This window comes from Novosphingobium sp. ZW T3_23 (assembly GCF_044987305.1).
Classification (GTDB): Bacteria; Pseudomonadota; Alphaproteobacteria; order Sphingomonadales; family Sphingomonadaceae; genus Novosphingobium.
In genome coordinates this window covers 1-53729 of record NZ_JBJDRF010000029.1, presented here as the reverse complement: position 1 = coordinate 53729, position 53729 = coordinate 1, and the positions used below count along the sequence as shown (strand labels likewise).

Genomic DNA, 53729 nt, shown 5'->3' with positions numbered 1-53729 from the left:
AGGGCGCCCGCTCCAAGATCTCCTGGACCCAGGTGGAAACCGGCTCGGCCATCACCTGGAAGTACCCCAGCTGCGTCCTCAACGGCGAGGATTCGGTCGGCGAGTTCTATTCGGTTGCGGTCACCAACAATTACCAGCAGGCCGATACCGGCACCAAGATGATCCACAACGGCAAGGGTAGCCGTTCGACGATCATCTCCAAGGGCATCTCGGCCGGCAAGAGCAACAACACCTATCGCGGCCTCGTCCGCGTGGCCGCCAATGCCGAAGGCGTGCGCAATTTCACCCAATGCGATTCGCTGCTGCTGGGTAAGGAATGCGGCGCCCACACCGTGCCTTATATCGAAGTGCGCAATCCCAGTGCCCAGATCGAGCACGAGGCGACCACCAGCAAGATCAGCGACGACCAGCTGTTCTACGCCATGCAGCGCGGGCTCGACACCGAGCAGGCGGTGGCGCTGATCGTCAACGGCTTCGCCAAGGAAGTGCTTCAGCAGCTGCCGATGGAGTTCGCCGTCGAAGCGCAGAAGCTGCTGGGCATCTCGCTGGAAGGTTCGGTGGGGTAGTGCCCACGCTAGTCCCCCACCCCCGTCACCCTGAACTTGTTTCACGGTCCATCGGGCAGCTCGGACCGAAGAGGCGCTTCACCAGCCGCCTGATCGGTTTACGCCGGCAAGGCACGGGGCGTGGGGAAAAATGGACCCTGAAACGAGTTCAGGGTGACGCAGAAAAACAAGAGACACGAAGGACCAATCCATGACCGCCGCCCGCAAGACCCTCGGCATCAGCAAGGACGCCGCGCCGAAGGCCGACGCCAAGGCCAGCTTCAACGTGACCGGCGCACGCCTCGACACGCTCAAGGAGCGGGCCAAGGAAATGCGCCGCAATCCCAGCGAGGCGCAGACGGCGCTCTGGGCGGAACTGTCCGGTTCGAAGCTGGGCGGCGTGAAGTTCACCCGCCAAAGCGTGGTGGGTTCGACCATCGTGGACTTCGCCTGCCCTTCGCGCTGGATCGTGGTCCAGCTCAGCGAGGAAGATTCCAACCCGGACGTCAACGAGCTGCAGGACCGCAAGCTCATCGAAGTGGGCATTCGCGTGCTGCGCTTCTCCGAGGATGAAGTGCTGGGCCGCATCGACGGCGTCGTGCGCGAGATCACCACCGAACTCAACGTGCCGTTCGACAAGCGCTCCGCGCGCCGCAAGGCCGGGACCACTGCTGCCCCTCGTTTTGATGAGGGAGCCGAAGGATGACCATGCTCAAGATCGATAACCTCCAGGCCAATGTTGCCGACAAGCCGATTCTCAAGGGTCTCTCGCTGACGATCAATCCCGGCGAGATTCACGCGATCATGGGGCCGAACGGCGCGGGCAAGTCGACGCTGGGCTATACGCTCGGCGGCCGTCCGGGCTATGAGGTGACGGGCGGCTCGGTCGATTTCCTGGGCCAGGACCTGCTTGAACTCGAACCCCACGAGCGCGCCGCCGCCGGGCTGTTCCTGGGCTTCCAGTACCCGGTCGAGATTCCCGGCGTGTCCTTCGTCCAGTTCCTGCGCGAGGCAGCCAATGCCCAGCGTAAGGGCCGGGGCGAGGAAGTGCTGTCGGGCGGCGAATTCCTGAAGTTGGCGCGCGAAAAGGCCGGCCTGCTGCGCATGGACATGGACATGCTGAAGCGCCCGGTGAACGTCGGCTTCTCCGGCGGTGAGAAGAAGCGCGCCGAAATGGTGCAGATGGGCATCCTCGATCCCAAGCTGGCGATCCTCGACGAAACCGACTCCGGCCTCGACATCGATGCGCTGCGCATCTGCGGCGAGGGTATCAATGCGATCATGCGCGCGCCCGACAAGGCAGTGCTGCTGATCACCCATTACCAGCGCCTGCTCGACTACGTGAAGCCGGACTTCGTCCATGTCCTGGCGGGCGGCCGCATCGTCAAGACCGGTGGGCCGGACCTCGCGCTGCGACTTGAGGAAGAAGGCTACGAAGCCGTCGTGCAAGAGACGGCCGCATGAGCGAAGTCGCTGCTCTCCCGACGCGGAAGCACGAAGACTTCCGCTATTCCGATATCGGCGCACTGGCCGGTGTCTGGCCGATCGCGCGCGAAGAGATCGTCGTGGCCGATGGCGGCGACGAATCGCTCCAGATCGTTGAGGACGGTGCGGAAGCCGTAGCGCGCCATCTGGTGATCTCGCTGGGCAAGGGCGCGAAGTTCGATCTTCGCGTGCTTTCGGCGGGGCCGGTCTACGGGCGTATTGCAGTGGATGTGCGGCTGGCCGAAGGCGCGGACTTCACGCTGGGCGCGGCGCAGCTCGCCACCGGCAGCGAGACGCTGGAAGTCGTCACCGAAGTCACCCACGCGGGGCTTAACGCCACGTCCCACCAGATCGTGCGCACCGCGCTGGCGGGCCATTCGGTCGGCACCTATCTTGGCCGCATCGCGGTTGAGCGCGGCGCCGACGGCACCGATGCCGAACAGTCGGTCCGCGCCATGCTGCTGGACCGCACGGCCACCGCCAATGCGCGCCCCGAGCTGGAAATCTACGCCGACGACGTCAAGGCAGCGCACGGCTGCGCGGTCGGTGAACTGGACGCCAACGGCCTGTTCTACCTGATGAGCCGCGGCCTCACGCCGCCCGAGGCGAAGCGGCTGATGCTCCAGGCGTTCATCGCTGAAGCCTTCACCGGCGCCCCCGGCGAAGCGGAGCTGAGCGAGGCCGCCATCGCCCGGCTGGAGCAGATCCTGTGAGCCAGACCCCTGTGAGCGAAATCGGCGAAACCGGTGACGTCCTGGCGGTGAAGGCCCAGTTCCCCGGCCTGTCCGGCAACTGGCACTATCTCGACACCGCCGCCACGGCGCAAAAGCCGCAGGCGGTGATCGACGCTACCGTCGATGCCCTGGGCCGCGACTACGCGACCGTGCATCGCGGCGTCTATGCCCGTTCGGCAGACATGACGCTGGCCTTCGAAGCCGCGCGCCGCAAGGTCGCCGCCTTCCTCGGCGGGCAGGAGGACGAGATCGTCTTCACGCGCGGCGCCACCGAGGCGATCAACCTCGTGGCGCAGACCTGGGGCGTGCAGAACCTCAAGGCCGGCGACCGCATCCTGCTCTCGGTGCTTGAGCACCACTCCAACATCGTGCCGTGGCAGCTCCTGCGCGACCGTACCGGCGTGGAGATCGACGTCTGCCCGCTGACGGCGGACGGCCGGATCGACCTCGAAGCCGCCGAGCGTATCCTGACGCCTGTCCACAAGCTGGTGGCTTTCGCGCATGTCTCCAATGTGCTCGGCTCGGTGCTTCACGTGGAACATGCGGCGCGCCTTGCCCATGCGGTTGGCGCGAAGCTGCTGATTGACGGCTGCCAGGCCGCCCCTCGCATCGCGCTCGACATGAAAACGATGCAGGCCGATTTCTACGTTTTCTCCGCGCACAAGCTTTACGGCCCGACCGGGATCGGAGCGCTCTGGGCGCGCAAGGAACTACTCGATTCCATGCCCCCGTGGCAGGGCGGCGGCGCGATGATCGACCGCGTCACGTTCGAAAAGACCACTTACGCCCCTGCCCCGCAGCGTTTCGAGGCCGGTACGCCGATGATCGTCGAAGCCATTGGCCTCGCCGCCGCAATTGACTGGCTCCAGGCCTACGGACTTGACCGCGCGGAGGCGCACGAACGCCACCTTGCCGGCAAGCTGCGCGAGGAACTGGGCAAGCGCAACGACGTCACCCTGTTCGGCCCGGCCGATTCGGTGGGCATCGTTTCTTTCGCAATGGACGGGGTGCATCCGCACGACCTCGGCACCATATTGGATGAGGAAGGCGTCGCGATCCGCGCTGGTCACCACTGCGCGCAACCGCTGATGGAGCACCTCGGCGTTCCCGCGACGGCCCGCGCCAGCTTCGGCCTCTACAGCGACGACAGCGATATCGAGGCGCTCATGAAGGGTATCGAGCGCACCCGGAGAATTTTTGGATGAGTGAAGAGAAGCCTACATTCACCGTTGAGGAAGTCGATTCGGTAACGCCCGCGCCCCGTGCGCGGGTGGACGACGCCCCTGCCCCGCGCCAGCGCGATTACCTCGACGGATTCCTTGCCGAAAAGCCGCAGGACATCGACCCCGGCCAGCCCGGCGGATCGATCTACGACGGCGTGATCGATGCGCTGAAGGAAATCTTCGACCCGGAAATTCCGGTCAATATCTATGACCTCGGTCTGATCTACGGCGTCGAAGTCTCGCCCGAGGCATCTGTCGCTGTGACGATGACGCTCACCACGCCGCATTGTCCGGTCGCGGAATCGATGCCGGGCGAAGTCGAGATGCGCGTCGCGGCAGTGCCCGGCGTGCGCGATGCCGAGGTCAACCTCGTCTGGGACCCGCCATGGGACATGGCCAAGATGTCCGACGAGGCGAAGCTTGAACTAGGCATGCTCTGATGGCGACGCTTGCTCCTACCGTTATCGTGCGCTTGGCGGACTATGCCGACGCGGCCGATGCCGCGCGGGTGGTCGCGCTGCTCGACAGCTATGCGCGCGATCCGATGGGTGGGGGCAAGCCGCTGTCCGAAGAAGTGCGCGAACGGCTGGTGCCCGGCCTCTCCGCACATCCCGGCGCTTTCTCGCTGCTGGCCTTCGCCGGTGACGAAGCTCTGGGGCTTGCGAACTGCATCACCGGATTCTCCACCTTCGCGGCCCGCCCGCTGGTGAACATCCACGACATGGCCGTGCTGCCCAAGGCGCGCGGACAGGGGGTGGGCCGAGCGCTGATGCTGGCGGTGGAAGCCGAGGCCCGCGCGCGCGGCGCCTGCAAGATCACTCTCGAAGTGCTGAGCGGCAACGCCACTGCCAAGGGCCTCTACGCCTCGCTCGGCTACGGAGACTATGCGCTGGACCCGCAGGCGGGCACCGCGCTGTTCTGGGAAAAGAAGCTATGACCACGGATACCAAGCCCGCACGCCAGCGCCCGGCCGCCGTGCTCCTCACCGCCAACGCGGAAGCGCGGATCGCCAAGCTGATGGGCGAAGCGCCCGAAGGCACGATCGGCGTGCGCCTCTCCACCCCGCGCCGGGGCTGCTCGGGACTGGCCTATTCGGTCGACTACGTAGCCGAGGAAAAGCCCTTCGACGAGAAGATCGCGACTCCCGGCGGCCTGTTCTACATCGACGGTGCCTCGGTGCTCTACCTGATCGGCAGCACGATGGACTGGGTGGAAGACGATTTCACCGCCGGATTCGTCTTCGCCAACCCCAACGCCAAGGGTTCGTGCGGCTGCGGCGAAAGCTTTACGGTCTGAGCGACATTTGAAAATTCGCTGAAGGCGAATTTTGCGGCACCGGCCCACGCCCCCACCCTACCACCCGCAGGATAATACCGTTGGGTGGTAGGGTGGGGGCGTGGGCCGGTGCCGCTCTAAAATGCTCCTGCGGGGCATTTTCCAAACACACTCTAACCTTATTTGCGAAGCGCCGCGATGCAGGCCGCGCGGTCGACATCCTGCCCATCCGACACGCGTCGTGCATCGATGAACGACGCGCGCGGCTCCTTCGAGGAGGCGGACGGGTAGAGATAGATGTCCAGCAGGCAGGCCTTGCCGGTGAACTGCAACTTGCGCGCATCGCCTTCCCAGACGTTGAGACGCGGCTCTCCGAACATCCGCACGAGCTGGCTCTCGTTCGATCCGATCACGCCTTCCGCACCCGGAATCGCCTGAAAACTGGGATCGCGCGCGGTATGCGTGGGCTGGCGGACATTGGGAACCTGCGTGCCGCGCCGGGGCGGAGTGGGCTTGCCGGCCACCCCGCCGCCGGATGTGCTGGCACACCCCGCCAGCAGCAGGGCAAGACCCGCGGCAGCAAAAGCGGCGCGCAAGCGGGAGGGCTGAATCATCGGAATGGCGGCTGCCGCAGGACGGTCGTGAGTCATGATCGCGCCTCGCATCGCCCGGCCTTCGCATCGTGTCAACTCTCGCCGCGCTTGCGAAGCGGCGGCCCGCGCGCTACGCGCGACACAACCTCCAGACAATCCAAGGACTCTCTTTCGCATGGCTGAACCCACCGTGCCGCCCACCTTTGACGTGATTGCCATCGGCAACGCCATCATCGACGTGATCGCCAACTGCAACGACGCGCTGATCGAGGAACTCGGCCTTTCGCGCGGCGGCATGATGCTGATCGACGCGGAACAGGCCGAAAGCCTCTACGCCGCCATGGGCCCGGCCCGCGAAATCTCCGGCGGTTCGGCCGCCAACACGCTGGCCGGCCTCGCCGCGCTGGGCGCGAAGTGCGCCTTCATCGGCCAGGTTGCCGAAGACCAGCTGGGCGAAGTCTTCACCCATGACATCCGCGCTGGCGGCATCGCCTTCGACGTGCCCGCCCGCGCCGGCGTGCCGACCGCGCGCTGCCTGATCTTCGTGACGCCGGACGGCCAGCGCACGATGAACACCTTCCTCGGCGCATCGCAGCACCTGCCGGCCGAAGCACTGGACGAAAGCGCCATCGCCAACGCCGCCGTGCTCTACCTCGAAGGCTACCTCTGGGATCCCGAGGAACCGCGCGCCGCGATGCGCAAGGCCATCGAAGCCGCCCGCGCCGCGGGTCGCAAGATCGCCTTCACCCCTTCGGAATGCTTCGTGATCGACCGTCACCGCGCCGACTTCCTCGACCTGATCGAGACCGGCAAGATCGACGTGCTGTTCTGCAACGAGCATGAAATGGCCGCCCTCGTCGGCCATGACGATTTCGAAAAGGGCGTTGCCCAGCTCGCTCCGCAGATTCCGGTGCTCGTGGTCACGCGCGGCGCCCAGGGCGCGGTCGCGATCTCGGGCGGACAGCGCGCCGAAGTCGGCGCCGAGCCGATCGAGCGCGTCGTCGACACCACCGGCGCAGGCGATCTCTTCGCCGCCGGCTTCCTGTTCGGCCATGTGCGCGGCAAGAGCCTCGAAGAGAGCCTCCAGTACGGCGCGATCTGCGCCTGCGAGATCATCTCGCACTACGGCGCCCGCCCCGAGGCCGACCTCAAGGCGCTGATCTCCGAACGCGTCGGCTGATGACACGAAGGGCTCCGTTCGCAAGGACGGGGCCCTTCTTGCATGCCCGTCGTCCCGGACTTGATCCGGGACCGCTGGCCGAGCCGCGCCTTGCTCGCGGTGAAGCGCCTCAAGGATCGCCAGCGGTCCCGGATCAAGTCCGGGACGACGATGATCTTCTGGTCAGTACGTAGCGATCGACCCATCGCCCAGAGGCGCCTGGCCCGGCGGCTGGCCTCCTGGCTGGGCCGACTGGAAGCGTGCCAGGCACTCCGCCTTGCGCTGCTCGCGCGCGTCGGAATAGCTCCGCGCCGTCCCGCCCGGCAGGGCGCAATCGCGTTCGGGCCTGACCGGCACCTTGGCCCGGCATCCCTCCTCGCTGGCGAAGAGATTGTCCGCGCAGTCAGCCAGCGCCGCCACGTCGGCATCGTGCTGGGCGCGGCAGCTTGCCGTCCAGCGCTGCTTGTAGGACAGCTCCGCGAAGTTCAGGCAGTCCTGGTATTCCTGCTGGGCGGCCTGCTGGCGGCGGGACTGTTCCTCCTGCTCGCGGGCCTGCGCCTTGGCCTGAAAGTCTTCCTGCTTCTGCCGGGCCTCCTGCTCGGCCAGCACCCGCGCTTCCTGCCGGGAGGCTTGGCCCGGCAGGAACACGCCGTAGTAATAGCCGACCCCGGCCCCGGCGAGCAGAGCCGCCGCCGCCAGCGACGCCTTCAGGACGGTGTCGACCTTACTCGCCATGGGCCTTCTCGCGCGCCACTTCGCGCCAGCCGATGTCGCGGCGGCAGAATCCGGTGGGGAAATCGAGCGCGTCCACGGCGGCATAGGCCTTCGCCTGCGCCTCGGTAACCGAAGCGCCGCGCGCCGTCACATTGAGCACGCGGCCGCCGCTGGCGACCAGTTCCCCGTCCTTCATGGCGGTACCCGCGTGGAAGACCTTGGCACCCTCGGCCTCGGCCGCCGCGATTCCGCGAATCGCGCCGCCCTTTTCGGGCGTGCCGGGATAGCCGTTGGCTGCCATCACCACGGTCAGCGCGGTATCGCGGCTGAACTTCGGCGGTTGAATCGCAGCCAGCCGGTCGTCGGCGCAGGCATGGAGCAGTTCGACCAGATCCGATTCGAGCCGCAGCATCATCACCTGGCACTCGGGATCGCCGAAGCGGCAGTTGTATTCGATCAGCTTGGGCCCCTCGCGGGTCAGCATCACGCCCAGGAACAGGACGCCGGAATAAGGCGTGCCCTCGTTTTCCAGCTGGCGCACGGTGGGCGCGATGATGCGTTCCAGCACTTCGGCTTCCAGCGCGGGCGTCAGCACCGGAGCCGGGCTATAGGCCCCCATCCCGCCGGTGTTCGGGCCGGTATCGCCGTCTCCCACCCGCTTGTGGTCCTGCGCAGAGGCGAAGGGGACGATGGTGGAACCGTCGGTCAGCGCGAAGAAGCTGGCTTCCTCACCTTCCATGAACTCCTCGATCACCGCCTCGGCCCCGGCTTCTCCGAAGCGGCCCGAGAAGATCTCGCGCACGGCTTCCTCGGCCTCGGCCATGGTCATGGCCACGGTCACGCCCTTACCCGCAGCAAGCCCGTCCGCCTTGATGACGACCGGCGCGCCGAACTTCGCCAGCGCCGCCATGGCATCGCCTTCGCTGGAGACGCGCTCGTACCCGGCGGTGGGAATGCCCGCGCGTTCGCACAAGTCCTTGGTGAAGCCCTTGGATCCTTCGAGCTGGGCCGCCGCCTGGCTGGGGCCGAACACCGAGAAGCCCTCCGCCCGCAGCGAATCGGAAAGACCGTCCACCAGCGGCGCTTCGGGTCCGACCACCACCAGACCCACCACATTCGCCTCGCAGAAGGCAATGACCGCACCGTGATCGGTGACATCCAGGTCGATGCAGCTTGCCACCTCGGCAATGCCCGGATTACCGGGTGCAGCCCAGAGCGCGTCGCAGAGCGGGGATTGCGCCAGCTTCCAGGCCAGCGCATGTTCGCGGCCGCCCGAGCCCAGAAGAAGGATGTTCATTGCCTGTGCCTTTCGATGACGACGAATTCGATGACGGTCGTTCGGGTGGGCTGGTAGCGAAGCAAGCGGCCGGGGACAACGCTGCGCCGCTTTCGATCAGCGAGATTTCGAACCTCCTGAAACGCACCGTAGAGGATCGCTTCGGCTTCGTTCGCCTGCGGGGAGAGCTTTCCGGCGTGAAGCGGGCGGCATCCGGCCACCTCTATTGCGCGCTCAAGGACGACAAGGCGGTGATCGACGGCGTCATGTGGCGCGGCGGGGCGCAGCGCCTCGCCTTCCGCCCCGAGGACGGCATCGAGGTGATCGCCACCGGCAAGCTCACCACCTATCCCGGTCGCTCGAAGTATCAGGTCGTGATCGAGAGCATGGAGATCGCGGGCGAAGGCGCACTGCTGGCGCTGCTCGAAAAGCTGCGCGCACGGCTGGCGGCGGAAGGCCTCTTCGCCCCCGAGCGCAAGCGCGAACTGCCGTTCCTGCCGCAAGTGATCGGCGTGGTGACATCCCCCACCGGCGCGGTGATCCGCGATATTCTCCATCGGCTGGCCGATCGCTTCCCCAGCCATGTGCTGGTCTGGCCGGTGCTGGTGCAGGGCGAAGGCTCGGCGCAGCAGGTCGCCAATGCCGTGCGCGGTTTCTCCGCGATTCGCCCCGGCGGCCCGGTGCCGCGCCCCGATCTGGTGATCGTGGCACGCGGCGGCGGCTCGATCGAGGACTTGTGGTCGTTCAACGAGGAAGTCGTCGTGCGCGCCGTGGCCGAATCGTCGATCCCCGTGATCTCCGCCGTGGGCCACGAGACCGACACGACGCTCTGCGACTATGCCGCAGACCGCCGCGCCCCCACGCCCACCGCCGCCGCCGAGATGGCCGTGCCGGTGCGCCTGGAACTGGCCGCCACGCTGGACGAACTGGCCTATCGCAAGCGCCGCTGCGCCCTGCGCCCGGTCACCCTGGGCCGCGAGCGGCTGGAAGCCCGCGTCCAGCGGCTGCCCCGACCCGAGGCGATTCTCGCTGCCAAGGCCCAGAAGCTCGACGAACTTTCCGAACGCCTGCGCCGCGGCCTGCGTGACGAGGCCGCCGCCAAGCGCGAACAGCTTGGCCGCACCGCCTCGCGCCTATCGCTGCCGCTGCTGCGCCACCGCATGGAGCGCAGCGAGGAACGGCTCGCGCGCACCGGCCTGATCCCGCGCCTGCTCACTCGCCGCTGGACCATGGCGCGCGACGGGCTTGCCCCGGTATCGCGGGTCTTGCCGCAGCTCGATCCGAAGCGCCCGCTGGAACGCGGCTATGTCCTGGTAAAGGGGCCGGACGGACGCGCGCTCACCAGCCGCGCAGCAGCCTCGCAGGAGACTCTGCTGACGCTGGAGTTCCGCGACGGCGAACTGACCGTTGCCGTGGGGGCCGAAGCCCCCGCTCCGGCCGTGAAAGCCGCCGAAACGGCCGCCGAGGGTGCAGCCCCCAAGCGTCCCGCGCGATCGAAGACGGACCCATCGCGGCAGGGCGATTTGTTTTGACCGCCGCGCTCTGCTAGGATTCCCGCCATGCTTATGTCTTCTGCCGACCGCCCCGCCAAGCTCGCCTACGGACCCAACGGATTCCGGGTTCTGAGCGGCGGACAATTCGTGCTCTGCGCCGTCACCGGCGAGAAGATCCCGCTGGAGGAGCTGCGTTACTGGAGCGCCGAGTTCCAGGAGCCTTACGCCTCGGCCGAAATCGCGACTAAGCGCCTCACCGGAAAGGCATGATCGTCCGCAAGGCTTACGCGGCTTCGCTGATCCTCAGCGGCGCCGTCGCCCTCTCGATTCTGGCGTGGAATGGGCTGGCCGCGCAATCGACGGCCCCCGTCGCGCCTGCGGCAGCCGGAAGCCTTGCCTATAGCGGTGAACTGACCCAGGGCGGCTGGATACGCGGCAAGGTGCCTGCGGGCACCGGCGCGCTGGCGCTGAACGGCCAGCCGGTGCAGATCGCTCCCGACGGTTCGTGGTTCGCCGCGTTCGACCGCGATGCCGGCACGATCGCCACGCTCACGGCCACCTTGAACGGCCGCAGGATCTCGCAGCCGGTCTCAGTTTCTCCCCGCGCCTGGCAGATCGAGCACGTCAACATCGCCCGCAAGCCCGGCGGGCCGAGCGAGGCCTTTATGGCGATCCGCCGCCCCGAGCTTGACCGCATCAATGCCGCCCGTGCCATGAAGACCGACGCGCAGGGCTGGCGCCAGCACTTCATCTGGCCCGCCAAGGGGCGCATTTCCGGTCGCTTCGGCTCCCAACGCGTCTATCGCGGCGAACCGGGCGCCTATCATTCGGGGCTAGATATCGCCACCGGCACCAGCGGCACGCCCTTCGTGGCCCCGGCCGACGGCGTGGTTATCCTCGCTGCTGAAAAGCCCTTCACGCTCGAAGGCAACCTGCTGATGCTGGACCACGGCATGCGGCTGAACAGCGCTTTCCTGCATTGCTCGCAGATTCTGGTGAAACAGGGCGATCACGTCCGGCAGGGTCAGGTGATCGGCAGGATCGGCATGTCTGGCCGCGCCACCGGACCACACCTGCACTGGTCGATCAAATGGAACGAGGCGCGGCTCGATCCGATCCTGTTCACAGGGCCAATGAACACTGGGCCAATGAACTGATTTCGCGCAGTCGAGGCAAAAGCAGGCTTGCGGCCTGCGCCGGAATGCTTATCCCGCCCTTGTGCGCCGCACCATTGCCCTTCTCGTCCTGCTGAGCCTGTTGCCGCTGACCTGGGGCCGCACGCCAGAGCACCCCAAGTTCAAACGGTTCGAGCTATCCTTCAGCCGACTGGCCATGCCCTCTGCGAAGCGCGTGGCGCCCCGCCTTGGCGCTTTCCGGCTGGAGGAAGTCTGGCAGGCGCATAGCCGTACCCACTCCTTCGGAAGCTACTCCGCGCTGCTGCTCCGCGACGGCGGCACGATGCTGGCGATCAGCGATTCCGGTGGTTTCCTGGAATTCAGCGCGCCCGGCCAATCGCAGACGGACAGCCGCATGGGCGACCTGCCGCTGTCCAGGGACGCCGACAAGGCCGCACGCGACGTCGAATCGGCGACGCAGGACGACAAGGGCATGATCTGGCTCGGGCTCGAAGGCCGCAATGCCATCTACCGGATGAACCCGGCCTACGAGATCGAGCGCAAGGTCAGCCCCGTCGTCATGAAGGACTGGGGGGTCAATTCCGGCCCCGAATCACTGACCCGGCTTCGCGACGGGCGCTTCGTGGCCTTACGCGAAGGCTACGTGGGCTGGAGCGATCACCTGCACCAGGCCGCGCTGTTCAGCGCAGATCCTACCGAGCATCCCAATGGACAGGGCTTCACGTTGGATGGGCCGACAGGCTTCAGCCCCACCGACATGGCGCAATTGCCCGACGGGCGCCTGCTGATCCTGATGCGGCGCCTGATCTGGCCGATGCCCCAGCGCTTCGCGGGCCGCATCGCCATCGGAGACCCTGCCGCGATTCGTCCCGGCGGAACCTGGAAAGTCACCGAAGTGGCGCGGCTGTCCTCGGACCTGCCGATCGACAATTTCGAGGGAATCGCCATTGCGCCGCGTCAGGACGGGCGCCTTACGGTGTGGCTGATCTCCGACGACAACTACTCGCCGCTCCAGCGCACGATAGTCTGGAAGATGAGCGTCGATCCGGCTGACCTGCCCTAGAATAATGGCCGGACGTTTCGTCCAGCACGGACGTCATCCTGAACTTGTTTCAGTATGACGATGGTTCTTGCGGGAGGAGGGTGGCCTTTACACCCGTTCGCTCAGAAAGTGCGATCGCTGCATTTTTCTCGCCGAACCCGGGCATGCAAAAAGGCGCGCAAGCCAGCTTGCACGCCCTTCGCAAGACACTGTTTTCACGCTCCGCTCAGGGAGCGCGAAAATCAGGCAGCTACGGCCTGGGTCTTCTTCAGCTCGCGCTTCACCTTGAGGGCGCGCGTCGAGAGCTTCGTGTCCGAAGTCTTCAGCAGCCAGTTGTCGAGACCACCGTTGTGCTCGACCGAGCGCAGGCCGTGGGTCGAGACGCGGAACTTGAAGCTGCGCTCAAGACCGTCCGACAGCAGCGTGACGTTCTGAAGGTTGGGAAGGAAGACGCGCTTGGTCTTGTTGTTGGCGTGGCTGACGTTGCAGCCGACCTGGCGACCCTTGCCGGTCAGTTCGCAGATGCGGGACATGTCTCTAACTCTCGCTCGAAAAAATTCTGTGGCCGTAGAAACGGGAAGGCGCGCCCTTAGCGATTCCCTGGGGGAAGGTCAAGTTGCGCACAGCTTTTTGAGGGTCTAGCGCTTGGTCATGACCCGCTGGCCCTTACCCGAATACATGGAACTCGCCCTGGCGCAAGCCCGCGAAGCCGCCGATTCCGGCGAAGTGCCCATCGGTGCCGTCGTGGTGAAGGATGGAAAGGTCATCGCCGCCGGCCGCAACGGCCCGCGCGAACGCCACGATCCCACCAGCCATGCCGAAATCGAGGCGATTCGCGCCGCCGCGCTGATTCTCGGCAACGAGCGGCTGGAGGGGTGCGAGCTTTGGGTCACGCTGGAGCCTTGCGCCATGTGCGCCGGCGCGATCGCCCACGCCCGCATCGCCCGGCTCTATTATGCCGCCGCCGACCCCAAGGGCGGCGCGGTGGAACACGGCGCACGCGTGTTCGAGCACGACCAGTGCCTGCACAAGCCGGAAGTCTATTCGGGAATGGGCGAATCGGAAGCGGCGGACCTGCTCCGCCGCTTTTTCCGGGAACGCCGTTAAAGCGGCGTGAAATCCAGGCCGATGTCGGCGGCAGGCGCACTCTGGGTGAGGCGGCCCACCGAGACGTAGGTCACGCCCGAGGCGGCGATGGCGCCGATGGTGGAGAGGTTCACACCGCCCGAGGCCTCTGTCGGTACGCGTCCGGCCACAAGCGCCACGGCCTCACGCAGCACGTCAGGCCCCATATTGTCGAGCAGCAAGTGATGCGCGCCGGCAGCGATGGCCGGTTCGATCTGGTCGATGTGGTCCACCTCACAGATGATCTGCGCGACGCCCGCCGCCTTGGCTCGCGCCACCGCCGGGCCGACGCCGCCCGCCACCAGGACATGGTTGTCCTTGATCATGGCCGCGTCCCACAGCCCCATGCGGTGGTTCCGGGCGCCGCCCATGCGGGTCGCGTACTTTTCGAGGTGGCGCAGGCCGGGAATGGTCTTGCGCGTGTCCAGCAGCGTGGCGTGCCCCTTCATGGCATCCACATAGTCACGCGTCATCGTCGCGATGCCGGAGAGGTGCTGGACGGTGTTGAGGGCGCTGCGCTCGCCGGTCAGCATGGCGCGGGCGTTGCCAGTGAGGCGCATGAGCTTGGCGCCGGGATCGACGCGGGCGCCTTCCTCGACGAGAATCTCGATCTCCATCGCCGGGTCGAGCTTGCGGAAGAAGGCTGCGGCGATCGGCAGGCCGGCGACGGTGATCGCATCGCGCGAATCCATGACGCCGGAGAACCGGGCATCCGCTTCGATCACGCTTTCGGAAGTGACGTCGCGGCCGCCGCCGGGAAGGCCCACGCCGAGATCCTCGGCCAGCGTTGCATCGACGAAGGCGGCGAGGTCAAAACCGAGGGGGTCGAAACCGGGGATCGCGAGTGTGCTCATGATCCGCGTCTTTCGCGCGTTCGAATCGGAATGTCGAGGGGCAGCGCGATGCCGACAGCGGTCCCGGATCGAGTCCGGGACGACGGGGCGCGGATATCGGTTCTCCGCGCCCCGTCAGTATCAATGGACGAAGCGGGCGATCACGTCGCGGTAGGAGCGGCTGACCTTCACTTGCGCACCGGAATCGAGCACCAGGAAGCACTCGCCGTTGGTATGCGGCTTGACCTGGCGGACCTGGTTGAGATTGACGATGGTCGAGCGATGCACGCGCTGGAACACGCGCGGATCGAGGCGGCGCTCAAGATCCTTCATCGTTTCGCGCAGGATCAGCGAATTGTCGGCAGTGCGGATGCACATGTAGTCGCCGGCAGCCTCGATATGCTCGATCGAATCGACATCGATGCGGAAGATCTGGCCGCGATCCTTGATGTTGATGAGCTTTTCGTAGCGGTCCGCGTTGGGATCGGATTCTTCCGGGATGTGCTCGATGGCGTCGGGGGCCACTTCGGCCAGCACCGTCTTGAGCTTTTCCGCCTCGTCCGACGAACGCTTCTCGGCCAGACGCTGGCGCACGCGGGCGAGGGTGTCGTCCAGCTTGGTCTCGTCCACAGGCTTCATCAGGTAGTTCACCGCGTTCGCCTCGAAGGCGCGGACGGCGTGTTCCTGGTAGGCGGTGACGAAGACGAACAGCGGCGGCTCGATCTCCATCACGCCCTTGACCACCGAGAAGCCGTCGAAACCGGGCATCTGGATGTCGAGGAAGACGAGATCGGGCTTTTCGGTCTTGATCTTGCGGATGGCCTCGCGGCCGTTCGAGCAGGTATCGATGATCTCGACGTCCGGATACTTCTCCAGGCGAAGCTGAAGGCCCTGGATGGCGAGTTTCTCGTCGTCGACGAGGATGGTGCGAATGGTCATCAGTTACGTTCTCCGGCCCGGCTAACGCTTGTGGGCCAAATATGTTTCATCGCGCGGCGAAAACCGGCTGCCGCGGCTGCTCTGGCATGTCTTCCGGGGTGGGTTGGCGTTCGGCGGGAAGTTCGATGAGCACGGCGAAGCCGCCTTCGATCGGCTCTATCGTTTCAAACCGGTGATGTTCTCCGTAGGCCTGGGAAAGACGGTCGCGGATATTCGCCAGGCCGACGCCAGTGGAGACCGGCTCCCCTCCATCGTAAGTCATGCCCGACAACCTGTTGTCGGTTGTCGGACTTTGCAAGCCCGGCCCGGTATCCGAGACGGTGATGCGAAGCATCGGCCCGACGAGTTGCGTGACGATGGTGATCTCGGCCCCGGATTCCTGCGGCGTCACGGCATATTTGATCGAGTTTTCGACCAGCGGCTGGAGCAACAGGGAGGGCAGAAGGCAGGTCTCGGTTTCCGGATCGATGTTGAACGTGGTGCGCAGCCGTTCCTCGAATCGCATCAGTTCGATGTCGAGGTAGAGTTTGAGCGTCTCCACTTCGAGGGCCACGGTGACCCGCGCCGAGGGTTTGTTGATGAGCGTATAGCGCAGGAACGACGACAGGCGGCTGAGCATGGCATTGGCCGGCTCGGTCTGCTTGAGCAGCACCAGCGTCGAGATCGAGTTCAGCGTGTTGAACAGGAAGTGCGGGTTGAGCTGGTAGCGCAGCATGGCGAGCTGGGCCTGCGTCGCCTGATTCTCCAGCCGGATCATCTGGTCGTTCTGCTCTTCCACCTGGAGGTAGAAATTGATCGCGTAATAGAGCGCCGACCAGGCGCCGAGCAGGGTGGCGTCGAGGTAGAAGACGCCGATGAACAGCTGCGCGAAGCTGGAATCGCTGTCCGTCCGGTAGAGCGAGATCACCCAGGCATCGATGAAGGCGTGCAGCCCCACCGCGAAAGGCAGAATCAGGGCGGTAAGGCCCCAGGTCACCAGCGCCCGCCTGGTGATCAGCGTGCGATAGACCACCGAGAGCACCAGCGAGATCGAGAAGCCGGTGACCGTGGCGATCAGCACCAGCACCAGGTAGGACAAGGGCTGGGCATTGGCGATCGTGGACATGGCGCGAAGCAGCATCGCGCCGCCCCACCCCACGAATTGAAGACGCCAGAAGGCCTTGTCCTTGTTGGCAAAGAACGGAATGGGCTGGATCGGCAGGACGCTCATGCCTGCTTCCTAGCCGAATTATTACCGAAGCGGAAACTGTCGAAAATGGCGCGGAGCCCGTTCCGTCAGCTCTTTTTTCCGTCACCCCTCGCTTCGGCTATCGCCTGCGACAGCTGATCGACGCCGACCGCGCCGGAAATCAGCCGCTCGCCGGCCACCCAGCTCGGCGTGCCGCTGAAACCGAGCCTCTGGGCGATTTCCAGATTGCGCGAAAGCTCCTGCTCCACCGCGGGACCGGCCGCGACCTTGCGCGCGCGCTCCATGTCGAGCCCGGCCTTCTGCGCGGCGGCTTCGATGCTCTGGGCATCGACCTGGCCCATGGCGAACATGGCATCGTGGAACTGCGGAAACTTGCCCTGCTCGGCGGCGGCGAGAGCCATCTTGGCGGCGGCGGGGCTTTCGGGGCCGATGATCGGCAATTCGCGCACGACGATGCGCAGGTCCGGGTTCTTCTTCAGCAGTTCCGCCACGTCGGGCAGGCTGCGGCGGCAATAGCCGCAGGCATAGTCGCTGAACTCGACCATCGTCACCGTGCCGTTGGGATTGCCGAGAACGGCACCGGGGAACGGCGTCTCCACGTTCTGGCGAACTCCGGCAAGCTGCTGGCTGGCCTGCTTGCGCTGGAGGTTTTCCATCGCCTGGGGGAGAATTTCGGGATTTTCGAGGATGTAGTCGTGCACGACCTTCTCCACCGCGACGCGGCCTCCGAACCAGCCGCCCAGGCCGACCAGCGCGACGCAACCGGCGATCACTGCGAACTTCGTGCCATTACCCATCGTCGTCGAAAATCCTGTGAAAGTGAGAACCGCCCTTAGCGGAGCGCGGCAGGGCCTGCCATAGCCCGACCGGTTAATCCCGATTCATCGCTTCTTCTTGCGCTCCAGCTCGGCGCGGGCCTGCATCTCGATATCCTGCGCCCGCAGCCAATCCGGCGAGCCGCTGGGCAAGCCTGCTTCGGCGGCCTGCGCGCTCATCAGCGCGGCGTCCATCTGTCCGGTCAGCGATTGCTGCTCGGCACTGGCGAGCCGGGCGCGAGGCATGTCGCCGTTGGCGGCATAGATCGTGCCCAGCTGGTACCACGCGAAGGGATTCTCGCGATCGCGCGCCACCGCGTTCTTCAGGACCGTCTGCGCCTCCTTGAAATGCGCGGTATCCTCGGTGGCGATCAGCGCGTGGCCGAACAGCGTGGCGATCAGCGGTTGGTAGCCGGTCAGTTCGGTGGCCTTGCGCAAGGGCACCAGCGCTTCGCCCGGCTGCCCCGCTTCCAGCAGGATCTGGCCCTTCAGCTCCAGGAAATAGGGATCGGCGGCATCGACCATGAGCAGGGCGTCGGTCTCTGCTCGCGCCCGATCGAGCTGCGACTGGCGGTGGTAGGCATAGGCGCGGGCATAGTGCGCGGGCACCGAGTTGTCCGTTTCCGGATAGATACGGAACACGTCGCGCGGCTCGGCCAGATAGCCGAAGAGCTTGGCCTTCGTGCGCACGAAGCGTTTCTGGATCGCGGCATCGTCCGGCTTGGTCCAGGCCGGATCCTTTTCGTAGACGTCCTGGAGCGTCTGGATACGGTCTCCGGTGAGCGGGTGGGTGGAGTAGAACTCGTCCCCGCTCTGCGGCCGGTAGCCGTAGCGGAATTCCAGATTCTGGAGCTTCTTGAAGAACTCCACCGAGCCGCGACCGCTGATGCCCGCCGTGGAAAGGTACTGCGCGCCCGCCGCGTCTGCGGAGGCTTCCTGAGAGCGGCTATAGGCCAGGTACTTGCCCATGGCGGCCTGTTGCCCGGCCATGATCACGCCCATGGCGGCCTCCCCCGCACCCGCAGCCGCCGCAGCGGCGCCGAGCAGCAGGGATAGGATCGAGATGTTGGAGGCAGGCTTGGCGCCCTGATTCAGCACGGCGTGGCCGCCGGTGACGTGGCCAAGTTCATGCGCGATCACGCCCTGCACTTCGGCGGCGGTGTCGGCCTGGTTGATCAAGCCGCTGTGGACGTAGACGGCCTGCCCGCCCGCCACGAAGGCGTTCACCGAAGGATCGTTGATCAGGACGATGTCGACATGATTCGGATTCAGCCCCGCCGCCGTGATCAACGGGCGGGCCATGTCCTTGAGCAGGGCTTCGGTTTCGGCGTCTCGCAGGATCGACTGCGCGCTGGCCGGTGCGACAGACCAGCCGAGCAGCGCCAGGAGACTCAGGAAGAGTGCGGCAATTCGCGCGAAGGACATGGGCTCTCTTGGGGCCTTTTCGGCCTGAACGGGCGCTGAAGACGCCCCTCTGCGGGGCAGCCAGTGCGGATTGTAGCCTCAGCCTAGCGGCGGCACGCTCGCTGGCAAGAGCGCTCCGCGCGCCTTATCCCAACAAGTGCCCGGCGGCCCGCGCCAGCAGTGCGGCATCGTCGGCCACTTCGCCCAGCAGGACCAGCCGGCCGGATTGGTCGCGCCGGGCCACCAGCACGGTGAACTCCCCCGAATGCCCCAGATCGTCAAGAGACAGGGAAGGCAGGGCCCGCAAGCCTTGCGCCAGTTCGCCACGGATATCGAGCGACAGGACTGCGTTGGAGGCGGCCGGGCCGTCCGCCCATTCGGTCAAAGGCGCCGACCGGCGTGCCGCGCCAGGGTCGAGGGCACCGGCGTCTAGGGCAGCGTCCAGGGCAGCCTCGACAAAAGCCGGGACAGCCGTTTCGACCTCCTGGGACGGGTCCTGCTGCTTCCAGTTGACCACCCCATAGATGCAGTCGATCGCCACCTGATCCCGCGAGAAAGGCAGCAGAATGCCGCGATAGAGAATCGTTTCGCCCCGGCCGTTCACGAACGCCGCCTCGAAGCCGACCGGCGCCTGGTTGGCCAGGATCTGACGGGTATGGTCGGTGATCTGCGCCAGCAGCGAGCCGCCGGGTACATCGCTCAGCCTGCGAATCGCCACGTCCGCGCCGCACTCCTGCGCCAGCGCCGCGCCTAGCCAGACGATCGCCGGATCCTCCAGCCCTGCCGAGAAATCGAGGAGGACACCGTGGGGTCCGAAGTCCGGGAGACTGGCGGGGTCGAGATCGGCGGAGTCCGGAAAGGCGCGATCGCCCAGCAGGCTTGCCCAGAAGTTGTAGGCGCGCACCTGCATGCGGCGCTCGTCCCGCGCGGCAGGCGGCGCCATGGCGGCTACCTCATCACAATATTCGCCGCGCAACCCGTCCATCGCTACCCCGCTTGCTTGTCCGTCTCCTGTGCGGGAGCAGGGTGAAATAAAGTTTAAGCCTACTACTTTTGGCGCAAAACGCCTTCCCCCAGTCGCGGCAGGGGAGCCAGGAAGCGCAGCACCGCGAAGGACACGATCAGGAACACCGACGCGGCGTGGAGCGCGAATGGCAGATCCCTCCAGTCCGCCAGAGCCCCCCAGGTCCAGGAGCCGAGCGCCATGCCGCCGAACGTCACCGCCTGGTAGATCGACAGGCAGCGTCCCAGGATTTCGTCGGGAGAGCGAAGCTGCACGGCGGTATTGAGCGTGGTCAGGATCAGCACCCAGGCACTCCCAGCCACGAAGGCTGCCGGCAGCGCATGAAGCAGGTCGTGCGCCATGGCGACGACGGAGAAGGCGAAGATGAACATCGCCGCGCCGAGCGCAAGGATGCCTTCCAGGCCCATGGCATGGCGGATGCGGCCGATGAAAGGGGCCGTGGCGATCGAGCCGATCCCGAACAGGCCGAGCATCATGCCGAAGTCGATCTCCGACCCGTGCATGGAATCGTTCACTACGGCGGGAAGCAGTCCCTGGTAGGCGGCCAGGCTGAAGCCGAGCGCGAAGCCGCGGATCAACAGCCGTCGCAAGGGCCCATTGCCGAAGCAGTAGCGGATGCCGACGCCCACGGCGGGCAGGATCGGCCGACGGTCTATCCGGCGCGGTTCCGGCCGCCACCACAGCAGCACGCCGATCAGGCCGATATAGCTGATCGCATTGATCGCAAAGGCGAAGGACACGTTCCACAGGGAAATCAGCAGGCCGCCCACCGCCGGGCCGATCGAGCGCGCGATGTTGAAGGAGATCGAATTGAGCGCGATTGCCTGAGGCAACTGGTCGGGCGAAACCTGCTGGCGAACCGAAGCCTGCCAGGCCGGGGAGTTGAGCGCCGTGCCGGTGCCGACGCTGAGCGTGAAGGCCAGCAGCAGGAAAGGCGTCATCCAGCCGAGCCAGCTCATCACCGCAAGCGCCGCCGAAACGGTGAGCATCCCGCCTTGCGCCGCCAGCATCACCAGCCGCCGGTCGTAGTTGTCGGCAATGGCGCCCGCGAAGACGCCGAACAGCATGATCGGCACCGTTGCGGAGGCCTGGACCAGCGCCACCAGCTGGTGCGAGGGCGTCAGTTCGGTCATCAACCAGGCTGCGCCCACGCCCTGAAGCGTGGAGCCGACATTGGAAAACAGGTTGGCGATCCAGATCGCGCGGAACACCGGGTAGCGGAAAGGCGAGAACGTGCCGTGCACCGGCTGGGGCACCAGTCCCGCCGTAGCCGTGTGGACGGCTCCTTCGACGATGTCCTCTTCCTTGCTCAAGACTTCGCCCCGCTCGTCATTCCGGTCTCTCCGGGTTACGGGTTAGGCCGCAGGTTCGGGCATCGCAAGGGAGGCCCCGGCCTTCACAACAGATAGCGCATCTTGATCGCCATGCGGGTGTTTTCGGACCCGACATCGAAAGCCGCCTTGTCGAAGCGCGGCGGTCCCATCCGCACCGGCGCATCGCGCGAAAAGCCGAAGCCCTCGCGCGGGATCATCAGGGCGGTATCGAGCTTGCCGTTGCCGTTCTCGTCATGGACCAGCGAGATGGCATAGCGCCCTTCCGGCACCGGTCCGAAATCCAGCTTCACCTCTCCGGTGGCCGGTACCGTCAGCTTGCGGGCGGACGGATCCTTGTCGCAATTGGGGAAGACCTGCGGATTGGTGGTGAGGCAGGCCAGCACTTGCCCCTTGTGCGAACGCAGCCCCGTGACCGAGGCGGAAACGTCTGATTGTACGGCCGCCGCGCCCATCGCTCCCGGCGCGCAAAGCGCCAGGATCAGGGCGCCGATATGCCGCGATCGGTGCCGCAGAGATGATCCCAGAACCGGAAATAGAGGCCGTAGTTGCATCGATAAAGCTCATGATGGCGGTGATGGTGGCTGGCGGTGATGAGCCAGTGTCCCAGGCGCGAGTGGACCAGACGGCGGGGAAACATCTCCCAGCCCATGTGATTGGCGATGCCCATCACCGTCATGACGGTAAGCACCAGGCCGAGCACGGCAACGTGGATCGGCACGAAGAATACCAGCGCCGGAACCACGACGGCTCCGGTCAAGGCTTCGAGCGGATGAAAGCTCATCGCCGCCCAGGCGGTCGGCGGGCGACTGGCATGATGGACGGCGTGCATCAGGCGGAACACCCGCGGCCGGTGCATCCAGCGATGGGTCCAGTAGAACCAGGTATCGTGGAGGAAGAGGTAGAGGAACAGCGAGAGCGGCATCCACCACAGCGGCCATTCGAGCGGGTCTTCGTAGATGAGCGTCCAGCCGTGCGCCTGCCAGCCCCAGGCGACGACGCCGGCGGGGATTCCGTAGATGGCCGAGGACGCCAGCGACCAGCCGATCTCGCCCCGAATCTGGCGGTTCATGCCTTGGTAGAGCCCCGGCCTGACCCGTGCGGTGATCCAGGCGAACAGCCCGGAGGTGCCGAGATAGCGCAGGCCGACGATCGCCGTCATCGTGACGGCGGAAACGCAGAGCGCCCACAGGCCGGGACCGGAAATCGCAGACATGCAGGGGCTTATGCTCCGGGGTGGGTTCAGAGGCCAGCCGATTTTCGTGGCGAGGGTAATGTGGATGCAAGTCGCGCATTCCACACGGCATCCTGAACTTGGTTCAGGATGCCGTGTGGATTAAGCCGACGCTGATGGTCAGAAATGGATCCTGAACCAAGTTCAGGATGACGGGATGGACCGTGCGAACGTGCCCAGCCCCTCAATCCAGCGAGACCCGGATTGGCGGCAACACGTCCACCCCGGCCGCGCCGGCTTCGTCCACCAATCCTTCGGGATCGGGATGAATCAGAATCTCCGTATCCGGAAACTCAGCCGCCAGCCGGTGTTCCAACTCGTCCATCACTCGATGGGCCTCGCGCACGGTCATTTCGGGATCGACCCAGACGTGGAACTGCACGAAGTCCCGGTTTCCCGAAGTGCGCGTGCGCATGTCGTGAACGCCGGTGATGTCGGGGTGGCGGGCTAGCACCTGGAGGAAACGGTCCTTTTTCTCCTGCGGCCACTCATGATCCATCAACTGGTCGAACACGTCCTGCGAGGCATTCCAGGCACCCCAGCCCAGCCAGGCCGCGATGCCCAGCCCGAACAGCGGGTCCGCCCCTTTCAGCCCGGCATACTGGTCCAGCACCAGCGCCACGATCACCGCCACGTTGAGCAGGAGGTCGGACTGGTAATGGACGCTGTCGGTCTGGATGGCGATGCTGCCGGTCTTGCGCACCACATGGCGCTGCCAGGCCACCAGCCCCAGGGTCAGAGCGATCGCCACCCCGGAAACGGCGATGCCGCTTGTCGCGCTCTCCACCCGGCTGCCGGCGAGGAACTCCTCGACGGCGCGGCTGGCGATGGCGAGCGCCGAGATCGAGATCAGCACGATCTGGAACATCGCCGCGATCGCCTCGGCCTTGCCGTGGCCGAAGCGATGCTTGTCGTCCGCCGGCTGCGCCGCGATCCACACGCCCAGCAGCGTCGCCACGCTGGCCACCAGGTCCAGCGTCGTATCGGCCAGGCTGCCGAGCATCGCCGTAGAGCCGGTGGACCATGCCGCCCAGCCCTTCAGGCCGAGCAGCACCACGGCCACGCCGATGCTGGCGAAAGCGGCGCTGCGGGTGAGATGGGCGTGTTCGTGCAAGATCGGGCTCAGGGATAGAGCAGCGAGCTGACCCAGCCGCCGGGCGCATCGTTATGACGCACGAAGCGGCGGCGTTCGTGAAGGCGATAAGGCCGGTCCTGCCAGAACTCGATGGCGGCGGGCACCACGCGGTAGCCGGTCCAGTGGGCGGGACGCTCTATCTCGCCCTCGCCGAAGCGGCTGCGGACATCCTCGTAGCGGGCCAGGAAGGTCTCGCGGCTGTCGAGCAGGGCCGACTGGTCGGAAGCGACCGCGCCAAGCTGCGAATCGCGGGCCCGCGAATGGAAATAGGCGTCCGCCTCCTCAGGCGTGACCGGCGTCAGCTCGCCCTCGATCCGGATCTGGCGGCGCAGGCTCTTCCAGTGGAACAGCAGGGCGACGTGCGGGTTGGAGGCGATTTCCTGCCCCTTGCGGCTGTGGCCATTGGTGTAGAACACGAAGCCCTCGGGGCCGTAGCCCTTGAGCAGGACCATGCGGACCGACGGCAGTCCATCCGGCGTGGCGGTGGCCAGCGCCATGGCGTTCGAATCGTTGGGCTCGGCCTCTCGCGCCTCGTCGTACCAGGTCTTGAACAGGGCGAAGGGATCGCCGTGGGGGATGACTTCGCGGGCCTGTTCAGCTTCCATCTTCGCTTCCTGAAATGCCTGCCCTGATGCTCTCCACCGAAAACTGCCGATATCCCGACAATTCCCGATGGCATTCGGGCACATGGCCGGTGCATAGACGCGCCGCCGGGAGGAGGAAAGCACAGCTTGCCGTTCGGCCCGTCCACACCTAGCTAGGATGCCATGGCAGCAGACCCTTATTCCACCCTTGGCGTATCGCGCACGGCCAGCGAGAAGGACATCAAGTCCGCCTATCGCAAGCTGGCGAAGGAACTTCACCCCGATACCAACAAGGACAACCCCAAGGCGGCGGAGCGCTTCTCCGAGGTCGCCGGCGCCTATGACCTGCTTTCCGACAAGGACAAGCGGGCCCGGTTCGATCGCGGAGAGATCGATGCCGAAGGCAATCCGATGGGCTTCGGCGGCGGCAGCGGCGGCTTCGGTGGAGCCGGGTTCGGCTCCGGCCCCGGCGGACAGCGTGGCTTTTCGGGCGGGTTCGGCGGCAACGACGGCATCGACCTGGAAGACCTGTTTGGCGGCATCTTCGGCGGCGGCAACCAGCGCGGCGCCGGAGGATTCGGCGGCATGGGCGGAAGTGCCGGAATGGGCGGGGGAATGGGAGGTGGTCGCGGCCGCGCCGCCCCGCGCGGCGGCAACGTGAACTACCGGCTCTCCGTTCCCCTCACCGATGCGGCCGAACTGAAGCCGCAGCGTATCACCCTGTCGGACGGCAAGACGATCGATCTCAAGCTGCCGAACGGGCTTGAGGACGGCACGCAGATGCGCCTCGCCGGCAAGGGCGAAGTTGGGCCCGGCGGTGCGGGCGATGCCATCGTCACCATCCAGATCCAGCCGCACGCGTTCTTCCGCCAGGATGGCGACGACTTGCGCGTGGACCTGCCGATCACTCTCGACGAGGCGCTGAGCGGCGCCAAGGTCAAGGCACCGACCGCCGCAGGCGCGGTCATGCTCTCGGTTCCGGCCGGCGCCAGTTCGGGCAAAGTGCTTCGCCTCAAGGGGCGCGGCATGGTCCGCAAGGACGGCAGCCGGGGCGATCTGCTGATCACTCTCCAGATCGTGCTCCCCGAGAACGACGCCGATCTCGCCAAGCGGCTGGACGGGTGGAAGGATCCGCGCGACGTTCGGGCAAAACTGGGAATCTGACGGGAGGGGCGACGATGGTCACCCGGTTCGCCCTCTCCCGATTTTCCCCGGATTTGAACATTCTGCCCGCACCGCCTATTTCCCTCCGGTGAAAGCCGAACTCCCTAGCGAAGCGCCTGCCGCGATAACGCCGGAAGACCGGCGCCGGGCGGCGCTGCGCTGGCAGGAGATGAACTGGCAGGAGATGCAGGACCGGCTTCCCCTGCCCGATCCCTCCGGCCGCGCCTATCTCGTGGTCAAGCGCGTGATCGCCGGGACCTGGGAAGACGGCTTCATCCACGCCGGCAACTTCGCCTACATGACGATCGTCGCGCTGTTTCCCTTCTTCATCGCCCTTGCCGCCATCTATTCGGCGCTGGGCGAGCAAGGCCAGCTCGAAAGCGCGATCGACGCGGTGCTCAACTCGCTGCCGCCCCGTGTGGAGGAATCCCTCGCTCCAGTGGCCCGCGATGCCGTGGCCGCGCGGCACGGCTGGCTGCTGTGGGTCGGCGGCGTGCTGGGGCTGTGGACGGCGACCAGCCTGATAGAGACCATCCGAGACATCCTGCACCGCGCCTACGGCACCACCAAGACTCTGAAATTCTGGAGAAACCGGCTGGCATCCACCGGATTGATCTTCGGATCGGTGCTGCTGCTGCTGCTCTCGCTCTCCTCGCAGGTGCTGATCTCGGTGATCGAGGAAGTGCTGCTGACCCTGTTCCCGGCCCTCAAGGCCTTCAACTACCAGATCGGCATTTCGCGCGGCATATCCGCGGCCACCCTGTTCGCCTCGCTCTATGCGCTGTTTTTCCTGCTGACACCCTCGCGCTACCAGGGCCGCCGCTATCCAAAGTGGCCGGGTCCGCTGCTTGTTGCCGGATGGTGGCTGGGAGCTGCATGGGTGCTGCCGAAAGTGTTGCGCAATTTCATCGCTTACGATTTGACGTACGGAAGTCTCGCCGGAGTGATGATCGCGCTTTTCTTTTTCTGGGTAGTCGGACTAGGGATGGTCGCGGGCGCGGAACTCAACGCCGCCCTTACCGTCAGTCCCGAGGAGCAGGAGATGCTTGCCGGGGGCCCGGACGGGAAAAGCAGCACCGCTGCACAGAACAACGAAGTACAGGAAGAACAAGAATGACCGGTCTGATGCAGGGTAAACGCGGCCTGATCATGGGCCTTGCCAACGACAAGTCCCTGGCCTGGGGCATCGCGAAGAAGCTGCACGAACAGGGCGCGGAACTGGCCTTCTCCTATCAGGGCGAAGCACTGGAGAAGCGCGTGAAGCCGCTGGCCGAAAGCCTCGGCAGCGATTTCCTCATCGATTGCGACGTTTCCGACATGGCCGCGCTGGACGGCGCCTTCGAAAAGCTGGCGGACCGCTGGCCGACGATCGACTTCGTCGTCCACGCCATCGGCTTCTCGGACAAGAACGAGCTGCGCGGCAAGTACGTGGACACCAGCCTCGACAATTTCCTGATGACGATGAACATCTCGGCCTACAGCCTCGTCGCCGTCACCAAGCGCGCGGCGGCGATGATGCCGGAAGGCGGATCGATCCTGACGCTGACCTATTATGGCGCGGAAAAGGTCGTCCCCCACTACAACGTCATGGGTGTGGCCAAGGCGGCGCTCGAAGCCTCGGTGATGTATCTCGCCAACGATCTCGGCCCGCAGAACATTCGCGTGAACGCGATCTCGGCCGGTCCGATCAAGACCCTGGCCGCCAGCGGCATCGGCGATTTCCGCTACATCCTGAAGTGGAACGAGCTGAACTCACCGCTGCGCCGCAACGTCACCATCGACGATGTCGGCGGCTCGGGCCTCTACTTCCTCTCGGACCTCTCCTCGGGCGTCACCGGCGAGACCCACCATGTCGACGCGGGCTACCACCTCGTCGGCATGAAGCAGGAAGACGCGCCGGACATTGCGCTGAGCTGATCGACGCAATCTGGATGGAAAAGGGGCCGGGAGGAAACTTCCGGCCCTTTTTTCGTGCTGGTCAAAGACCCACACTCCCCCTTCACCCTGAACTTGTTTCAGGATCCATCGCTGACCATCAACGGCAGTCCGATCGGCAAAATGGATCCTGAGCCGAGGGCCAGCGCAGCTAAACAAGTTCAGGATGACGTTGATTTTCAACGGATGTCCTGGGCCGAAACACGAGCCCTTTCCAGATTTCCGACATACAGGATGAGAGTAACCCACAGCCGAATCCCTGCCTGATCCAGACTCAAATTGCATGGGACAAGAATAGAACATAAAAGGAACATATGTTCGATTCGAGTCGCCTCAAACGTGCAGCGAGTCTCGTCCAGCCCTCTCTGGAAGGCTGGCCGGATGTGCCGTTGCAACAGGACGGTGTCCACGAATTCTACGCCACTCAAAGTGGAGACGGCGCCGCGCTTGCTCTGGCGCTGCTCTGCGCGATCCAGGGGCGCAAGGCCGGAGAGCCGTTGCTCTGGCTGAGGCTGGCCAAAGGAAAACAGGCCCGGCAGCGTCCCTATGCGCCCGGCCTTGCCGAACTGGGCCTGGATCCCGCCACGATGGTGCTGATGCGCCTGCCCGACCTCCAGAGCCTGCTGCGCGCGGGCATCGACTGCGTTCGCCATGGCAGCGCCGGGGCGGTGGTGATGGAGATGGACGGCCGCGCCCCGGCTTTCGACCTTACCGCCTCCCGGCGCCTCGCCCTGGCGGCGGAGCAGAGCGGCACCATGGTCATGATCGTACGCAGCGGCGCAGACCCCGCACCCAGCGCCGCGCACACCCGCTGGCAGGTCGCCAGCGCGCCTTCGGTCCCCCTGCCCGCGAATGCGCCGGGCGGACCGGTCTTCGACGTGACCCTGCTGCGCCGGCGCGGCGGGCGCGATGGACTCAACCTGCAACTGGAATGGGATCGTGAGCGCACCGCCTTCCAAGACCCAACACTTGGGCGTGCGCCGCTACCTGGCGGTAACCCTGCCCTTCCTGCCGTCCGAACGGGCGATGCGGGAAGGCGCAGCGCCGCCTGACGCGGCTTTCGCCCTCATCGCCAAGCAGCGCGGGGCGCAGCGCATCATGGCGCTGTCTCCCGCCGCGCTCTCGCTCGGCCTTTCGGCAGGCATGATGCTGGCGGACGCGCGCGCGCAAGAGCCCGATCTCGCCGCCCTGGAACACTGCCCCGAAGCCGACCACGCCCTGCTCCTGCGCCTGGCCGAAGCCTGCGAACGCTATACCCCGACCGTCGCCCCCCAAGGCGACGACGCCCTGGTGCTGGACCTCACCGGCTGCCTCGACATCCTGGCCATGGACGAAGGCGAGGTCCGGGACGATCTCGTCGCCCGGCTTTCCCGGCTGGGTTTCCGCCCGCTGACGGCCTGCGCCGGCACGCCCGATGCCGCCCTCGCCCTCGCCCGCTTCGGCAAGCGCTCCGTGCGCGAACTGCCGGTGGCCGCGCTGGGGCTCGAAGGCGATGCCCACCTCGCCCTCGGGCGCGCCGGGCTGCGTACCATAGGCCAGCTTGCCGACCGGCCACGCGCGCCCCTCGCGGCGCGGTTCGGCAAGGCCATGTCGATCGCGCTCGCCCATCTGCTGGAAGAGCAGGACCGGCGCATCACCCCGCATCGCGCCCTGCCCCCGATCTGGGTGGAGCAGCGCTTCGCCGAGCCGATGGCCACGGTCAAACCGCTGCTCGGCGTGATCGAATGGCTGGCGGGACAGGCGCGCGACCTGCTCGTGGCGCGCGGACGCGGCGGGCGCCGCTACGAAGTCTCGCTGTTCCGCACCGACGGTCATGTCGCCCGGCTGGCCATCGACAGCGGGTTGCCGCTGCGCGAACCCGCCGATGTCGCGCGGCTGTTTCGCGAGCGCATCGAATCGCTTTCCGACCCGCTCGATCCGGGCTTCGGCTACGATCTCCTGCGCCTGTCCGTTCCCCTGCACGAAGACGTGTTGGAAGGGCAGGATCGGCTGGACGAGAAGGATTCCGGCAGGCCCGACCTCGCCCCTTTGCTAGACCGCCTGCAAGTCCGCTTCGGCGCCGAATGCCTCCACCGCTTCGCCCCGCGCGACGAGCACTTGCCGGAATATGCCGATCGGCTCGTCCCGGCCGCGTCCCGGCCCCAGTCCCGACCTGATTCATGGCCCCAGCCGGAAGCGGGCGAGCCGCCCTTGCGCCCGCTGTTCCTGTTCGAGCCGCCCCAGCCGGTCACCGTGCTGGCCGAAGTGCCCGACGGCCCGCCGCGCCGGTTCGGCTGGCAAGGCAGGCAACACCGGGTGGTGCGCCAGGAAGGCCCCGAACGCCTCGCCTATCCCTGGTGGAAGACTGTCGAGGCCACCGGCCCCACGCGCGACTACTACCGGATCGAGGACGAGGACGGCCGCCGCTTCTGGCTGTTCCGCCATGGCCTCTACGGCAGCGAGAAAGCCGATCCGCGCTGGTATCTCCACGGCGTCTTCGCATGAGCGCGCAGGCGCCTGCTTACGTCGAATTCGCGACGACAACCGCCTATTCGTTCCTGCGCGGCGCCAGTACGCCGGGCGCGATGGCGCTCAGGGCCATGGCTCTCGGCCATCCCGGCATCGGCATCGCCGACCGCAATACCGTGTCCGGCGTAGCCCGCGCCCTCGCCGCGCTGCGCCAGTTCGCGGAAAAGAAAAAAGCGGAAAGACAAGGGCCAGAGCAAGAAGCAGAGGATGACGACGAAGAAGACGAAGAGGGTACCCTCAAATTCCGCCTGATGGTCGGCGCACGACTGGTCTTCGCTGACGATACCCCCGAGATTCTCGCTTACCCCACCACCCGCTACGGCTGGGGGCGACTCACCCGCCTGCTCACCACCGGAAACCTGCGCACCACCAAGGGCAACTGCGTGCTGCATCTCGACGACCTGCTCGAATTTCTGGAGGACATGCAGCTAATCGTTGACCCCAGCAAAACCCGGCCTGCCCCAGACGAGATGTTGCGCCGACTCTCCGATGCCGCCCCCGGCAAAGTCTGGCTGGGCGCGACGATGCTGCGTCAGGGCCGCGATGCCCGCCGCCTCGCGGCCTTGCGCGAGCAGGCAGCCGTGACCGGCGTGCCGCTGATCGCCATCAACGATGCGCAGTACGACAAGCCGGAAGCGCGCCCCCTGCACGACGTCATGACCGCGATCCGGGAAAAGACCACGGTGCAGGCCGCCGGTCGTCGCCTCGCGGCCAATGCCGAACGATACCTGAAACCCGCCGCCGAAATGGCCCGCCTCTTCACCGCCGCCCCCGAAGCCATCGCCGCCACCGAAGACTTCATGAACGGCATCGCCTTCAAGCTGGAAGACCTGAGCTATACCTATCCTCACGAGCCGGTTCCCTATGGCTATACCCCGCAGGGCTGGCTGACCGAACTCGTCTGGAGCCGGGCAAGCGATCTCTATCCTCAAGGCATTCCCGACAAGCTGACCAGGCTGCTCACCGGCGAACTGGAGATCATCGGCCAGCAGGACTACGCCGCCTATTTCCTGACAGTTCATGACATCGTTCATTGGGCGCTATCGAAGGGCATCCTCTGTCAGGGGCGAGGTTCTGCCGCGAACTCCGCAGTCTGCTTCGTGCTCGGCATCACCGCCGTCGATCCCGTGAAGAACACCCTGCTGTTCTCCCGCTTCATCTCTACCGAGCGCAAGGAACCGCCGGATATCGACGTCGATTTCGAGCACGAACGGCGCGAGGAGGTGATGCAGTACATCTACAAGCGCTATGGCCGCGAGCGGGCCGGGATCGCCGCCACGGTCATCCACTACCGCTCGCGCAGCGCCGCCCGCGATACCGGCAAGGCCCTGGGCCTGAGCGAGGACGTGACCGCCCGGCTCGCCAGCACCGTCTGGGGCAGCCATGCCGCGAAATACGACCGCAACCGCTGCCTCGAAGCCGGACTCGATCCCGACAACCCGACGATCGCGCGGGTGAATCGCTTCACCGAGGCGATTCTGGAGTTCCCCCGCCACCTTTCTCAGCATGTCGGCGGCTTCGTGCTGACTCAGGACCGGCTCGACGAAACCGTGCCGATTCATCACGCGGCTATGGAGGACCGCACTTTCATCGAATGGGACAAGGACGACATCGACACGATCGGCCTGATGAAAGTCGATATTCTGGCGCTCGGCATGCTGACCTGCATCGGCAAGGCCTTCAAAATGATCGAGACCCACATCGGCCGCCAGTATCAGCTGAACTCGGTGCCGGGGGACGAGGAAGATCCCGAGGACAATCCTCCGCACGTTCGCGAAGTCTACGAAATGCTCCAGCGCGGCGACAGCATCGGCATCTTTCAGGTCGAAAGCCGCGCCCAGATGAACATGTTGCCGCGTTTGAAGCCAAAGGAATTCTACGACCTTGTGATTCAGGTCGCCATCGTCCGGCCCGGGCCGATTCAGGGCAACATGGTGCATCCCTATCTTCGCCGCAGGCAGGGAATCGAGAGGGTGGAATTTCCTTCTCCCGCCCCGCCCCATGACCCCAAGGAACTCCACGAGGTACTCGGCAAGACAAAGGGCGTTCCCCTGTTCCAGGAGCAGGCGATGAGGCTGGCGATCACCGCCGCGAACTTTTCCGATTCCGAAGCCAACCAGCTCCGCCGCGCCATGGCGACCTTCCGCAATGTCGGCACGATCGGCTCGCTCCATAGCAAGATGGTGGGCGGCATGGTCGCGCGCGGTTACGAAAAGGAATTTGCCGAACGCTGCTTCCAGCAGATCAAGGGCTTCGGCAGCTACGGCTTCCCGGAAAGCCACGCCCTCGCCTTTGCAAGGCTGGTCTGGGTCTCGGCCTATATCAAGCACCATTATCCGGCCGTCTTCGCTGCCGCCCTGCTCAATTCGCAGCCCATGGGCTTCTACGCCCCGGCGCAGATCGTGCGCTGCGCGCAGGAGCACGGCGTGGAGGTTCGCGCCATCGATGTGGGCCATAGCGAATGGGACTGCACTCTGGAACGGAACGAAAAAGGCCTGCTCGCGCTGCGCCTGGGGCTGCGCCAGATCCACGGTTTCCGCGAAGACTGGGCCGAAAAGATCAAGGACCACCGCCCCTACACCAATCTCGAAGACCTCGCCCGCCGCGCCGAACTGCCGCAGCGCGCGCTCAATCTGCTGGCCGATGCCGACGCCTTGCGCTCGCTCGGCCTCGACCGGCGCGAGGGCCTGTGGGAAGCGCGCCGCACGCCCAGCGGCGAACTCCCCCTCTTCGCCGCCGCCCGCGCGCGCGAACTGGGCGAGGAGCCCCCGGCCGCCCTGCCCGCCATGCCGCTGTCGGAACAAGTGGCGGCGGACTACCAGACCACCCGCCTGTCCCTGAAGGCGCATCCGATGGACTTCCTGCGCCCCGTCTTCGCGGCGGAAGGCGTGCTGAGCTGTGCCGAACTCGCGCAGGCCAAGGCAGGCAAACGCGTCAAGGTCGCGGGCGTGGTCTTGGTCCGCCAGCGACCGGGAGAGGGCAAGGCGATCTTCGTCACCCTGGAAGACGAAGGCGGCATCGCCAACGTGGTGATCTGGGAAAGGCTGTTCGAGATCTATCGCCGTCCGGTCATGGCCGCGCGGCTGATGGTGGTGGAAGGCCTCGTCCAGCGCAGCCCCGAAGGCGTCATCCACCTCATGGCCCAGCGCATCCACGACAGGACGCCGGAACTGGGCCGCCTGTCCGAAGACCACGAGACTCATCCGCAGCTCTCCAACGCCGATGAGGTCGTCCGCCACCATCACCCCCGCAATGTGCGGATCCTGCCCCGCTCACGGGATTTCCATTGACTCAATGTGCAAGAAATTCAGTGATTTTTTAAAGACATGGCAATATCGCATCCCCCTTCTCTTACTGACGGGGGTATCGATGTCCGACAACGGTTCACAAAATGCAGCCATGGCCGGCCTGCTCTATCAGGCGAATGCCAAGTCCACCGGCGTAACCTATCTGCTGTGGTTCTTCCTCGGCGCTCTGGGCGCGCACCGTTTCTATGCCGGAAAGACCGGCAGCGGCATCGTTCAACTGGCGATGTTCCTGGTGGGCTGGGCCACGATCTGGCTGCTCGGCCTGGGCCTGCTGCTGCTGGTGCCGCTGGGCATCTGGGTCCTGATCGACGCCTTCCTGATCCCCGGCTGGCTGCGCGCGTTCAACACCAACCTCGTCCACCGCGTACTCGCCTGAAACACACGGGGCCTGAAGCAACACGGGCGGCACGCAAGCGCCGCCCGGCCAGCGGACCGGAGCAATTCGCCTGAAATTTAGGGAAATGGTGCACCCGACAGGATTCGAACCTGTGGCCTCTGCCTTCGGAGGGCAGCGCTCTATCCAGCTGAGCTACGGGTGCAGTGCTGGGGCGACTAGCAGAGCGTGAGCGGCGTTTCCAGCGCCAAATCCATCCACGACAACATAGGCTTGGGAAAACCTTTCCGAAAAAAGCTCTCAGCCGATCGACATCCGCATGCCGACGGCTTGATAGTTCTCTCTATGTTCCTATTATGCCGCGATGGCCGAAGCTGATTCCTTTCTCTCGCCGCCGCCGCTTTCCTTCGTGGCTACCGATGTAGCGCGTGGAATCGGGCGGCTTTTTGCCCGCAACGACATATGGTGCCTGCCGGAAATGCCGCTGCGTTGCGGCCGCAGGGCAGACCTCATGGGCATCGATGCCAAGGGCCATGTCATCATCGTGGAGATCAAGGTTTCGCGCGCCGATCTGCTCGGCGACGGAAAGTGGACCGACTATCTCGACTATTGCGACCGCTTCTACTGGGGCCTGCCGCCTTCGCTGGACCGCGCCCCGCTCGAAACAGAACCGTTCCTGCCGGACAGGTGCGGCGTGATCGTGGCTGACGGTTACGACGCGGAGATCCTGCGCCCTGCCCCGCTCAGCCAGCTCGCGGCCGCACGCCGCAAGGTGGAAACGGAACGCCTGGCGCGCGCCGCCCTTCGGCGGCTTGTCACGCTGGGCGATCCCCAGACTCAGCAGTGGGGTGGGGAAAGCTGACGGACGATCCGGAGACGCCAAAAAGCTTCGGCGTCCCGGATCGTGCCGAAAGTCACGCGATCTCCTTCTCGATCCATTCCGGATAGAACGACGGCTCCCGTTCAGACCAGCCTGCCGCCGTGGCGGCCGCCTCGCTTATCGAGTGGAGCAGTGTCTTGCGACGGTCGGGGCGAATTTGCGGCAAGGCCGCTGCACCGCAGAATGCGCCGGGCAGCCAGGGCCGCACCCAACCACCGAGCAGGCGTTCGTAAAGAAACCGGAAGGCGGAAAACGATTCGATGCGATCCTGCGCCAGGTCGAACGCCGCGATGTGCACCAGCTTGCCCATGAAAGCCGTGATATCGTCGAACCCGAATTCGTCGGGCCGCATATCCCGCAGTTCCGCCAGATCGCCGTAGGCATCGTACTGCTTTCGGATCGAGGTGGCCTCAACGCCGTCACGCGCCCAGAGACCGAGCGCGTCCTGCCGGCCAAGCCCTACGTCAAGGCTGCGGCGGATATAGCGCTGTTCGCAGGGGGTGAAGCTGGCGAACTCCCGCAGTTCGCTGATGGTGATAGTGGCCTTTCCCGTGTGAGTCATGGTCCTGATCCTCGTGACACGGAAGGACTATCCTCCCTGTCACTAAAACCAATTTCTGCCACATCGGTTGCTACAGCCTTAACTGCGCAAAGGTTTGTGTCCGATATTCCCGGTAAGATTCGCGCAGGATTTCAATTCGGGACAGCTTCGATAACGCCCTGGCGGCGCTTTTTCGGCCGGGATCGGCTCTCGCGGGAAGATCGAGAGGCCGACCGCCGGCCATCGTCAGGCAAAAATTTTCAGATGAGACCGGCCAGCGGGCTGGACGGATCGGCGTAGCGGCGCTGGGCCATACGTCCGGCGAGGTAGGCATCGCGCCCCGCCGCCACCGCCAACTTCATCGCGCGGGCCATCCGGATCGGATCGCGTGCCTCGGCTATGGCCGTGTTCATCAGCACCCCATCGCAACCCAATTCCATCGCCACGGCGGCTTCCGAAGCGGTGCCCACGCCTGCATCGACCAGGACCGGCACCTTGGCGCCCTCCACGATCAGCCGCACGGTGACCTTGTTCTGGATGCCCAGTCCCGAACCGATCGGCGCGCCCAGCGGCATCACCGCCACGGCGCCGGCTTCTTCAAGCTGTTTGGCCGCGATCGGATCGTCCACGCAGTAGACCATCGGCAGGAAGCCTTCGTTCGCGAGGATTTCCGTAGCCTTCAGCGTCTCGCGCATGTCGGGATAGAGCGTGCGCGCCTCGCCCAGAACTTCCAGCTTCACCAGATCCCAGCCGCCCGCTTCGCGCGCCAGGCGCAGGGTGCGGATGGCATCGTCCGCGGTGAAGCACCCGGCGGTATTGGGGAGATAGGTGATCTTCTTCGGATCGATGAAATCCGTCAGCATCGGTGCCTTGGGGTCCGAAACGTTGACCCGGCGCACCGCAACGGTAACGATTTCCGCGCCCGAAGCCTCAACCGCAGCCGCGTTCTGCTCGAAATCCTTGTACTTGCCGGTGCCGACGATCAGGCGCGAACGGAAGGTGCGGCCAGCAACAGTCCAGGTATCGGTGGTCGAGGTATCAGCAGCAATATCGGTCAAGGTTCGCGTCCTTTCGGGGAACGGGTAACTCGGAATCTCAGCAGGGCCGGCGATGTCAGCCGCCGCCTACGAAGTGAACGATCTCCAGCACGTCGCCGTCGGACAGCGTAACGTCGGCCAGGGTAGAGCGCGGCGCGATCTCGCCATTATGCTCGACGGCGACCTTCTTGGGGTCGAGCCCGATCCCGGAGACAAGGTCTGCGATCGACGAGCCGAGCGCCACGCGGCGCGGTTCGCCGTTCACGATGAGGGAGAGTTCAGCAGCCATGGGCCGCAGATAGCGCCGGGAATCGATTTGGAAAGTGCCCAATCGGCACTTTCCGGGAAAGTCCCTTCCCCGGAAAGTCCCTTCAATGCGCGCGGTGCAGGTTCCGGATGTGCGCAAGGGCGACCAGCGCGACGCCGACGATCGTCAGGATCGATTCCGCAAGGCCATGGCCTACCGCGATCGCCGCCGCCATGAGCGCCAAGCCGATGCCGCCGACAACCAGCGGTCCGACGCGCCCGTGACGCAGGGCACCGAAGCCCAGCGAAACGATGCCGACCACCAGCGCCAGCGCCAGGCCTATGCGATGAACTTCGGGCGCCAGCAGAACTTCGCCGCCAAGCCCCAGGAATCCCACGAAGAATACGCCGAGCACGCAATGGATCGCGCAAAGACCACTAAGGACGATGCCTGCCCGGTCCAGCCGGTTTCGAATCGCGATGATGGCGGTACGCATGAATGTCCATGTATGTGACGTTGTAACATTCATCAAGCCCCGACCGTGCGAAGAAACATTCGGTCGACGCGCCTCTTGCGCAATTCGTCGCAAGATCGCAGGGATTTGCGCCATGAGAGTTTCAGACGGTCGCCCCATCCTCGGCACAGCCGACGATATCGCCCCCATGGTTCGTTGGCTGCTGATCGTGGCCGCGCTGGTCGTCCTTATCGTCGCGGTCGGGGGAATCACCCGGCTGACCGAGTCCGGGCTGTCGATCACCCAGTGGAAACCGCTGACCGGAGCGATCCCGCCGCTGACCGACGCGCAATGGCAGGCCGAGTTCGCCCGCTACAAGCAGATTCCGCAATATATCGACGTCAACGGACCGGCAGGCATGTCGCTGGCGCAATACAAATTCATCTATTTCTGGGAGTGGGTCCACCGCCTGCTGGCGCGCGTCATCGGCCTGGCCTTCGCGCTGCCGCTCGCGTGGTTCTGGTTCAAGCGCACGATTCCGCTGGGCTACAAGCCGCGCCTGGTCGCACTGCTGGCGCTGGGTGGGCTCCAGGGCGTGGTGGGCTGGTGGATGGTGTCCTCCGGCCTCACCCCGGAGGCGGCAGACCGGGTGAATCACTTCCGCCTCGCCGCGCACCTGCTGGTCGCGCTGACGACGCTGGGCGGCCTCGTCTGGACCGCGCTCGATCTTCGCGAACTGCGCCGCGGGCAGGCTCCGGCGCGGGTGACCCGCTTCAGCGGCGTGGTCCTCGGCATGCTGTTCTTCCAGCTCTTCATGGGCGCAATGGTCGCGGGCCTGCGCTCGGGATACGTCGCGGGCATGGGCTGGTTCAGCATGGACGCCTGGCCGCTCATGCAGGGCACCTTCTTCCCCGAAGGCGTGGAATGGGCGGGCGGCGCGCTTCACGCGCTGGTCAACGATCCCTTCCTCACGCACTTCGTCCATCGCTGGTGGGCCTGGGCGGTCGTCATCGTGCTGGTGGTCATGGGCCGCCGCCTCAAGGCCCGGCATGCCCGCCTGGCATCGATTGCAGTGCATTCCGCCTTCGGCACCCAGGTGCTGCTCGGAATCTTCACCGTGTGGTCTGGCGTGGCGCTGTGGCTGGCCGTGGCGCACCAGCTCTGCGGCGCGCTGCTGGTTGCCGCGACGGTATGGGGCGCCCATTGCCTCGGCCGCCGCGATCAGGTGGGCCTGGGAATGTGAGCGGGGACAGCCAGACCCCTGCCCTCGCCTGGTGTCCCTTCCCGGATGAGCAAAGCGCGCTCTCCGTAGTAGATGCCCTGCTGGATGAGGGCCTTGCCGCCTGCGGTAACCTGCTGCCGGGCATGACCTCCGTCTTCGTCTGGAACGGCGCAAGGGACACCGCCTGCGAATTCGGCCTGCTGGTCAAGACCAATGCCGCGCTGCTGGACCGCGCGGTGGCCCGGTTGGCGGAGCTTCATCCCTATGACGAGCCCGCCGTACTGGGCTGGCGCTGCGATGCCGCGCCGCCGGGCACCGTGTCCTGGCTGGCCGGCATTGCTCCGCTCTAAACTCCTAGCGGTATTATTTTACCTCTCTGGAAAGCCGCAGTCTGCTTGACTTGAAGGCCCAATTCGACGATTTGGCCGCCTTCCCGCGGTGCCGGAGATTCGTGAAAGCGATCGATTCGGCTCCCGCGACCTGAACATTAGGGATAGACCAGCCATGAAGGCGCTTACGAAGGTCACCCGGTCGATCAAGCCGGCCGAGGTGGAAAAGAAGTGGCATCTGATCGATGCCGAGGGTCTGGTGGTTGGCCGTCTCGCGGTCGTCATCGCAGACCTCCTGCGCGGCAAGCACAAGCCGAGCTTCACCCCGCACGTCGATTGCGGCGACCACGTCGTCGTGATCAACGCCGAGAAGGTGAAGTTCACCGGCAAGAAGCTTGGCGACAAGACCTACTACAAGCACACCGGCTACGCCGGCGGCATCAAGGAAGTGACCGCGGACAAGGTTCTCGCCGGTCGTTTCCCCGAGCGCGTGCTTGAAAAGGCTGTAGAGCGCATGATCCCCCGTGGTCCGCTGGGCCGCGACCAGATGCGTGCCCTGCACCTCTACGCCGGCACCGAGCACCCGCACGGTGGCACCCAGCCCGAAGCGCTCGACGTCGCTTCCATGAACCGCAAGAACAAGGTTGGCGCGTAATGTCCGATACTGAAACCGTACAGAGCCTGTCCGACCTCAAGGACCTGGGCGAAGTCGCCGCCGTTGAAACCGCGGAAGAAACCTTCAAGCCCGTCGTGTCGAACGCGCCGCTGCGCGAGCAGCAGCTCGACGCCTACGGCCGCGCCTATGCCACCGGCCGCCGCAAGGACGCCGTGGCCCGCGTGTGGGTGAAGCCCGGCACCGGCAAGGTCATCATCAACGGTCGCGACCAGGAAGTGTACTTTGCACGTCCGACCCTGCGCCTCGTCATCAACCAGACCTTCCAGGTTGCTGGTCGTGACGGCCAGTACGACGTGATCGCCACCGTCAAGGGCGGCGGTCTCTCGGGCCAGGCTGGCGCCGTGAAGCACGGTATCGCCCAGGCTCTCTCGAAGTACGAGCCCGCCCTGCGCGCCGCCGTCAAGGCTGCCGGCTTCCTTACCCGCGACCCGCGCGTCGTCGAGCGTAAGAAGTATGGCCGTGCGAAGGCACGTCGTAGCTTCCAGTTCTCGAAGCGTTAATTCGCTTACCGAGAGCTTCGGCTTTACGAAAAGGGGTCGCGGGAAACCGCGGCCCTTTTTTGTTGTGCGTTTCTCGCCCCTTAACAGAGCGATCACCGCCAGATACCTCTCGTTGCAAGGTATCTGCCAACGCCCTGTATCAATCTTCACAAGGTACCTTGCGTTACACAGTAGCTGTCTATATACACTCCTCATCCGCAGGAGATGACTCGATGTCCGAAATCGAAGTACAGCTGAAGAAGGGAGTGCTCGGTCTTTGCGTGCTCGCTCTGCTGTCGCGGGGGGATAGCTACGCATACGAGATCGCCAGCCGCATGGCCGCCGCGGTCGATATGGGGGAAGGCACGATCTATCCGCTGATGCGCCGCATGCAGTCGGATGGCCTTGTAGCCACCTATCTTGAGGAATCGCCCTCAGGCCCGCCGCGCAAGTATTACCGCATCACCGATACCGGCCGCAGCCGCCTTGCCGAACAGGCAGAGGAATGGCGCGGCTTCACCGCCGCTGTCGACGGATTGCTCGACGGCAGGGTTACCGCACCCGCTGAGAAGCCGACCGAAGAGGAGCCCGGCCATGACGCGTAACGAGTTCATCCGGCGCCTGAAGGCCGGCCTCAAGGGCATGCCGCAGGACGTCGTCGCCGAAATCGTCGCCGACTACGAAGAGCATTTCGAAGCCGGTGCCGCCGAAGGTCGCAACGAACAGGAAGTGGCCGCCGCCCTCGGCGATCCGGGCCGCCTCGCTCGCGAGCTGCGCTTCGAGGCCGGTTTCCGCAACTGGGAAAGCGCGCGTTCGCCCTCGTCGGCCTGGGGCGCGATCCTGGCCTTCATGGGCCTTGCCACGATCGACATTCTGATCCTGATGCCGATCGTGCTGCCGATACTGGGCGTGATGTTCGGCCTCTTCGTCGCCACGCTGGCCGTATTCCTGGCCGGTGGGTTCATCCTGATCGCCGGGCCGTTCAGCGGCTTTCCGGGAGGCGCGCTGGTCGCCATCCTCGGCGGTCTGGGCGCCATGAGCGCCGCCGTGGCGATCGCTGCCCTGCTGACGCTGGTCAGTATCTGGATCATCAACGCCATCATGTGGTTCGGCCGCCTGCACTATCGCGTGCTCGAACCCGCCATCCATCCCGAAGACTGAGAAGCACGAGAGAAAGGAACCAAGTGATGTTCAGGAAACTGCTCATCGTATTCGCCAGCGGCGTGATCCTGACGATCGTCGCCTTCAGCGCAGCCTGGGTCGTGGGCGGGGACAAGTTCCGCCGCGACGTGAACGAAGGCGACTTCAACTGGACCATCGGCGACGACGACGAAGCCGCGAACAGCCCGCAGATCACCCGCAACTTCGCGATCCAGCCCGGCGCCCGCCTGGCCATGGACGTCCCCGTCCAGCTCGTCTTCACCAAGGGCGACAAGGCTGAAATGGTCGTCACCGGCCCGCAGAAGCTGGTTGATCGCCTGACCTGGGAAAACGGCCGCCTCGCCATCAAGGGCGACTGGCATGGCCGCAAGGGCCTGAAGGTGCGGATCACCGCCCCCGAGATCGAGGGCCTGGACTTCGACGCGCCGGGTGACGTCACGCTCACCGGCCTCGATCAGGACAGCCTGAACGTGAACGGCAACGGCGCGCTCAGTCTCGACGCCTCGGGCAAGGTCCGGAAGCTGGCGGTCACGACCGACGGCGCCGGCAGCCTCGATTTCGGCAAGTTGCAGGTGCAGGATGCCACGATCCGGGTGAACGGCGCGGGCAACATGACCATCGGTGCCACCGGCAATGTCGATGTGCAGATCAACGGCATCGGCAACGTGACGCTGGTGCGCAAGCCCGCGAACCTCAAGAGCGAGATCAACGGCATCGGCAACGTCAGCCACGACTACAAGTAAGCCTCGGGAGAGAACGCCGCCGCCGGTTCGCGGCGGCATATTCGTCTCGATGAAAGAAAAGGGCCGCACCGTTTCGACGGTGCGGCCCTTTCGCATTTCCGACTTAATGCACCGGCGGGTCCACTCGCGGCACGGCGCCCACCGGCGCCACCGGTTCGTCCGGCTCGCGCGGGGGCAGGGCGTTCTCGGGAACCTGGTCGATCTGCATGGCCGCTGTCGGCACATGTTCGAGGTTGCGGGCGACCACCACGATCCGGTCGCCGTCGATGGTGATCTCGTTGAAGCTGGGCGGAGTCGAGCGGATTCGCTTCGACAGCGTTCCGGCGCCGATCATCCGCAGCGGTCCGGCGGGCGTCTCGGCGGTGAGATCGAAAGCGTCATGGATGTGCCCGGACAGTACCGCCATGACCTTGCGCCCGGCCAGCACTTCCATGGTCCGCGTGCCATTGATGGTCAGCAGCTTGTTGTCCCTGGCGCGACGCTCGGTCAGCGGATGGTGCGCCGTCACCAGCACCCGCGTCCCAGGGGGGAGGGCATCGATGGCGGCGAGCGTATCGTCGAGCGCCTTTTCGGTAACCCAGCCGTTCGACCACGGAAAGCGCTGCCACTGCGCGCGCGTCGTGGTCTTGAGCGGAACGATGGCGAGGCCCGGTAGATGGAGTTCGGCCTCGACCATGCTCTCGATCGCACGAAACCGTTTGTAGGGCGCGAAAAAGCGCTCGTAGAGATTGAAATAGGGGATGTCGTGATTGCCGACTTCCACGGTTACCGGCACCTCCAGCCCCTTGATCCAGTGCGTTGCGGCATCGAATTCCGGGTGGCGGGCGCGCATCGTCAGGTCGCCGGTGATGGCGACCGCATGCGGCTTTTCGCGCGCGATGCAGGACTTCGCCCAGTCGATCGCGCGCTGGTCTTCCAGTCCGAAATGTATGTCGCTCAGGTGGAACAGGCGGATCGGTTCGCCCGGCGAGAGGGAATTTTCACGAAGCATTGCGCGTCGTTACCAGATCGACTTCGCAAGTCGCGAGGTAAAACTCCTCCTCGGCGGCTCCATCGAAAGGTTCGCCGTCAATCAGCAGGCCCATCGGCTCGCCGTCGGGGCATACCAGCCTGAGCCGGGCATGCTTTCCCAGCGAATCGTGGGGTCCATCGCGAAAATCGCGATTCAGCAGGGCGATCCCCTGCCCGGCATAGTCGGCCAGCGATTCGGCGTAATAGCCGTTCGCCTCCAGCCCATCCGTATCCGGGGTGACGGTGATGGCGGAATAGCCTTCCTCGCGGCCGCAATCGGCCTCTGCGCAGCAAACCTTTGGCCCGTTGGTGGACCAGGCGATGGCCTCGCGCGCGGTGGTGACGAAATCGACGATGCTGGCCGCGCGCATCGCTTCGCGCACCTCGTTCCAGATCGTGCCGGGGCCGGCGAGCACGCCGGTCAGGCCGGTGCCATGGCGGCTTGCGATGACGGTCGGCCGGGTGGTCTGCAACGGGTTGGTGGCGAGACGGGCGACGATCTCGACGGCGGGGAAATCGCCATGAAGGCGCTTGGGCAACATGTTCATCGTGCCGCCCGGCAGCACCAGCACCGCGCCGCTCCAGCCGCTTGCCGCCGAAACCACGGAATGCGTGGTGCCGTCGCCGCCGAAAACCACCAGAAGGTCCACCTGCGCGGCATCCAGAACGGCGGGGGCCGGCGCCTCCTCGTCCGGGAAGCGGATCGTTCGCTCCACCGGGAAGCCGGCCTCGCCCAGCGCCTCCATGACTTGCGCCACGGAAGCATCGTCGTTGCTGCCGCTTGCCGCGTTGCACACGAACCAGACGGTCGGCCCGGCATCGAGGCGAGATCCGGCGTGGGGGCTGTCCTTTTGAGTCATGCCGCCAGAAACCGATCCAACCCGCCCGGGTTCCCGATCGCAGTTCCCGATCACACGCGACCGCTGGAGATCAGCCAGGCCGAAGCCACGTTGAGGGCCGAATAGAGAATATAGATCCAGGACCATACCGCCGATCCCCCGGCAATGGCGATCATGGCGCCCAGCAGCAGCACGAACTCGACGACGAGGCTGAACCTTCCGCCAAGGGGTTGAAAGAACCACGGCGCCTGGGAAAGCAATCGGTGCCCGCTTTCGAGCACTGCCTTGTGCGCGGCGAAGTTAAGAACGCCAAGGAAGAAGATGATCACAAGTCCCATAAGTCCATACAATAGATATCGCGGATCGGGCGAGAGAGCCAGCCCGCGTAACGGATCGGATTCATCCATTACCGATTCGGAACTCTTTCTTCCCGACGACTGCCAACCGGACAAACGTCGTTCGTCGATGTCCTACGTCGTTCGTCCCCCGGCCCCGGCTTTCGTCGAAGCGAAACGGGTGGCGGTCGAGCCTCGCATGAAGTGGGCGCGATTCGGGGGCAAACAGGATTCACCGAGCCGGACGCGATAAACTCTCTGCCCACGGCTCACCCTGAGGAGGAAGAGACGATGTTCAAGACCAACCTGATCGCCGCCGCCGCTGCCGGACTTGCCCTTGGTGCCGCTGCTGCCGCAACTGCCCCCGCACCCGCCTTCGCCAAGGATGTGGAAGTACGCTATTCCGACCTGAACCTCTCGACGCCCGAAGGTCAGAAGAAGCTGGAGCGCCGGATCGATACCGCCGCCCGCGACGTCTGCAACGTCGATGCCGCCACTACCGGATCGCGTATCCGCAGCTCCGAAGCCACCGCCTGCTACAACAAGGCCCGGTCGGACGTGAGCGCCCAAGTGGCCGGCGCGGTCGACAAGGCAAGCGCCCAGCGCCTGGCCGTCGGCAACTGAACCGAGCGCCGAACGCTCCCCCGAAGTCCCTAAAAAATAATAGAGAACGACCTGGCGGGCCTTAATGGCCCGCCATTTTCTTTACCATGGGGCAGGGCCTTAACGGCCCGCCATTTTCTTTACCGTAGGCAGGTAGGTCCGGCCGATGCGCAAGGCATCGCCGCTTGCGGTTTCCACCGACCATACGCCCAGGCCTTCGTGCCGCAGCCCGGTCACATGATCGCGGCGCAGGATGCAGCTGCGATGGATGCGGATGAACCGCTCCGGGTCCAGGCGTTCTTCCAGGCTGGTGATGGTCTGGAGCAACAGATAGCTCTGCCCCCGCACATGGAGCCGCACGTAGTCGCGCTCGGCATCGATCCGTTCGACGTCGGCAGCGGGAACCCGCACCAGTTCGGAGCGATGCGGCACCCAGAACTCCTCCAGCCACTCGCTGGTGGGCGCCGTGCGCTGGTCCCCCCGCCGCGACATGACACGGCCCACCGCCCGCTCCAGCCGATCCGGCGCCACGGGCTTGAGCACGTAGTCGATGGCGTCGAGGTCAAAGGCCTCGACGGCGAATTCGTCATGCGCGGTCACGAAGATCACCGCCGGCGCGTCCGGCTTTCCGGAAAGGCGCCGGGCGACCGTTAGGCCGTCGGTTTCCGGCATGGTCAGGTCCAGCAGTACGAGATCGGGGGTAAGCGCCTCGATCAGGCGCAGCGCGGCCTGCCCGTCGCTGGCCGTGCCGATCACGGATACGCCCTCGATCCGCGAGCAGATCACCTGCATCCGTTCGACGGCCAGCGGCTCGTCGTCCACGATCAGCGCGCGCAGCGGCGCGCCAGAGACAGGGGCCGAGACAGGCGCGTTTTCAGGAATCAATTCAGGCAAAACCGGACTCCAGGGGCATTCTCAAGACCGTGGCGAAGCCGCCTTCCGGACGCTTGCCGAACACGATGCTGGCCGCATCGCCATAGCGCGCCCGCAGCCGGTCCCGCACGTTGCTGAGGCCGATCCCGAAACCGCCGCTGTTTTCCGGGCATCCCGGTCCGTCGTCGGTCACGCTCAATTCCAGCATGTCGCCATCGCGATGCGCACGCACGGCAATCGTCACCGGCTTCTGGGTGGCGGCGACGGCATATTTCACCGAATTCTCTACAAGCGGTTGCAGGATCATGCCCGGCACCATTGCACCAAGAACGGAATCGTCAACATCAATCGTCGTTAACAATCGATTCGGAAACCGCACGGCCTCTATCGCGAAATAGAGTTCCTGCAACTCGATCTCGTCCACCAGTGCAAGATCGTTGGTAGGATCACCGGAAAGTGTTCGCCGGTAGAACGTCGAAAGGTTCTGGATCATCTTCTCGGCATCGTCCTGCTTGCCGATCATCACCAGCGCCGAGAGCGAATTGAGCGTGTTGAACAGGAAGTGCGGATTGACCTGATAGCGCAGCGATCGCAGTTCGGCGGCCTGTGCAGCGCGGCGATACTCACCCTCGCGCCACTCCGCAGCCCGCGCTTCCTCCGCCTTCACCAGCGCGAAGTAGAGCGCGGCCCAGGCCAGCACCAGAAAGTAACGGCCGAACGCGGTGTCGGCCTTGCTCGCCCAGTCCTCGTAATCGTCCCCGAACATCTTTTCGGTATAGACCGTGATTACCGATTCGGGCTTCTGCGCGGATGCCGGAATGCTATCCTCAGCGGCGGCGGCGGAGGATTCGCTGGCGTCGGGCCGGGGCACCATACCCTTGGGCAGGTCGACGAGAATATTGCCCGCATCGTCGCGGCTGATCCGGACGTTGCCAGATTCCTTATCGGACCCCTTGCCCTCCTGCTGCTCGTAGTGATGCTCCTTGGCCGCATTCATGTCGGCGAAGATGGCGTCGTTGATCAGCATCAGCGCGATCGAAAGCGGCAGAGCGCCGACCAGCACCACCACGAAACGCGCGCCCGCAGACCTGCGATCGAGCAGTTGCAGCAAGGGCCAGACCGCCGCCATCAGCAACATCGACAGGATACAGATCGTCAGCCGGCGCGAGACCATGGGCCAGAACATGTCGTAGCCCATCGCAACGCCGCGCAATGAGGCGACGACGAAGTAACAGGCCCAGAGTGCGGCAAGCGACAGCAGGACAAGCCGCGCAGGCACACGCGGCTGGTTGGAAACGGGCGTCTCGGGGGTCGTCATCCTCAGGAGATAGCGCGAAAAAAGTCCTGAGCGCCAGTTCCCTGATCGAGCCGGAATCGACTTTCATCGACTTTCGACGGACCGGCCCGCAGGGGATGACCGATCCGGCGGACGAATCCACCGGATCGGCGCTTGATTTACGCCGGAAGCAGGTGCTCCTTGGCGATTTTCTCCTTCCACACCAGCGGCGCGAGCTGGTGGACGTTCTTGCCTTCGGAATCGACCGCCACGGTCACCGGCATGTCCTTGACGGTGAACTCGTAGATCGCCTCCATGCCCAGGTCCGCGAAGCCGACGACCTTGGCTTCCTTGATCGCGCGGGCGACGAGGTAGGCGGCGCCGCCGACGGCCATCAGGTAGGCCGACTTGTGCTTGGCGATGGACTCGGTGGCGGCGGGGCCGCGTTCCGATTTGCCGATGCTGGCCAGCAGGCCGAGGTCCAGCATGGTGTCCGAGAACTTGTCCATGCGGGTCGCTGTGGTCGGGCCGGCGGGGCCGACGACTTCCTCGCGCACCGGATCGACCGGGCCGACGTAATAGATCACGCGGCCCTTGAAATCGACCGGCAGTTCCTCACCCTTGGCGAGCATGTCGGCAATGCGCTTGTGCGCGGCATCGCGGCCGGTCAGCATCTTGCCGTTCAGCAGCAGGCGATCGCCCTGCTTCCAGCTCTGGACCACTTCCGGGGTGAGGGTGTCGAGGTCGACGCGAATGGCGCCTGCATCGGGAGCCCACTCCACCTGCGGCCACTCGTCGAGGTTCGGGGTTTCGAGGAAGCTCGGGCCCGAGCCGTCAAGCGTGAAGTGCGCGTGACGGGTGGCCGCGCAGTTCGGGATCATGGCGACGGGCTTGCCGGCGGCGTGGCACGGCCAGTCCATGATCTTGACGTCGAGGATGGTGGCCAGACCGCCAAGGCCCTGCGCGCCGATGCCGAGCGCGTTCACCTTGTCGAAGATCTCGATACGCAGTGCCTCGATATCGTTCTGCGGGCCGCGTGCCTTAAGCTGTGCCATGTCGATCGGCTCCATCAGGCTCTGCTTGGCGAGCTTGACGCAGTGCTCGGCAGTGCCGCCGATGCCGATGCCCAGCATGCCCGGCGGGCACCAGCCGGCGCCCATCTGCGGCAGCATCTCGATCACCCAATCGACGATGGAATCGCTGGGATTCATCATCTTGAACTTGGACTTGTTCTCCGAGCCGCCGCCTTTGGCCGCGACGTCCACCGAGACCTTCGAGCCGGGAACCATGCTGACCGAGAGCACCGAAGGCGTGTTGTCCTTGGTGTTGCGGCGGGTGAAGGCGGGGTCTGCCAGCACCGAGGCGCGCAGCTTGTTCTCGGCATTGTTGTAGGCGCGGCGCACGCCTTCATCGACCACTTCCTGCAGCGACTTCTCGGATTCGAGGCGGCAGTTCTGGCCCCATTCGATGAAGACGTTGACGATGCCGGTGTCCTGGCAGATCGGGCGATGCCCTTCCGCACACATGCGGCTGTTGGTCAGAATCTGGGCGATGGCGTCCTTGGCCGCAGGGCCTTGCTCCGCCTCGTAGGCGTCGCCCAGCGCGCGGATATAGTCCATCGGGTGGAAGTAGCTGATATACTGGAGGGCGTCGGCGACACTCTCGATGAGGTCGTCTTCGCGGATCGTCACCATCTGCGTCATGGAATTGTGCTCCCGTTTTTCGGATCGCGTGATTTTGCGGCGTAAACCGTAAAAATGCGCATTCGCGCATTTTTGTTCGGCACCAGCCCACGCCCCCACCCGACCTCCCAACAGGATACACTCGTGGGAGGTCGGGTGGGGGCGTGGGCTGGTGCCGAACCCGAAAATGCATTTTCGGGCACTTTCGCCGCGCTCCTTAGACGCGCTTTGACATTTCCGCAAAAGCGCATTTCGCGCGGCAATTCTTGTGTTCCACGCGCCGCCGGTTGCGCATTCGGGAACGGCATCGTCAAAGCGTCACGATTGATCGACCAAGGACTTTCAAACCACTTGGCCTAAATCGTCGCTTCGCCTAGAAGGCCGGGCATAAAGTCCGTATTTGCGGGGTTCAGGCGTCTGCCGTCCTTTCCCGCTCTAGCATGAGGAATAGGCCGCAATGACCCTGACCGAGGATCGGTCCGCCACCGAAGCACGTCACGCGATGATCGTCAGCCAGCTGCGCACCAGCGACGTCAACGAACCCTGGGTACTGCGCGCCATGGCCGCCATCGCTCGCGAAGACTTCGTGCCCGCCGCGATGCGCGATGCCGCCTATATCGACCGTGCGATTCCGCTCGAAAACGGCCGCTTCCTGGCCGCACCGCTGTTCCATGGCAAGTTGCTGGGCGAAGCCGCGCCCACTGGCGAGGACAAAGTGCTGCTGGTGGGTGAGGAAAACGGCTATCTTGCCGCGCTGCTGCGTCCGCTGGCCGGTTCGCTTGCCGTCGTCGATCCCGCCAAGGCTGCTGATCTGGCAGGTGAGGGCGGCTATTCGCTTCTCGTGATCGACGGCGCCGTCGAACAGCTCCCCGCCGCGCTTGCCGCGCAAGTGGCCGACGGCGGCCGCGTGGTCACCGGCGTGGTAGAGCGCGGCGTGACCCGCCTGGCATCGGGCGTGAAGGCCGCCGGTGCGGTTTCACTGCTGCCGCTGATCGAAATGGGGATTCCGGTTCTGCCTGAATTCGCGGCTCCCAAAAACTGGAGCTTCTGAGCATGGCCCGGTTCGCGTTGCGTGCCGGGCTGCTCGCGGGGGGATGTCTGACACTGGCAACAAGCGCTCCGGCGCTGGCCGATACCCTGCGCGATGCGCTCGTTGCCGCCTACCAGACAAACCCCACGCTCGAATCCGCGCGCTCCCAGCAGCGCGCCACCGACGAAGGCGTGCCGATCGCACGTGCACCGGGCCTGCCAAGCCTCAGCACGACGGAAACCTTCGTCAGGAACGTGAAGCAAAGCGAAAACTCGCTTACCGCACCGTCGAAGATCTTCACCGCTGATGGGCAGCTGGGTGTGCCGATCTATTCGGGCGGTTCGGTGAAGAACGGCGTCAAGGCGGCGAAGATCCGCGTCCTGGCAGGACAGGCCGATCTGCGCGCCACCGAGGCATCGGTGTTCTCACAAGTCGTCGCGGCCTATATGGACGTGATCCGCACCGAGGCGATCGTGGGGCTCAACCGCAAGAACGTCAGCGTGCTGGAAACCAACCTTCAGGCCACCAGCGACCGGTTCCAGATCGGCGACCTCACCCGCACCGACGTGGCCCAGTCGCAATCGCGCCTGGCCGTGGCGCAGGGTGACTTGCGCACGGCCGAGGCGAACCTGGTCAGTGCCCGCGAAACCTATATCCGTTTCGTCGGCCATGCGCCGGAAGTGCTGGAAGCACCGCCGCCGTTGCCTAGCCTGCCGGCCAGCCCGGAGGAAGCCGCCACCATTGCGCTCGATTCCAATCCGGACCTGATCGGTGCCCGCGAGCGCAGCCGCGCGGCGGAAAAGGACATCGACGTGGCCGGTGCGGGGCGCCTGCCCACATTGAGCCTGTTCGGCCAGGGCACCTACAACAACTACTTCAACACGCTGGCGCGCGGTGCCGTGAACGCGAACATTTCGCAGAGCGATTCATCCGCGCAGGCCGGGGCGCGATTGTCGATCCCGCTGTTTCAGGGCGGGCTTCCCGCCGCGCGGAGGCGTCAGGCGCAGGCAACCGCTTCGGCCACGATGGAGCAGGAGATCGCCACCGAGCGCGACGTGATCGCACAAGTCCGCTCGGCCTATACGTCCTATGTCGCCTCCAACGACCTGATCCGCACCTCGCAGGTCGCGGTCGACGCCACCACGCTCAGCCTCGAAGGCGTACGCGCGGAAAACTCGGTGGGCAACCGCACGATCCTGGACATCCTGGACGCCGAGCGGGAACTGCTGAACGCCCAGGTCACGCTGGTGACAGCGCGGCGCAATGCCTATGTCGCCGGCTTCACCCTGCTGGCCGCGATGGGCAAGGCCGAGGCACGCGATCTGAACCTGGACGGCGGGATTCTCTACGATCCCGAGGTTAATTACGACCGGGTGAAGGGCAAGTTCCTCGACTGGGGCAACGATCCCGAGCCGGTCGCGCGATCCACCCGCACCGTTGACACGCCGGTGCAGGACGGGAACATTCCGCAAGAGTGATCAGCTGCTCCGATTCGGAGCGGATATTTCGTCGCGTCCGGGCTTCATCATTCGCCCGGACCGCGAGCAGGGGCAAAACGACATGCGTCAGAGCGGTGAACCTTCGGTCGAGGAGATACTCCAGTCGATCAAGCAGGTGATCGCCCGCGATGCGCGCGTCGATACGCGTGCCGAAAGGGCCGAACGCCAACGTCGGGGCATCGAGGAACTGCGTGCCGTCATGCTGGAGGACGAGGACGACGACGTGCTCGACCTCGCCGAAACCGCGCAGCTGGCCCCGGACGAACCCACCGCCGACGAACCGGCGCTGCTTCAGGACATCACCCGCAACTCGATGCGGGAATCGCTGGCAGCGCTGGCGATGCTCTCGGAGCCCAGCGCTCCGCCGCAGATCGTGCGCTCCGGCGAGACTTCGCTGGAGGCCCTGACCCGCGAATTGCTGCGACCCGCGCTTGCCGAGTGGCTGGACAAGAACCTGCCGCCGATGGTCGAACGCCTGGTCGCTGCCGAAATCGCGCGGATCGTCGGCAAGAAGGGCTGATATCGCGGTTCGGACTGGACCATCGGCACGCGGCTTCCTACCTCCCAGCCATGGCCAGACCCGATCCCGCGCTGCTCGATACCGCGCGCTACCCGTTTTCCTGTCAGATCGAACCGCGCTTCGGTGATCTCGACATGAACATGCACATCAACAACGTCGCCATGGCAGGGATGCTGGAAGATGCCCGCGTGCGCCTGTTTCGCCAGGCCGGCGGACACCGGCACTTGCCCGGCCTCTCGACGATGGTGGCCAGCATCGCGATCGAATACCTGGGAGAGACGCATTACCCCGATACGGTAACCGTCCTCGGCGCGGTCGAGCGGATCGGAAGAACCAGCCAGGAAATCATCCAGGTGGTGACCCAGCAGGGCAAGCCCGTGGTCTTTGCACGCACCGTCGTGGTCATGGTCGGGCCCGAAGGTCCGGCCCCGCTGACTCCCGGCTACCTCGAAGCCGCCGCGCCGTGGATGCTCCGCCCATGACCGCTTTCGCATCGGACATCGCTCGGGCCAGCGAAGCGCTCGCCAAGGCCGGCGGCGATGCGATCGAGCGCCACATCTTCATCTGCGCCGAACCCCAGAAGGGCGAGTGCTGCGCGCCGGCACAGGGCGCGGCCTCGTGGAAATATCTGAAGAAGCGCCTCAAGCAGCTGGGCCTCGATGGTCCCAGGCGCGCGGAAGGCGGCGGCGGGGTGGCGCGTACCAAGGCGGATTGCCTGCGCATCTGCTTCGCCGGTCCCGTTGCGGTCGTCTGGCCGGACGGCGTCTGGTATCACTCCTGCACCGAAGACGTGCTGGAGAAGATCATCCAGCAACATCTCATCGGCGGCCAGCCGGTGGAGGAATTCCGGCTGCGACCCGCCGTTCCCGGTCAGGCCTGATCGTCGTCGAGGGGATCGACGATCGATTCGTCGTGCCCGGTACCGCTGGAAAGGAAGGCCAGCCCCATCAGGGCGGATGCCAGCAGCATCGTGAACCCGATTCCCAGCGCCGCCGCGATATAGAAGTGGACGGAAACCATCCCGTTGGACCGATAGAGCAGGATCACCGAAGCGATCACCAGCGCCACCGTCACCGTCATCATGTAAAGCATGATGCGGCGATAGCGCGCCCAGGCATGAGCGGCTTTCGCGGGATCCTCCAGGGGCGAACGGGGTATCATCCGGCCCATTTGCGCCTTCGCGGGCCTGCTCGCAAGGGACTCGTGGCAGATCGCCAAGGGCTGTGATATCCTTGCCCGGACAAGCCCCGGAAGAGGGCGTGGGAGCAGCGGGTCGAAGACCCGATACGGGAGATTGCGAAGATGACGATCGAGCGGATCATCGCCGGCCGAGAGGCCGTTATCACCTGCCAGGCCGATTGCACCGTCAGCGAGGCCTCCTCGATTCTGGCCGAACGGCGGATCGGGGCATTGCCGATCTTCGATGGAGACAGCCTGGTCGGGATCTTTTCCGAACGTGACCTGATCTACCGCCTGCGCGAATTCGGCCCGAGCGTGCTGGGCATGCAGGTCAGTGAAGTCATGACCACACCGCCGCTCACCGTGGAGCCATCCGCCAGCGCATTGGCTGCCCTGGCGCTGATGACCAGGCGCCGCGTCCGTCACTTGCCGGTGATGGTGGAAGGCCGCATGATCGCCTTCGTGTCCATCGGCGACATCGTGAAGTACCGATTGGAAAAAGTGGAATCGGAAGCGGCGGCGATGCGGGACTATATCCAGACGGCGTGATCGGCCGCGTCGTTCGAAAGCCGATTTGGCGGCGTCTGGCGTCTCCCGCGCCTTGCCGCAGGGGCAGGGGAGGCCTACATCGCTGGCATGGACCAGCAAACCGTCACACTCAGCCCTTCGGCCGCCTCGCGCGTGGCCGCCATTGCCGAAAAGCAGGGAAAGCCGGCGATTCTTCGCCTCTCGGTGGAGGGTGGCGGCTGTTCGGGCTTCCAATACAAGTTCGGTCTGGCCGATGCCCCCGAAGCGGATGATACCGTTGCGGAAACCGATGGCGTGCGGCTGGTGGTCGATTCGGTCAGCCTCGATCTCGTGAGCGGCTGCATGGTGGACTACGTCGAATCGCTCGGCGGCGCGGCCTTCCGCGTCGAGAATCCGCAGGCGGCGGCAGGGTGTGGGTGCGGTTCGAGCTTCTCCGTATGAAGAAGATCGCCACGTTCAACATCAACGGCGTAAAGGCCCGGCTTCCCCGCCTGCTCGAATGGCTGGAAGAAACCCGCCCGGCCGTCGCCTGCCTCCAGGAGATCAAGAGCCAGGACGAAGGCTTCCCGATCACCGAGTTCGAGAAGATCGGCTACAAGGGCATCTGGCACGGCCAGAAGGGCTTCAACGGCGTCGCCATCCTGGCAGACGGCGAAATGCCGGTCGAGGTCCAGCGCGGACTGGACGGAGAGCCCGAGGACGAACACTCGCGCTACCTAGAGGCGAACGTCTTCGGCCTGCGAGTGGTCTGCATCTACCTGCCCAACGGCAATCCGGTGCCCGGGCCCAAGTTCGACTACAAGCTGCGCTGGATGGACCGCCTGCGCCGCCGCATGGATGCGATCAAGGCTGAGGAAGTGCCAGCCATCGTCACCGGCGATTTCAACGTGATTCCCACCGACAACGACGTCTGGTCGCCGCCGGCCATGGCCGCCGATGCACTCATGCAGCCGGAATCGCGCGATGCCTATTTCCGCTTGCTGGGCGACGGCTGGACCGATGCCATTGCCACGCACAATCCGCGCGGCGGCATCTGGACCTTCTGGGA

64 protein-coding genes and 1 tRNA gene (1 of these 65 running past the window's edge) are annotated in these 53729 nt (G+C 65.3%); 38 read left to right on the top strand and 27 right to left on the bottom strand.

Features of this window, described 5'->3' with window-relative positions; all coding sequences use genetic code 11:
• The 8 genes from sufB to ACI3K3_RS15445 all read left to right on the top strand — a co-directional run.
• Positions 1-566: the 3' end of a Fe-S cluster assembly protein SufB gene (sufB, locus tag ACI3K3_RS15480; RefSeq protein ID WP_404915186.1), read on the top strand. The gene continues 988 nt to the left of window position 1, outside the view; only the last 566 of its 1554 coding nucleotides appear in the window; its start codon lies off the left edge, out of view; it ends in the stop codon at positions 564-566.
• A gap of 190 nt (positions 567-756) precedes the next feature.
• Positions 757-1251: an endonuclease domain-containing protein gene (locus ACI3K3_RS15475; protein WP_404915184.1), complete on the top strand. Its 495-nt coding sequence runs from the start codon at positions 757-759 to the stop codon at positions 1249-1251.
• Positions 1252-1253: 2 nt separating this feature from the next.
• A complete protein-coding gene (gene sufC / locus ACI3K3_RS15470) occupies positions 1254-2009 on the top strand; it encodes a Fe-S cluster assembly ATPase SufC (RefSeq protein WP_404915207.1) in 756 nt (251 codons plus the stop codon).
• Positions 2006-2743, top strand: a complete 738-nt coding sequence (locus ACI3K3_RS15465; protein WP_404915182.1) for a SufD family Fe-S cluster assembly protein — start codon at positions 2006-2008, stop codon at positions 2741-2743. The genes sufC and ACI3K3_RS15465 overlap by 4 nt, the downstream gene beginning before the upstream one ends.
• 11 nt (positions 2744-2754) lie before the next feature.
• The gene (locus ACI3K3_RS15460; protein ID WP_404915205.1) at positions 2755-3969 is read left to right on the top strand and encodes an aminotransferase class V-fold PLP-dependent enzyme; all 1215 of its coding nucleotides are present in this window, start codon (positions 2755-2757) and stop codon (positions 3967-3969) included.
• Positions 3966-4427 carry an SUF system Fe-S cluster assembly protein gene (locus tag ACI3K3_RS15455; protein WP_404915180.1) on the top strand — a complete coding sequence of 154 codons (462 nt, stop codon included), beginning with the start codon at positions 3966-3968 and terminating at the stop codon, positions 4425-4427. Before ACI3K3_RS15460 ends, ACI3K3_RS15455 begins: the two co-directional genes overlap by 4 nt.
• Positions 4427-4924 (top strand): GNAT family N-acetyltransferase, encoded by a 498-nt coding sequence (locus ACI3K3_RS15450; protein ID WP_404915178.1) that lies wholly within the window; start codon positions 4427-4429, stop codon positions 4922-4924. Before ACI3K3_RS15455 ends, ACI3K3_RS15450 begins: the two co-directional genes overlap by 1 nt.
• Positions 4921-5283, top strand: a complete 363-nt coding sequence (locus tag ACI3K3_RS15445; RefSeq protein ID WP_404915176.1) for a HesB/IscA family protein — start codon at positions 4921-4923, stop codon at positions 5281-5283. Before ACI3K3_RS15450 ends, ACI3K3_RS15445 begins: the two co-directional genes overlap by 4 nt.
• Positions 5284-5441: 158 nt before the next feature.
• On the opposite strand, the gene ACI3K3_RS15440 is transcribed toward ACI3K3_RS15445, so the two are convergent.
• A complete protein-coding gene (locus ACI3K3_RS15440) occupies positions 5442-5912 on the bottom strand; it encodes a hypothetical protein (RefSeq protein ID WP_404915174.1) in 471 nt (156 codons plus the stop codon).
• Positions 5913-6030: 118 nt separating this feature from the next.
• On the opposite strand from ACI3K3_RS15440, the gene ACI3K3_RS15435 reads away from it, so the two are divergent.
• Positions 6031-7035: an adenosine kinase gene (locus ACI3K3_RS15435; protein WP_404915172.1), complete on the top strand. Its 1005-nt coding sequence runs from the start codon at positions 6031-6033 to the stop codon at positions 7033-7035.
• Positions 7036-7197: 162 nt separating this feature from the next.
• Here ACI3K3_RS15435 and ACI3K3_RS15430 read toward each other — a convergent pair whose 3' ends face one another.
• Both ACI3K3_RS15430 and purD read right to left on the bottom strand, forming a co-directional pair.
• Positions 7198-7749 carry a hypothetical protein gene (locus ACI3K3_RS15430; protein WP_404915170.1) on the bottom strand — a complete coding sequence of 184 codons (552 nt, stop codon included), beginning with the start codon at positions 7747-7749 and terminating at the stop codon, positions 7198-7200.
• Positions 7739-9025: a phosphoribosylamine--glycine ligase gene (purD, locus tag ACI3K3_RS15425; protein WP_404915168.1), complete on the bottom strand. Its 1287-nt coding sequence runs from the start codon at positions 9023-9025 to the stop codon at positions 7739-7741. The genes ACI3K3_RS15430 and purD overlap by 11 nt, the downstream gene beginning before the upstream one ends.
• Before the next feature lie 5 nt (positions 9026-9030).
• Here purD and xseA point away from each other — a divergent pair, with 5 nt between their 5' ends.
• The 4 genes from xseA to ACI3K3_RS15405 all read left to right on the top strand — a co-directional run bounded on the left by xseA (position 9031) and on the right by ACI3K3_RS15405 (position 12696).
• Positions 9031-10536 carry an exodeoxyribonuclease VII large subunit gene (gene xseA / locus ACI3K3_RS15420; RefSeq protein ID WP_404915166.1) on the top strand — a complete coding sequence of 502 codons (1506 nt, stop codon included), beginning with the start codon at positions 9031-9033 and terminating at the stop codon, positions 10534-10536.
• A gap of 27 nt (positions 10537-10563) precedes the next feature.
• Positions 10564-10767, top strand: coding sequence for a DUF2093 domain-containing protein (locus ACI3K3_RS15415; protein WP_086490775.1), 204 nt, complete (start codon positions 10564-10566; stop codon positions 10765-10767).
• Positions 10764-11654 carry a M23 family metallopeptidase gene (locus ACI3K3_RS15410; RefSeq protein WP_404915164.1) on the top strand — a complete coding sequence of 297 codons (891 nt, stop codon included), beginning with the start codon at positions 10764-10766 and terminating at the stop codon, positions 11652-11654. Before ACI3K3_RS15415 ends, ACI3K3_RS15410 begins: the two co-directional genes overlap by 4 nt.
• A 61-nt stretch (positions 11655-11715) precedes the next feature.
• Positions 11716-12696, top strand: a complete 981-nt coding sequence (locus ACI3K3_RS15405) for an esterase-like activity of phytase family protein (protein ID WP_404915162.1) — start codon at positions 11716-11718, stop codon at positions 12694-12696.
• A 221-nt stretch (positions 12697-12917) separates the two neighbouring features.
• Here ACI3K3_RS15405 and rpmB read toward each other — a convergent pair whose 3' ends face one another.
• Complete coding sequence (gene rpmB, locus ACI3K3_RS15400; RefSeq protein ID WP_404915160.1) at positions 12918-13208, bottom strand: 50S ribosomal protein L28; 291 nt, start codon at positions 13206-13208, stop codon at positions 12918-12920.
• Positions 13209-13326: 118 nt separating this feature from the next.
• On the opposite strand from rpmB, the gene ACI3K3_RS15395 reads away from it, so the two are divergent.
• Positions 13327-13782, top strand: coding sequence for a nucleoside deaminase (locus ACI3K3_RS15395; protein WP_404915158.1), 456 nt, complete (start codon positions 13327-13329; stop codon positions 13780-13782).
• Here ACI3K3_RS15395 and nadC read toward each other — a convergent pair.
• The 11 genes from nadC to pdxH form a co-directional block, all read right to left on the bottom strand.
• The gene (nadC, locus tag ACI3K3_RS15390) at positions 13779-14654 is read right to left on the bottom strand and encodes a carboxylating nicotinate-nucleotide diphosphorylase (protein ID WP_404915156.1); all 876 of its coding nucleotides are present in this window, start codon (positions 14652-14654) and stop codon (positions 13779-13781) included. The two genes, ACI3K3_RS15395 and nadC, sit on opposite strands and share 4 nt — an antisense overlap.
• 120 nt (positions 14655-14774) lie before the next feature.
• Complete coding sequence (locus ACI3K3_RS15385; protein ID WP_132269936.1) at positions 14775-15572, bottom strand: LytTR family DNA-binding domain-containing protein; 798 nt, start codon at positions 15570-15572, stop codon at positions 14775-14777.
• A gap of 46 nt (positions 15573-15618) precedes the next feature.
• Positions 15619-16782 (bottom strand): sensor histidine kinase, encoded by a 1164-nt coding sequence (locus ACI3K3_RS15380; RefSeq protein ID WP_404915153.1) that lies wholly within the window; start codon positions 16780-16782, stop codon positions 15619-15621.
• A 65-nt stretch (positions 16783-16847) separates the two neighbouring features.
• Complete coding sequence (locus ACI3K3_RS15375; RefSeq protein ID WP_313434450.1) at positions 16848-17558, bottom strand: DsbA family protein; 711 nt, start codon at positions 17556-17558, stop codon at positions 16848-16850.
• 84 nt (positions 17559-17642) lie between these two features.
• Complete coding sequence (locus ACI3K3_RS15370; protein ID WP_404915151.1) at positions 17643-19001, bottom strand: M48 family metalloprotease; 1359 nt, start codon at positions 18999-19001, stop codon at positions 17643-17645.
• 124 nt (positions 19002-19125) lie between these two features.
• Positions 19126-19923, bottom strand: coding sequence for a hypothetical protein (locus ACI3K3_RS15365; RefSeq protein WP_404915149.1), 798 nt, complete (start codon positions 19921-19923; stop codon positions 19126-19128).
• A gap of 104 nt (positions 19924-20027) precedes the next feature.
• The gene (locus ACI3K3_RS15360; protein ID WP_404915147.1) at positions 20028-21317 is read right to left on the bottom strand and encodes an MFS transporter; all 1290 of its coding nucleotides are present in this window, start codon (positions 21315-21317) and stop codon (positions 20028-20030) included.
• An 83-nt stretch (positions 21318-21400) separates the two neighbouring features.
• Positions 21401-21790, bottom strand: a complete 390-nt coding sequence (locus ACI3K3_RS15355; protein WP_404915145.1) for a DUF2141 domain-containing protein — start codon at positions 21788-21790, stop codon at positions 21401-21403.
• Positions 21791-21816: 26 nt separating this feature from the next.
• Positions 21817-22551, bottom strand: coding sequence for a sterol desaturase family protein (locus ACI3K3_RS15350; RefSeq protein ID WP_404915143.1), 735 nt, complete (start codon positions 22549-22551; stop codon positions 21817-21819).
• A 202-nt stretch (positions 22552-22753) separates the two neighbouring features.
• Entirely contained in the window at positions 22754-23683 is a 930-nt protein-coding gene (locus ACI3K3_RS15345; RefSeq protein WP_404915141.1) for a cation diffusion facilitator family transporter, read from the bottom strand.
• 8 nt (positions 23684-23691) lie between these two features.
• Positions 23692-24309: a pyridoxamine 5'-phosphate oxidase gene (gene pdxH, locus ACI3K3_RS15340; RefSeq protein ID WP_404915139.1), complete on the bottom strand. Its 618-nt coding sequence runs from the start codon at positions 24307-24309 to the stop codon at positions 23692-23694.
• A 162-nt stretch (positions 24310-24471) separates the two neighbouring features.
• Between pdxH and ACI3K3_RS15335 the strand changes: the two genes are divergently transcribed.
• The 7 genes from ACI3K3_RS15335 to ACI3K3_RS15305 all read left to right on the top strand — a co-directional run bounded on the left by ACI3K3_RS15335 (position 24472) and on the right by ACI3K3_RS15305 (position 33579).
• On the top strand, positions 24472-25452 hold the full coding sequence (locus ACI3K3_RS15335) for a DnaJ C-terminal domain-containing protein (RefSeq protein WP_404915137.1): 981 nt from the start codon (positions 24472-24474) through the stop codon (positions 25450-25452).
• Between the two features lie 184 nt (positions 25453-25636).
• Positions 25637-26569, top strand: a complete 933-nt coding sequence (locus ACI3K3_RS15330; protein ID WP_404915203.1) for a YihY/virulence factor BrkB family protein — start codon at positions 25637-25639, stop codon at positions 26567-26569.
• Positions 26566-27369 (top strand): enoyl-ACP reductase FabI, encoded by an 804-nt coding sequence (fabI, locus tag ACI3K3_RS15325; RefSeq protein ID WP_404915135.1) that lies wholly within the window; start codon positions 26566-26568, stop codon positions 27367-27369. The genes ACI3K3_RS15330 and fabI overlap by 4 nt, the downstream gene beginning before the upstream one ends.
• Positions 27370-27701: 332 nt before the next feature.
• Entirely contained in the window at positions 27702-28439 is a 738-nt protein-coding gene (locus ACI3K3_RS15320) for an ImuA family protein (RefSeq protein WP_404915133.1), read from the top strand.
• Positions 28327-29871 carry a Y-family DNA polymerase gene (locus ACI3K3_RS15315; RefSeq protein ID WP_404915131.1) on the top strand — a complete coding sequence of 515 codons (1545 nt, stop codon included), beginning with the start codon at positions 28327-28329 and terminating at the stop codon, positions 29869-29871. Before ACI3K3_RS15320 ends, ACI3K3_RS15315 begins: the two co-directional genes overlap by 113 nt.
• Positions 29868-33185: an error-prone DNA polymerase gene (locus tag ACI3K3_RS15310; protein WP_404915129.1), complete on the top strand. Its 3318-nt coding sequence runs from the start codon at positions 29868-29870 to the stop codon at positions 33183-33185. Before ACI3K3_RS15315 ends, ACI3K3_RS15310 begins: the two co-directional genes overlap by 4 nt.
• 79 nt (positions 33186-33264) lie before the next feature.
• Positions 33265-33579, top strand: a complete 315-nt coding sequence (locus tag ACI3K3_RS15305; RefSeq protein WP_404915127.1) for a TM2 domain-containing protein — start codon at positions 33265-33267, stop codon at positions 33577-33579.
• A gap of 86 nt (positions 33580-33665) precedes the next feature.
• Here ACI3K3_RS15305 and ACI3K3_RS15300 read toward each other — a convergent pair.
• Positions 33666-33742: transfer RNA gene (locus tag ACI3K3_RS15300), tRNA-Arg, on the bottom strand.
• A 159-nt stretch (positions 33743-33901) separates the two neighbouring features.
• Between ACI3K3_RS15300 and ACI3K3_RS15295 the strand changes: the two genes are divergently transcribed.
• A complete protein-coding gene (locus ACI3K3_RS15295) occupies positions 33902-34399 on the top strand; it encodes an MmcB family DNA repair protein (protein ID WP_404915125.1) in 498 nt (165 codons plus the stop codon).
• Between the two features lie 52 nt (positions 34400-34451).
• On the opposite strand, the gene ACI3K3_RS15290 is transcribed toward ACI3K3_RS15295, so the two are convergent.
• The 4 genes from ACI3K3_RS15290 to ACI3K3_RS15275 form a co-directional block, all read right to left on the bottom strand.
• Positions 34452-34979, bottom strand: a complete 528-nt coding sequence (locus tag ACI3K3_RS15290; RefSeq protein WP_404915123.1) for a hypothetical protein — start codon at positions 34977-34979, stop codon at positions 34452-34454.
• Between the two features lie 239 nt (positions 34980-35218).
• On the bottom strand, positions 35219-36016 hold the full coding sequence (locus ACI3K3_RS15285; RefSeq protein WP_404915121.1) for a bifunctional sulfur carrier protein/thiazole synthase protein: 798 nt from the start codon (positions 36014-36016) through the stop codon (positions 35219-35221).
• 55 nt (positions 36017-36071) lie between these two features.
• Positions 36072-36284, bottom strand: a complete 213-nt coding sequence (gene thiS / locus ACI3K3_RS15280) for a sulfur carrier protein ThiS (RefSeq protein WP_404915119.1) — start codon at positions 36282-36284, stop codon at positions 36072-36074.
• Between the two features lie 82 nt (positions 36285-36366).
• Positions 36367-36738, bottom strand: a complete 372-nt coding sequence (locus tag ACI3K3_RS15275; RefSeq protein ID WP_404915117.1) for a MerC domain-containing protein — start codon at positions 36736-36738, stop codon at positions 36367-36369.
• Between the two features lie 112 nt (positions 36739-36850).
• Here ACI3K3_RS15275 and ACI3K3_RS15270 point away from each other — a divergent pair, with 112 nt between their 5' ends.
• The 7 genes from ACI3K3_RS15270 to ACI3K3_RS15240 all read left to right on the top strand — a co-directional run bounded on the left by ACI3K3_RS15270 (position 36851) and on the right by ACI3K3_RS15240 (position 41306).
• Positions 36851-37939 carry a COX15/CtaA family protein gene (locus ACI3K3_RS15270; RefSeq protein ID WP_404915115.1) on the top strand — a complete coding sequence of 363 codons (1089 nt, stop codon included), beginning with the start codon at positions 36851-36853 and terminating at the stop codon, positions 37937-37939.
• A complete protein-coding gene (cutA, locus tag ACI3K3_RS15265) occupies positions 37936-38268 on the top strand; it encodes a divalent-cation tolerance protein CutA (protein WP_404915113.1) in 333 nt (110 codons plus the stop codon). Before ACI3K3_RS15270 ends, cutA begins: the two co-directional genes overlap by 4 nt.
• 154 nt (positions 38269-38422) lie before the next feature.
• Positions 38423-38902: a 50S ribosomal protein L13 gene (gene rplM, locus ACI3K3_RS15260; protein WP_054442085.1), complete on the top strand. Its 480-nt coding sequence runs from the start codon at positions 38423-38425 to the stop codon at positions 38900-38902.
• Positions 38902-39423: a 30S ribosomal protein S9 gene (gene rpsI, locus ACI3K3_RS15255; RefSeq protein ID WP_404915111.1), complete on the top strand. Its 522-nt coding sequence runs from the start codon at positions 38902-38904 to the stop codon at positions 39421-39423. Before rplM ends, rpsI begins: the two co-directional genes overlap by 1 nt.
• 212 nt (positions 39424-39635) lie before the next feature.
• Positions 39636-40007 (top strand): PadR family transcriptional regulator, encoded by a 372-nt coding sequence (locus ACI3K3_RS15250; RefSeq protein WP_404915109.1) that lies wholly within the window; start codon positions 39636-39638, stop codon positions 40005-40007.
• Entirely contained in the window at positions 39997-40563 is a 567-nt protein-coding gene (locus tag ACI3K3_RS15245; protein ID WP_404915107.1) for a DUF1700 domain-containing protein, read from the top strand. The genes ACI3K3_RS15250 and ACI3K3_RS15245 overlap by 11 nt, the downstream gene beginning before the upstream one ends.
• A 26-nt stretch (positions 40564-40589) precedes the next feature.
• Entirely contained in the window at positions 40590-41306 is a 717-nt protein-coding gene (locus ACI3K3_RS15240) for a GIN domain-containing protein (RefSeq protein WP_404915105.1), read from the top strand.
• A 103-nt stretch (positions 41307-41409) separates the two neighbouring features.
• Here ACI3K3_RS15240 and ACI3K3_RS15235 read toward each other — a convergent pair whose 3' ends face one another.
• The 3 genes from ACI3K3_RS15235 to ACI3K3_RS15225 are packed head-to-tail and all read right to left on the bottom strand — an operon-like array spanning position 41410 to position 43494.
• On the bottom strand, positions 41410-42297 hold the full coding sequence (locus tag ACI3K3_RS15235) for a metallophosphoesterase family protein (protein WP_404915103.1): 888 nt from the start codon (positions 42295-42297) through the stop codon (positions 41410-41412).
• Positions 42287-43177: a diacylglycerol/lipid kinase family protein gene (locus ACI3K3_RS15230; protein WP_404915101.1), complete on the bottom strand. Its 891-nt coding sequence runs from the start codon at positions 43175-43177 to the stop codon at positions 42287-42289. The genes ACI3K3_RS15235 and ACI3K3_RS15230 overlap by 11 nt, the downstream gene beginning before the upstream one ends.
• A 50-nt stretch (positions 43178-43227) precedes the next feature.
• Positions 43228-43494 carry a hypothetical protein gene (locus tag ACI3K3_RS15225; protein ID WP_404915099.1) on the bottom strand — a complete coding sequence of 89 codons (267 nt, stop codon included), beginning with the start codon at positions 43492-43494 and terminating at the stop codon, positions 43228-43230.
• A gap of 288 nt (positions 43495-43782) precedes the next feature.
• Here ACI3K3_RS15225 and ACI3K3_RS15220 point away from each other — a divergent pair, with 288 nt between their 5' ends.
• Positions 43783-44115: a UrcA family protein gene (locus ACI3K3_RS15220; protein ID WP_404915097.1), complete on the top strand. Its 333-nt coding sequence runs from the start codon at positions 43783-43785 to the stop codon at positions 44113-44115.
• A gap of 99 nt (positions 44116-44214) precedes the next feature.
• Here ACI3K3_RS15220 and ACI3K3_RS15215 read toward each other — a convergent pair whose 3' ends face one another.
• The 3 genes from ACI3K3_RS15215 to ACI3K3_RS15205 form a co-directional block, all read right to left on the bottom strand.
• Positions 44215-44979: a LytR/AlgR family response regulator transcription factor gene (locus ACI3K3_RS15215; protein ID WP_404915201.1), complete on the bottom strand. Its 765-nt coding sequence runs from the start codon at positions 44977-44979 to the stop codon at positions 44215-44217.
• Between the two features lies 1 nt (position 44980).
• Entirely contained in the window at positions 44981-46285 is a 1305-nt protein-coding gene (locus ACI3K3_RS15210) for a sensor histidine kinase (protein WP_404915095.1), read from the bottom strand.
• A gap of 137 nt (positions 46286-46422) precedes the next feature.
• Positions 46423-47946, bottom strand: a complete 1524-nt coding sequence (locus ACI3K3_RS15205) for a fumarate hydratase (protein ID WP_404915093.1) — start codon at positions 47944-47946, stop codon at positions 46423-46425.
• A gap of 436 nt (positions 47947-48382) precedes the next feature.
• On the opposite strand from ACI3K3_RS15205, the gene ACI3K3_RS15200 reads away from it, so the two are divergent.
• The 5 genes from ACI3K3_RS15200 (at position 48383) to ACI3K3_RS15180 (ending at position 51854) form a co-directional block, all read left to right on the top strand.
• Positions 48383-48976: a protein-L-isoaspartate O-methyltransferase family protein gene (locus ACI3K3_RS15200; RefSeq protein WP_404915091.1), complete on the top strand. Its 594-nt coding sequence runs from the start codon at positions 48383-48385 to the stop codon at positions 48974-48976.
• Between the two features lie 2 nt (positions 48977-48978).
• Positions 48979-50433 carry a TolC family outer membrane protein gene (locus ACI3K3_RS15195; RefSeq protein WP_404915089.1) on the top strand — a complete coding sequence of 485 codons (1455 nt, stop codon included), beginning with the start codon at positions 48979-48981 and terminating at the stop codon, positions 50431-50433.
• Positions 50434-50515: 82 nt separating this feature from the next.
• Entirely contained in the window at positions 50516-50974 is a 459-nt protein-coding gene (locus ACI3K3_RS15190; RefSeq protein WP_404915087.1) for a DUF2497 domain-containing protein, read from the top strand.
• A gap of 50 nt (positions 50975-51024) precedes the next feature.
• A complete protein-coding gene (locus ACI3K3_RS15185) occupies positions 51025-51456 on the top strand; it encodes an acyl-CoA thioesterase (RefSeq protein ID WP_404915085.1) in 432 nt (143 codons plus the stop codon).
• The gene (locus ACI3K3_RS15180) at positions 51453-51854 is read left to right on the top strand and encodes a (2Fe-2S) ferredoxin domain-containing protein (RefSeq protein ID WP_404915083.1); all 402 of its coding nucleotides are present in this window, start codon (positions 51453-51455) and stop codon (positions 51852-51854) included. The genes ACI3K3_RS15185 and ACI3K3_RS15180 overlap by 4 nt, the downstream gene beginning before the upstream one ends.
• Here ACI3K3_RS15180 and ACI3K3_RS15175 read toward each other — a convergent pair.
• Complete coding sequence (locus ACI3K3_RS15175) at positions 51845-52135, bottom strand: hypothetical protein (RefSeq protein ID WP_404915081.1); 291 nt, start codon at positions 52133-52135, stop codon at positions 51845-51847. The two genes, ACI3K3_RS15180 and ACI3K3_RS15175, sit on opposite strands and share 10 nt — an antisense overlap.
• A 141-nt stretch (positions 52136-52276) precedes the next feature.
• Between ACI3K3_RS15175 and ACI3K3_RS15170 the strand changes: the two genes are divergently transcribed.
• The 3 genes from ACI3K3_RS15170 to ACI3K3_RS15160 all read left to right on the top strand — a co-directional run.
• Positions 52277-52702 carry a CBS domain-containing protein gene (locus ACI3K3_RS15170; protein ID WP_404915079.1) on the top strand — a complete coding sequence of 142 codons (426 nt, stop codon included), beginning with the start codon at positions 52277-52279 and terminating at the stop codon, positions 52700-52702.
• 87 nt (positions 52703-52789) lie between these two features.
• Entirely contained in the window at positions 52790-53122 is a 333-nt protein-coding gene (gene erpA / locus ACI3K3_RS15165; protein WP_404915077.1) for an iron-sulfur cluster insertion protein ErpA, read from the top strand.
• Positions 53119-53729: exodeoxyribonuclease III (locus tag ACI3K3_RS15160; protein ID WP_404915075.1), on the top strand; the 611-nt coding region annotated here is incomplete at its 3' end. The genes erpA and ACI3K3_RS15160, both read left to right, overlap by 4 nt.

Coding starts and splice junctions, on each gene's coding strand:
- ACI3K3_RS15475 (WP_404915184.1), top strand. CDS start 757: ATGACCGCCGCCCGCAAGACCCTCGGCATCAGCAAGGACGCCGCGCCG.
- sufC (WP_404915207.1), top strand. CDS start 1,254: ATGCTCAAGATCGATAACCTCCAGGCCAATGTTGCCGACAAGCCGATT.
- ACI3K3_RS15465 (WP_404915182.1), top strand. CDS start 2,006: ATGAGCGAAGTCGCTGCTCTCCCGACGCGGAAGCACGAAGACTTCCGC.
- ACI3K3_RS15455 (WP_404915180.1), top strand. CDS start 3,966: ATGAGTGAAGAGAAGCCTACATTCACCGTTGAGGAAGTCGATTCGGTA.
- ACI3K3_RS15450 (WP_404915178.1), top strand. CDS start 4,427: ATGGCGACGCTTGCTCCTACCGTTATCGTGCGCTTGGCGGACTATGCC.
- ACI3K3_RS15445 (WP_404915176.1), top strand. CDS start 4,921: ATGACCACGGATACCAAGCCCGCACGCCAGCGCCCGGCCGCCGTGCTC.
- ACI3K3_RS15440 (WP_404915174.1), bottom strand. CDS start 5,912: ATGACTCACGACCGTCCTGCGGCAGCCGCCATTCCGATGATTCAGCCC.
- ACI3K3_RS15435 (WP_404915172.1), top strand. CDS start 6,031: ATGGCTGAACCCACCGTGCCGCCCACCTTTGACGTGATTGCCATCGGC.
- ACI3K3_RS15430 (WP_404915170.1), bottom strand. CDS start 7,749: ATGGCGAGTAAGGTCGACACCGTCCTGAAGGCGTCGCTGGCGGCGGCG.
- purD (WP_404915168.1), bottom strand. CDS start 9,025: ATGAACATCCTTCTTCTGGGCTCGGGCGGCCGCGAACATGCGCTGGCC.
- ACI3K3_RS15415 (WP_086490775.1), top strand. CDS start 10,564: ATGCTTATGTCTTCTGCCGACCGCCCCGCCAAGCTCGCCTACGGACCC.
- ACI3K3_RS15410 (WP_404915164.1), top strand. CDS start 10,764: ATGATCGTCCGCAAGGCTTACGCGGCTTCGCTGATCCTCAGCGGCGCC.
- rpmB (WP_404915160.1), bottom strand. CDS start 13,208: ATGTCCCGCATCTGCGAACTGACCGGCAAGGGTCGCCAGGTCGGCTGC.
- ACI3K3_RS15395 (WP_404915158.1), top strand. CDS start 13,327: ATGACCCGCTGGCCCTTACCCGAATACATGGAACTCGCCCTGGCGCAA.
- nadC (WP_404915156.1), bottom strand. CDS start 14,654: ATGAGCACACTCGCGATCCCCGGTTTCGACCCCCTCGGTTTTGACCTC.
- ACI3K3_RS15385 (WP_132269936.1), bottom strand. CDS start 15,572: ATGACCATTCGCACCATCCTCGTCGACGACGAGAAACTCGCCATCCAG.
- ACI3K3_RS15380 (WP_404915153.1), bottom strand. CDS start 16,782: ATGAGCGTCCTGCCGATCCAGCCCATTCCGTTCTTTGCCAACAAGGAC.
- ACI3K3_RS15375 (WP_313434450.1), bottom strand. CDS start 17,558: ATGGGTAATGGCACGAAGTTCGCAGTGATCGCCGGTTGCGTCGCGCTG.
- ACI3K3_RS15370 (WP_404915151.1), bottom strand. CDS start 19,001: ATGTCCTTCGCGCGAATTGCCGCACTCTTCCTGAGTCTCCTGGCGCTG.
- ACI3K3_RS15365 (WP_404915149.1), bottom strand. CDS start 19,923: ATGGCGCCGCCTGCCGCGCGGGACGAGCGCCGCATGCAGGTGCGCGCC.
- ACI3K3_RS15355 (WP_404915145.1), bottom strand. CDS start 21,790: ATGGGCGCGGCGGCCGTACAATCAGACGTTTCCGCCTCGGTCACGGGG.
- ACI3K3_RS15350 (WP_404915143.1), bottom strand. CDS start 22,551: ATGTCTGCGATTTCCGGTCCCGGCCTGTGGGCGCTCTGCGTTTCCGCC.
- pdxH (WP_404915139.1), bottom strand. CDS start 24,309: ATGGAAGCTGAACAGGCCCGCGAAGTCATCCCCCACGGCGATCCCTTC.
- ACI3K3_RS15335 (WP_404915137.1), top strand. CDS start 24,472: ATGGCAGCAGACCCTTATTCCACCCTTGGCGTATCGCGCACGGCCAGC.
- ACI3K3_RS15330 (WP_404915203.1), top strand. CDS start 25,637: ATGCAGGACCGGCTTCCCCTGCCCGATCCCTCCGGCCGCGCCTATCTC.
- fabI (WP_404915135.1), top strand. CDS start 26,566: ATGACCGGTCTGATGCAGGGTAAACGCGGCCTGATCATGGGCCTTGCC.
- ACI3K3_RS15320 (WP_404915133.1), top strand. CDS start 27,702: ATGTTCGATTCGAGTCGCCTCAAACGTGCAGCGAGTCTCGTCCAGCCC.
- ACI3K3_RS15310 (WP_404915129.1), top strand. CDS start 29,868: ATGAGCGCGCAGGCGCCTGCTTACGTCGAATTCGCGACGACAACCGCC.
- ACI3K3_RS15305 (WP_404915127.1), top strand. CDS start 33,265: ATGTCCGACAACGGTTCACAAAATGCAGCCATGGCCGGCCTGCTCTAT.
- ACI3K3_RS15295 (WP_404915125.1), top strand. CDS start 33,902: ATGGCCGAAGCTGATTCCTTTCTCTCGCCGCCGCCGCTTTCCTTCGTG.
- ACI3K3_RS15290 (WP_404915123.1), bottom strand. CDS start 34,979: ATGACTCACACGGGAAAGGCCACTATCACCATCAGCGAACTGCGGGAG.
- thiS (WP_404915119.1), bottom strand. CDS start 36,284: ATGGCTGCTGAACTCTCCCTCATCGTGAACGGCGAACCGCGCCGCGTG.
- ACI3K3_RS15275 (WP_404915117.1), bottom strand. CDS start 36,738: ATGCGTACCGCCATCATCGCGATTCGAAACCGGCTGGACCGGGCAGGC.
- ACI3K3_RS15270 (WP_404915115.1), top strand. CDS start 36,851: ATGAGAGTTTCAGACGGTCGCCCCATCCTCGGCACAGCCGACGATATC.
- rplM (WP_054442085.1), top strand. CDS start 38,423: ATGAAGGCGCTTACGAAGGTCACCCGGTCGATCAAGCCGGCCGAGGTG.
- rpsI (WP_404915111.1), top strand. CDS start 38,902: ATGTCCGATACTGAAACCGTACAGAGCCTGTCCGACCTCAAGGACCTG.
- ACI3K3_RS15250 (WP_404915109.1), top strand. CDS start 39,636: ATGTCCGAAATCGAAGTACAGCTGAAGAAGGGAGTGCTCGGTCTTTGC.
- ACI3K3_RS15245 (WP_404915107.1), top strand. CDS start 39,997: ATGACGCGTAACGAGTTCATCCGGCGCCTGAAGGCCGGCCTCAAGGGC.
- ACI3K3_RS15240 (WP_404915105.1), top strand. CDS start 40,590: ATGTTCAGGAAACTGCTCATCGTATTCGCCAGCGGCGTGATCCTGACG.
- ACI3K3_RS15235 (WP_404915103.1), bottom strand. CDS start 42,297: ATGCTTCGTGAAAATTCCCTCTCGCCGGGCGAACCGATCCGCCTGTTC.
- ACI3K3_RS15230 (WP_404915101.1), bottom strand. CDS start 43,177: ATGACTCAAAAGGACAGCCCCCACGCCGGATCTCGCCTCGATGCCGGG.
- ACI3K3_RS15225 (WP_404915099.1), bottom strand. CDS start 43,494: ATGGGACTTGTGATCATCTTCTTCCTTGGCGTTCTTAACTTCGCCGCG.
- ACI3K3_RS15220 (WP_404915097.1), top strand. CDS start 43,783: ATGTTCAAGACCAACCTGATCGCCGCCGCCGCTGCCGGACTTGCCCTT.
- ACI3K3_RS15210 (WP_404915095.1), bottom strand. CDS start 46,285: ATGACGACCCCCGAGACGCCCGTTTCCAACCAGCCGCGTGTGCCTGCG.
- ACI3K3_RS15205 (WP_404915093.1), bottom strand. CDS start 47,946: ATGACGCAGATGGTGACGATCCGCGAAGACGACCTCATCGAGAGTGTC.
- ACI3K3_RS15200 (WP_404915091.1), top strand. CDS start 48,383: ATGACCCTGACCGAGGATCGGTCCGCCACCGAAGCACGTCACGCGATG.
- ACI3K3_RS15195 (WP_404915089.1), top strand. CDS start 48,979: ATGGCCCGGTTCGCGTTGCGTGCCGGGCTGCTCGCGGGGGGATGTCTG.
- ACI3K3_RS15190 (WP_404915087.1), top strand. CDS start 50,516: ATGCGTCAGAGCGGTGAACCTTCGGTCGAGGAGATACTCCAGTCGATC.
- ACI3K3_RS15185 (WP_404915085.1), top strand. CDS start 51,025: ATGGCCAGACCCGATCCCGCGCTGCTCGATACCGCGCGCTACCCGTTT.
- ACI3K3_RS15180 (WP_404915083.1), top strand. CDS start 51,453: ATGACCGCTTTCGCATCGGACATCGCTCGGGCCAGCGAAGCGCTCGCC.
- ACI3K3_RS15175 (WP_404915081.1), bottom strand. CDS start 52,135: ATGATACCCCGTTCGCCCCTGGAGGATCCCGCGAAAGCCGCTCATGCC.
- ACI3K3_RS15170 (WP_404915079.1), top strand. CDS start 52,277: ATGACGATCGAGCGGATCATCGCCGGCCGAGAGGCCGTTATCACCTGC.
- erpA (WP_404915077.1), top strand. CDS start 52,790: ATGGACCAGCAAACCGTCACACTCAGCCCTTCGGCCGCCTCGCGCGTG.